Raw genomic sequence first — 55,412 nt, 5'->3', positions numbered from 1 at the left:
CGCCCAGCACCTGCCCCGGGCTGAACCCGAGGGCCTTGAGGATGCCGATGTGCCGGAACCCCGACACCACCGCGCCACCGACCACGTTCGCGACGATCAGCACCGCCACCAGGATGCCCAGCACACCGAAGGCCAGCAGGTACGGGGCGTAGGCGCGCGCACTGCTGCCCACCTGGTGCCTGAGCGACAGATAGGTGTGCGAACCGGCGAGGGCGCCCCGGGGCAGCCTCCCGGCGACCCGGGCCAGACCCGCGCCCAGCGTGCGCTGCGACGAGGCGTCCTCGAACCGGTACAGCATCTGCGCGGCGTTCGGGTGCAGGGCGGCCATCTGCTCCGGGGCGACCCACACGTCCGCCGTGTCGCTCAGGTCGAAGGCGAATCCGACGATGGTCAACGTGGGGCCGGACGGCACGTGGAACTTCTTGCCGAGGTCGTCGGCGGTCCAGGCCGACGGCCGGTTCATGACCATCTCACCGGGCCGCGTCGGCCACCGGCCCGCCCACAGATCGACGCGATCCACCGGACCGCCGGGCCCGGAGCGGCCCACGACCCTGACGTCGCCGCCGAGACCCAGACCCGCCGCGTCACGCGGAACGGACACCGTGGCCTGCGCGAACGGCCCGGCCACCGCCTGTACCCCGGGCTGTCGCGAAGCGCGCTCCAGCTGGGCGTCCGACACCTTGCCCGGATCGAACTCGGCCACCACATGCGGCCCGTGCTGTGCGCCGAAGACTCGGTCGAACGGCGCCGACGCCGCGTCCACCAGCCCCAGCGCGACCACGATGGACCCCGTGGACACCAGCGTGACCAGCCAGATCACCAGCGTCTGCAGCCTCCGCCTGCGCACCGCCGCCCGCGCGGCCCTCCACACCGCCCTCATGCCGTCGGCTCCAGGGTGTGCTCGCCGGCGACCCGGCCGTCCGCCAGCTCCACCAGGCGGCTCGCACACCGCTGGGCGAGATGCCGGTCGTGCGTGACGATGACCAGCGTCTGCCCGATCTGGTTCAGGTCGATCAGCAGGTCCATCACCTGCTCGCCGGCCCGGCTGTCCAGCGCTCCGGTCGGCTCGTCGGCCAGCAGCAGCGCCGGCCGGTTCATCAACGCCCTTGCCACCGCGACCCGTTGCCGCTCACCACCGCTGAGCACCGACGGGTAGGCGTTGCGGCGGTCCGCCACACCCAGCTCCTCGAACAGCTCCAGCGCGCGCCGCCTGGCCTGCCGCGCCGGAGTGCCCGTCAACTGGGCGGCCAGCGCCACGTTGTCGAGGGCCGAGAGGTCGTCGACGAGGTTGAAGAACTGGAAGATCATGCCGATCCGGCGCCGCCGGTACAGCGCGAGCCGCCTCTCGCTCAACTCCCCGACGCTCTCGCCGTGGACGACGACACTGCCGGCCGTCGGCCGGTCGAGACCGGCGATCATGTTGAGCAGCGTGGACTTGCCGCACCCGGAGGGTCCCATCACCGCGACTGCCTCCCCGGCGCGGATCTCCAGCGACACCCCGTCGAGCGCCACCGTCTCGCCGTACTCCTTGCGCACCCCGTCGAGCCGTACGACGGTGTCTGCCGTTCCCACCTCAGTGACCATGGCCAGGACGCTAGACGTGCGCCGCCGCCCCCGGCATCCCTCCCCGGACGGCACTGGGCCGCCCGACTCATCCTCTGGACGCAGAGCGCTGAATCCCCGGGCCGATGCGGATGTCAGTGCCGTCTGGAACCATGAACGGCATGGGGGAGTACGACGTGCCGGCCGTGGCGCTCGTGGTGGCGTGCGCGGCCGTCCTGGGGCTGACCGTGGCGCTGCTGCGCACCCGGCGCCGCTGGCAGGCGGCGGTGGGGGAGCGGGGCTGGCTGCTGGAGCGGGAGCGGGAGAGCGCCGCGGAGGCGGCGGTCGCCGCCGAACGGGACCGGATCGCCCGGGAGTTGCACGACATCGTCAGTCACACCGTCAGCCTGATGGTCGTCCAGGCGAGCGCCGCCCGCGAGGTGCTCGGCACGATGCCGGACGAGGCCGCGACCGCGCTCAGAGCGGTGGAGGAGGCCGGGCGGGGCGCGATGACCGACCTCAGACATCTGCTGGGCCTGCTGGCGCCCGCCCAGGACGGCACGGACACCGACCCGGCCCCGGGAGAGGGCGCGCCGGGCACGCCGCTCAGCCCGCAGCCCGGGCTCGACCGGCTCGGCCCGCTGGTGGACCGGATATCGTTCGCGGGGCTGCCCGTCGAGGTGCGCATCTCCGGTGAGCCCCGTCCGCTCCCGCAGGGCATCGACGTGACCGCCTACCGCATCATCCAGGAGGCCCTGACCAATGCGCTCCGGCACGGCGACGGCGGGAAGGCGGAGGTCACGGTGCGCTACGCCGAGCACGCCCTGCGCGTCGAGGTCCTCAACACCGGTGCCAGCGTGCTGACCGGGACCGCCCCGCCGCCCCGGCCGCAGCGGCACGCGGGCACCGGGCGGGGCCTGCTGGGCCTGCGCGAGCGGGTCGCCCTCCACGGCGGTGACCTGGACGCCCGGCGCAGACTCGGCGGCGGCTACCGCGTCCGGGCCCGCATCCCCCTGGACCGCCCATGACACCGGACGGAACCGCCGTGACACCCGACGGAACCGCCGTGACACCGGACGTGCCCGAGCGGGCGCCCCGCGTGCTGATCGCCGACGACCAGACGCTGATCCGGACCGGCTTCCGGCTGATCCTCACCGCCCGGGGCATCGAGGTGGCGGGCGAGGCCGCCGACGGCGCCGAGGCGGTCGCCGCTGTCCGGGAACTGCGGCCGGACGTCGTCCTCATGGACATCCGCATGCCGGGCATGGACGGTCTGGAGGCCACGAGGCGCATCCTGGCCCACACGCCCGGCTGCCGGGTGCTGATCCTGACCACCTTCGACCTGGACCGGTACGTGTACACGGCGCTGTCGATCGGGGCCAGCGGCTTCCTGCTCAAGGACGTCACGCCGGAGCACCTGGCGGCGGCCGTACGGCTCGTCGGCACCGGCGACGCACTGCTTGCGCCGCAGATCACCCGCCGCCTGGTGGAGCGATACGCGGCCGACGCCGAGCGGACCGGCGCGGCCGTGCCCGCCGACCTGGCCGCTCTCACCCCGCGCGAGCGGGAGGTGCTGACCCTGATGGGCCGCGGCCTGTCCAACACCGAACTGGCCGCCGAACTGACCCTGAGCGAGGCGACGGTGAAGTCCCATGTGGCCCGCATCTTCGCCAAAGTGGGCCTGCGCGACCGGGCCCAGGCGGTGGTGCTGGCGTACGAGACGGGGCTGGTGGCGCCCCGCAGGGGCGCGGGGCCGGGCTGAAGGTGCCGCTCCGCCGCGTGGGCCGGGCCGCTCTCGCCGGCGCATGATCCCGGTCGTACTGCCGTTCGGTATCGGACAACGCTCGGGGAGTTCCGGGCGGAGTCGCGTCGCGGGCCCGACAGTGGGCAAAACAGCCATTGAGCGGGCGGGACGGAGGCGGGCGGAGGGGACGGATGCTGAGGAATCCCTCGGGGCGCACACGGCGGGACATCATGGACTGGCTCAAGGATCCGGCGGCACACTTCCCGGCACGCGGCCACGGCGACCCGGTCGAGACCGGCGTCACCGCCCGGGCCGTCGCCGCCAAACTCGGCGTGCCGCGCCGGACCGCCGCCGCCCACCTCGACTTCCTCGCCCGCCTCGGAGTGCTGCGCACCCGGCGGGTCCGCTGGCGCACGCACTACCGGCGCGACGAGATCCGTATCGCCGAGGTGGCCCGGATGTTCGAGAAGGGCTGGTGAGAGCGGCGACCGCCGGCCGCGGGACCGGCCTGCGCGCCGGCGCTGCGGCCTCGCGGGCGCCCGTGTCCGACGGGCCTCGCCCGGCGCCGGACGTCCGCCGACGGCGGCCGATTGTCCGGAAGCGGCCGGAGAGCCGGCGGTGACCTGCCAGGATGGGCCGACCGACGGCGAAGGGCACCGCAACATGGACCGGCGCACTGACCTCGTTCCCCTCCACTACGTCTCCCTGGGCGCCCGCGGCCCCGAGGACGTGGTCGCCGATCCGCACGGGCGCGTGCTGACCGGCGTGGAGGACGGCCGCATCCTGCGGGTCCACCACCTCGGCGACCCGCTCACCGCCCGGGTCGAGGTGCTGGCCGAGACCGGAGGCCGCCCGCTGGGGCTCGAACTCCTGCCGGACGGCGCCCTGTTGGTCTGTGACGCGGAACGCGGCCTGCTGCGCGTCGGCACCGGCGACGGCACCGGCGACGGCACCGTCCACGTCCTCGCGGACTCGGTGGCGGGGGAGCGGCTCCGTTTCTGCAGCAACGCCGTCGCCCTGCCCGACGGCACCGTGTACGTCACCGTCTCCAGCCGCCGCTACCCGCTCCACCGGTGGATCGGCGACATCGTCGAACACACCGGTACCGGGCGGCTGCTCCGGATACCCGCCGGCGGCGGCGCCCCCGAAGTCGTCCTGGAGGGGCTGCAGTTCGCCAACGGCCTGGCTCCGAGCGCCGACGGATCCTTCCTGGTGATCGCCGAGACCGGCGCCTGCCGTCTCACCCGCTTCCACCTCACCGGCCCCCGCGCCGGACGCACCGACCTCTTCGCCGCCGTCCCCGGCATGCCGGACAACCTCTGGCGCGAGGGTCCCGATGGCCCGATCTGGGTCGCCGTCGCGGCCCCGCGCATCCCTCCGCTGGACCTCCTGCACCGCACCCCGCCCGCCGTCCGGGCCGCCGCCGCCCGGACCGCCGTCCACGCGCCGTTCCGGCCGGGCCGCACGATCGGCGTGCTGGCCCTGGACGACGACGGCCGGACCCTGCACCACCTCACCCGCGGCCGCTCGGGCTTCCGCATGGTCACCAGCGTCTGCGTGACCGGCGGTCATCTGGTGCTCGGCAGCCTGTGGGAGCCGGGCGTCGCGGTGTGTGCCCGGCCCGCCGCCGGGTGAAGGCCGGCCGGGGCCCGGCGGTACCCTGGTGCCCGGCCTAGATCACCCGTCGGGGCAGGGCCGAACAGGAGACGCACCAGCATGACAGCCCCGGAAGCCGAGAGCATCCGTGTCCGCCCCTCGCCGCGGCGGTGGTCCCAGTGGCGTACCCAGGCGCCCGTCGTCGCGGTGGTCGCGGCCGGCGGCGCCCTCGGCGCCTGCGCCCGCTACGGGCTCACGCTCGCCTGGCCCACGCCCCCCGGCCACTTCCCCTGGGCGACGTTCTGGACCAACGTCATCGGCTGCGCGGTGATCGGCGTGTTCATGGTGGTGATCACCGAGGTGTGGGCCGCGCACCGGCTCGTACGCCCCTTCTTCGGCACCGGTGTCCTCGGCGGCTTCACCACCTTCTCCACCTATGCCGTCGACATCCGCAGGCTGGTCGACGCCGGCCGCCCCGGGACCGGGCTGGCGTACCTCGCCGCGACGCCGGCCGCGGCGCTGGCCGCGGTGTGGCTGGCCTCGGTCGCCGCCCGCCGGGTGCTGACCGGGAGGCGGCCGTGACCCGGCACGGCACGCGCGGAGCGGAACCGAAGGGTGAGAGGTCGTTGTGAACTGGCTGCTGGTCGTCGCGGGGGCCGTGGTCGGGGCACCCCTGCGCTATCTCACCGACCGCGCCGTGCAGGCCCGCCACGACTCCGTCTTCCCCTGGGGCACCTTCGTGGTGAATGTCACCGGCTCCCTGATCCTCGGGCTCCTCACCGGCGCGGTCTCCGCCGGGGCCGCGGGACCCCATCTGCAGCTCCTGCTGGGCACCGGGCTGTGCGGCGCGCTCACGACGTACTCGACCTTCTCCTACGAGACCCTCAGGCTGACCGAGGCCGGCTCCGGCCTCTACGCTGCCGTGAACGTCGTCGCGAGCCTGGCGGCGGGGCTGGCGGCGGCCTTCGCCGGGGTTTCACTCGCCGGCCTCCTGTGGGCCTAGGCGCTTGCCATACGGCCGGGCATAGTCGTTACTGTCTACACCACTGTCGACCAACTCTCCTCAGAACTGGATCCCATGAGCGCCATCTCCGTCGGTCAAGCCGTCGTCCTCGGCATCGTCGAGGGGGTGACCGAGTTCCTCCCCGTGTCCTCCACCGGCCACCTGAAGATCGCCGAGGGGCTCATGAACATCCCCGTCGACGACAAGTCCGTCGTCGGGTTCTCCGCCGTCATCCAGGTCGGCGCCATCGCCGCCGTGCTCGTGTACTTCTTCAAGGACATCAAGCGGATCGTCTCCGCATGGTTCCGCGGTCTGACCAACCGCGAGGAGCGCTACCACCACGACTACAAGTTCGCCTGGTGGGTGATCGCGGCCACCATCCCGATCGTCGTCGTGGGTCTTGCCGCCAAGCCGCTGATCGACGGCCCGCTGGCCTCGCTGTGGGTGGTCGCCGGTTCGCTGATCGCCGGCTCGGGCGTGATGTGGGCCGCCGACCAGATGGGCCGGCACAAGCGAGGTGAGGACGACACCTCCTTCAAGGACGCGATGTGGGTCGGCTGCTCCCAGATCCTCGCCCTGCTCTTCCCCGGCTTCTCCCGCTCCGGCGCCACCATGTCCACCGCGCTGATCCTGGACCTGGACCGGGTCGCCGCCACCCGGCTGTCGTTCTTCCTCGGCATCCCGGCCCTGACCGGTGCCGGCATCTACGAGCTGAAGGACGCCCTCGGCGCGGGCGTCGGCGCCGCCCCGCTGGCCGTCGGCACCATCGTGTCGTTCGTGGTCGCCTACGCCTCCATCGCCTGGCTGCTGAAGTTCGTCGCCAAGCACTCCTTCAACGCCTTCGTGATCTACCGGATCGTCATCGGCGCCGGCCTGCTCGGCCTGCTCGCCACGGGCGTGCTCAACGCCTGACCGGAACCCGCTGAACACCCACGGGGTGCGGATGCCTGCATTCGGGCGCCGCACCCCGTGAATATTTCCTTACGAACGCCTTGACAGTCCTGCCCCGCAACCCGCAGGATCGCTCCCGTGAACCTGTCAGACAGCCAGACAGGTGGTCGGACCCCTCGGCGCGTGAGCGCCATGGAAGCGGTCCTCGCCCACCTCCGCGGCGCCATCGAGCGCGGCGAGTACGCCATAGGCGACAAACTCCCCTCCGAGGCCGAGCTGTGCCGCACCCTCGAGGTGTCCCGGCCCGTGCTCCGCGAGGCGCTGCGCGCGCTGCAGACGATGGGCCTCACGGTCTCCCGGACGGGCAAGGGCACCTTCGTCGTCGCGAGCGCCGTCGAGGACCCCACCTTCGGCGACTACGCGGCCAGCGACCTCCTCGAGGTGCGCCGGCACATCGAGATCCCGGTCGCCGGGTACGCCGCCGCGCGCCGCACCCCGGAGAACCTGGACCACCTGGCCCACCTGCTCGACCGCATGGAGCGGGAGACCGACACCACGGCCTGGGTCGCGATGGACACCCTCTTCCACCTCGCCGTGGCCGAGGCCGCCCAGAACCCGGTCTTCCGCCGGGTCATCGAGGAGATCCGTGACGCACTGGCGCGTCAGTCGGCCTTCCTCAACGAGCTGGGCGGACGCCGCGAGCAGTCCAACCGCGAGCACCGGGCGATCGTCGAGGCGCTGACCGACGGTTCCGAGCACGACGCGGTCCAGGCCATGAGCCACCACCTGGACCGCGTCGAGACCACCCTCACCGACATCGTGCGTCCCCGGCGGACGGACCTCCCCACGGAAGGCGGACCCGAGGCGTGAGCGAACGGCACCTCAAGGACGGCAGGCGCCCCTCGTCCGGCCATGTCGACGCCGGAGACGCCGGCTACAGCGAGCGCCCGAAGCACCGGCACGTCAACATGATCGCCATCCGCGGCCGGATATCCCGCACGTCCACCGGCGCCGACGCGTGACCCGCGTACCGGCCGACCCCGACCCCCCGATACAGGCAGTGATGTACAGCATTTCCCCCGCCGACGCACCCCTCGTCCGCGAACCCCTGCACGCTCCCGTCGCCCACCTCGTCCGCGGCGGAGTCGTCGAGGGCCTCCACTACGGCTCCGTCGTCGTCCTCGGCGCCGACGGCCGGGTGGAGTTCCAGCTCGGCGACATCGAGGCCGCCTTCTACCCCCGGTCGGCCGTCAAGCCCCTCCAGGCCGTGGCCATGCTCCGGGCCGGGCTTCCGCTCGACGGCGCACTGCTGTCGCTGGCCGCCGCGAGCCACTCGGGGGAGGAGCGGCACCTGGCCGGGACCCGGCGCATCCTCGACCTCGCCGGCCTCACGGAGGACGACCTGCGCAACGTCCCCGACATGCCGTTCGACCCCGCCGTACGGGACGCCTGGGTCCGCGAGGGCCGGCCGCCGTCCCGGCTCGCCCAGAACTGCTCCGGCAAGCACGCGGCCATGCTGTGGACCGCGAAGCTCAACGGCTGGTCCCTGGACGACTACCTCGACCCCGGGCACCCGCTGCAGCAGGCGATCCAGGAGATCGTCGAGGACCTGACCGGCCAGCGGGTCGCCCGGGTCTCCGTGGACGGCTGCGGCGCGCCCCTCTTCTCCATCTCCCTGCACGGCCTCGCCCGCGCCCTGTCCCGCATCGCCTCCGCCGCACCGGGCACGCCCGAGGCCCAGGTCGCCGACGCGATGCGCACGCACGCCGAGATGGCCTCCGGCGCGGGGCGGGACGTCGCCGCGCTGATGCGGGCCGTGCCGGGGCTGCTCGCCAAGGACGGCTTCGAGGGCGTGCAGGTCGCAGCGCTGCCCGACGGCCGGGCCGTCGCCGTGAAGATCGCCGACGGGGCGAACCGGGCGAGGATCCCGGTCGCGGCGGCGGCACTCGCCCGCGCGGGCGTCGACCCCCGGCTGCTGACCGAGTTCGCGGGAGAGCCGCTGCTCGGGGGCGGGGAGCCGGTGGGGTGCGTGCGTGCGGTGCGCGCGCTGGACCCCGTTCCGCTTCCCGCCTGCGCGTAGCGGCCGTCCGGACCGGCCGTCCGGACCCGCGGGTCCTTCGCGGCCGATCACGCCCACGCGGCGGCAGCCGCACATCCGTACCGTCCCGCCCCCCTCACGGGGCGTCGTCACCTCCGTACCTCGGAAAGAGGACCGTCTCCCCATGACCGCCGCCCTCACCCGCAGCGAACACGATCTGCTCGGCGACCGGGATGTGCCCGTCGACGCGTACTGGGGTGTCCACACCCTGCGCGCCACGGAGAACTTCTCCATCACCGGCACCCCGATCTCCGCCTACCCGCACCTGATCGACGCCCTGGCCGCCGTCAAGGAGGCCGCCGCCCTCACCAACGAGGAACTCGGCCTGCTGGCGCCCGAGAAGGCACGCGCGATCGTCGCCGCCTGCCAGGAGATCCGGGCCGGCAAGCTGCACGACCAGTTCGTCGTCGACGTCATCCAGGGCGGCGCGGGCACGTCCACCAACATGAACGCCAACGAGGTCGTGGCGAACCGCGCGCTGGAACTCCTCGGGCACGCCAAGGGCGAGTACGCGCGTCTGCACCCCAACGAGGACGTCAACCTGGGGCAGTCGACCAACGACGTCTACCCGACCGCCGTCAAGGTGGCGACGGTGTTCGCGGTCCGTGGCCTGCTCAAGGCGATGGCCGTCCTGCAGGACGCGTTCGCCCGCAAGGCCGTCGAGTTCCGAGCCGTGCTCAAGATGGGCCGCACACAGCTGCAGGACGCGGTGCCGATGACGCTCGGCCAGGAGTTCTCCGCCTTCGCCGTCATGATCGAGGAGGACCGCAGCCGGCTCGCCGAGGCCGTCGAGCTGATCCATGAGATCAACCTGGGTGCCACGGCCATCGGTACGGGCCTCAACGCTCCCGCCGGCTACGCCGAGGCCGCCCGCCGGCACCTGTCCGAGATCACCGGGCTGCCGCTGGTCACCGCCGCCAACCTGGTGGAGGCCACCCAGGACTGCGGCGCCTTCGTCCAGATGTCCGGCGTGCTCAAGCGGATCGCGGTCAAGCTCTCCAAGAGCTGCAACGACCTGCGTCTGCTGTCCTCCGGTCCGCGCGCGGGCCTCGGCGAGATCAACCTGCCGCCGGTGCAGGCCGGTTCGTCCATCATGCCCGGCAAGGTCAACCCGGTGATCCCCGAGGTGGTCAACCAGGTCGCCTTCGAGGTGATCGGCAACGACGTCGCCATCACCATGGCCGCCGAGGCCGGACAGCTCCAGCTCAACGCCTTCGAGCCGGTCATCCTGCACTCCCTGTCGGAGTCGGTCACGCACCTGCGGAACGCCTGCCTCACCCTGGCCGAGCGCTGCGTGTCGGGCATCACCGCCAACACCGAGCGGCTGCGCGCCACCGTCGAGAACTCCATCGGCCTGGTCACCGCGCTCAACCCGCACATCGGCTACACGGCCGCCACCGACATCGCCAAGGAGGCCCTCGCCACGGGCCGGGGAGTGGCCGAACTGGTCCTGGAGAAGGGCCTGTTGCCGGCCGACCGGCTGGCCGGCCTGCTGCGTCCCGAGGTCGTCGCGGGCAGCGGGGCACCCCTCGCCTGACCTGTGGCGACACGGCCACGATTACGCTCCGGGACCGGCCGGAGGGAGAATGGTGATCATGACAACGACGTCGTCCCTGACCTTCCTGCCGATCCTGGAGCGCATCGCCGAGGAGATGGGCCGCACGCCCGGCCGCGGCCGGCCCGCCGACTACATCCCGGCCCTCGCCGCCCGCGATCCCCGCAGCTTCGGCATGGCCGTCGCGGAGCTGGACGGCACGGTGTACGGGGTGGGGGAGTGGCGGCAGCCGTTCTCGACGCAGTCGATCACCAAGGTCTTCACGCTCGCCCTGGACCTGGCCCGCGAGGGCGACGAGCTCTGGGAACACGTGGGGCGCGAGCCGTCCGGAAACCCGTTCAACTCCCTGGTGCAGCTGGAGTACGAGAACGGCATCCCGCGCAACCCCTTCATCAACGCGGGCGCCCTCGTCGTCACCGACCGCCTCCAGACCCGTACCTCGGACGCGGCCGGAGAGCTGCTGGCGTTCCTGCGCGCCGAGAGCGGCAACCCCGCGCTGGACTTCGACAAGGAGGTCGCCGCCTCCGAGACCGCGCACGGCGACCGCAACGCCGCGCTCGCCCACTTCATGGCGTCCTACGGCAACATCGACAACGACATCCCGGTCCTGCTCGACCAGTACTTCCGCCAGTGCTCCATCGCCGCCTCCTGCGCCGACCTCGCCCTCGCCACCGGCTTCCTCGCCCGGCACGGCATCCGCGCCGACGGCTCCCGGCTGCTCACCCGCAGCCAGGCCAAGCAGGTCAACGCGGTCATGCTGACCTGCGGGACGTACGACGCGGCCGGGGACTTCGCCTACCGGGTGGGCCTGCCCGGCAAGAGCGGGGTCGGCGGCGGGATCATCGCGGTCGTACCGGGCCGGTGCACGCTGTGCGTGTGGAGCCCGGGGCTGGACGAACGGGGGAACTCGGTGGCGGGCGTGGCGGCGCTGGACCGCTTCACGACCCTCACCGGGCTTTCGGTGTTCTGAGGCCCGGCCGGAACACACCACGCGCCGGTCACACGTCGGCCCTCGTCCGGCAGGGCTGCCGTCGCCTTCCGGCCACCCGGCGTTGACACGCTGACCCAGTGTTGGCCATGGCTTTCCCCGTCGATCTCCGCCGCTGCCAGGTACTGGGACTGGCCGGCACCGCCTTCCTCGCGCTGGGCGGGGAGACGGCCGGTGCCCTGCCCGTCCAGTACCTGCTGGCCCCCGCCTCGGCGCGGGCGGCGCTCGGTCTGGTCGGGGTGTACTTCGGCGTCGTGCTGCTGATAGCGGCCTGGGTGCTGCTCGGGCGCCTGGTGCGCGGACCGCGGCCCCCCACCCCGCGCGCCCTGCTGCTCGTGCTGGCGGTCTGGGCCGCCCCGCTGCTGCTCGCACCGCCGCTGTTCAGCCGGGACGTGTACAGCTATCTCGCGCAGGGCGCCATGGTCGACGCCCACATGGACGTGTACGGCCACGGGCCCGCCCAGCTCGGCGGACCGCTCGCCGACGAGGTCGCCCCGATGTGGCAGCACACCGGCGCCCCGTACGGCCCCGCCTTCCTGGCCCTGGCCTCCGTGCTGTCCGGCCTGACCCGTGGCGAGCTGCCCGCGGGCCTGATCGGCATGCGCCTGCTCGCGCTGCTGGGCGTGGCCCTGATGGCGGTGGCGCTGCCCCGCCTGGCCCGGCACAGCGGTGCCGACCCGGCCGCCGCGCTGTGGCTCGGCGCCCTCAACCCGCTGGTCCTGCTGCACCTGGTGGCGGGGGCGCACAACGACGCCCTCATGCTCGGCCTGCTCGGGCTCGGCCTGGTCGCCGCCCGCGGCCGGTGGGCCGCTCTCGGCGCCGTCCTCGTCACGCTCGCCGCGCTGGTCAAGGCCCCGGCGGCGCTCGGCCTGCCCGCGGTGGTGATCCTCCAGGTCCACGCCGGGCGCCGCCCGCTGCCGGCGGCCCTGACGACGGCCGCCGTCTCCGCCGTGACCACGGTGGCCGCCACCGCCGTGGCCGGCACCGGTTACGGCTGGATCGGCGCCCTGGCCACCCCGGTCTCCCCGCACAACTGGGCCCTGACCAGCCTGCTCGGCCGCGCCACGGCCGCCCTGCTGGAGCACCTCGGCAGCGGCCTGGCCTCGTTCGCCGTACCGGCCTGGCACCTGTTCGGCCTCGCGGCTACGGCGGTCGCCGTGCTGCTGATCTGGGTCCGGCTGCGCCCCCGGCCGGAGTACGCGCTCGGGCTGAGCCTGCTGGCCGTCGCCGTGTTCGGGCCGGCGCTGCGCCCCTGGTACGTGCTGTGGGGCCTGTTCCTCATCGCCGCCGCCGCGCCCGACACCTCGATACGGCACCGGGTGGCGGCCCTCGCGGGCGTGCTGGCCCTGGCCGTGCTGCCCAGCGGCGGCCCCGCCGACCCCGCGCAGCTGGTGCTCGCGGTCTCCGGCGGGGTGCTCGGCGTGGTCGTGCTGTGGCAGGCGCACCAGGCGTCCCTGGCTCCGGCGGCGGGACGCACGGCATGATCCGGCTCCCGCGCCCCCGCACCGACCGGGGCCGCCTGCTGCTCGTGCTGGCGCTCGCCGCCGCGGTGACCGTGTTCACGGCGACCGTGCCGCTGCTGCGCGGCTTCTTCGACCTGCGTGTCTACTACGGCACCGTGCACACCTGGGCGCACCACGGCGGCCGGATCTACGACTACCGGGTGCCGGGCACGTCGTACGGCTTCACCTATCCGCCGTTCGCCGCGGTCGCCATGCTGCCGCTGGCCCTGCTCGGCCGGACCACGGCGATCGTGGCCTCCCTGCTGGTGAACACGGCCGCGCTGGCGATCGTCCTGCGGATCCTGGCCGGAGCCGGGCGGCGGCACGGCTGGTACCGCTGGGCGCTGTGCCTGTGCCTGCTCGCGCTGTTCGAGCCGCTGCGGGACACCTTCAGCTTCGGCCAGGTCAACCTGGTGCTGCTCGCCCTCGTGCTGGTCGACCTCCGGCTGCTCGCGAGCGGCCGGGGCCGCTGGGCCGGGGCCGGGATCGGACTCGCCGCCGCCGTGAAGCTGACGCCCGCCCTGTTCATCGGCCTGCTGCTGCTCGCCGGGCGCCGTCGCGCGGCCGGCGTCGCCACGGCCGTCGCCGTCGCGGCGACCGCGCTCGCCGCCTGGGCGGACCCCGGGGCGTCCCGCTTCTACTGGACCGAGGCGCTGTGGGACACCGGCCGGGTCGGCCGCATCGGCTATGTGTCGAACCAGTCGCTGCAGGGCGTCCTGGCCCGTCTCGGCGAGGCGGGCCGCCCGCTGTGGGCGACGCTGGTGCTGCTGACCCTGTGCGTCTGGGCGTGGCGCACCCGCCGTGCGGTGGCGGGCGGCGACTGGACGGCGGCCTTCGCGCTCACCGGTGCCGCGGCCTGCCTGGTCAGCCCGATCACCTGGGTGCACCACCTGGTGTGGCTGCTGCCGTCCTTCGCCGTGCTGCTGCGCGCGGGGCACCCGCGGATCGCGGGGGCCCTGTACGCGGTGCTGTGCACCAGCGTCGTGTGGCTGTGGTTCGACGACGCCTCCGGCGTGGGCGGCTTCCTCGGCAGCAACGCCTACACGTGGATCACCCTGGGGCTGCTGCTCGGCCTGCCGGTGGGTCAGCCGCGCGGGTTCCGGCCGCCCTTGGCCCGCAGGGCCAGCGCCACGGCGCCCGCGCCGAGCCCGGAGAGCCCCGCGACGAGGGCGGTGCCGGACCATTCCGAGTCGTCGCCGGTGGTGCTGGAGGCGGCGGCCGCCGCCACCGGGACGGCCGACGGCGCCGGCTTGGCCAGCCCGTCCAGCGAGCCGACCGGGTCCACCCGCCCGGCCGCCGCGAAGCCCCAGTCGAGCAGCCGCCGGGCCTCCTCGTACACGGCCAGTCCGCCGCCCTCCTGAGGGTTCATCACGGTGACCACGAGCGTGCGCCCGCCCCGGCGGGCGGCGGCGACGAGGGTGTTGCCCGCGTTGCTGGTGTAGCCGTTCTTGATGCCGATCAGCCCGGGGTACGGCGCCACCCCGTCCTCCCCGGACAACAGCCGGTTGGTGTTCTCGATCGCGTACGACGCCCCGTCACCGGGGAACTGTGCCTCGACGGTGGAGCAGTACCGGGCAAAGTCGGGGTTGCGCAGCCCGGCCCGGCCGAACACCGCCAGGTCGAAGGCCGAGGAGACCTGGCCGGGGGCGTCGTAGCCGTCGGGGGAGACGACATGGGTGTCCAGGGCGCCGAGGTCGCGGGCCCTGTCCTGCATGCGCCGGGCGGTGGTCTGCCAGCCGCCGTTGAGCGAGGCGAGGACGTGCACGGCGTCGTTCCCGGAGTTCAGGAAGACTCCGCGCCACAGGTCGGCCACCTGGTAGGAGTGCCCCTCCTCGACGCCGACGAGGCTGCTGCCCTCGCCCACGTCCGCCAGCTCCTCGTAGCGCACGGTGTGCTGCATGCCGCTGGGCAGCTTCGGCAGCACGGTGAGGGCGAACAGGGTCTTCAGGGTGCTCGCGGGCGGCAGCTGGCGGTGCGCGTGGTTCGCGGCCAGCACCTCGCCGCTGTCGGCGTCGGCGACCAGCCAGGACAGCGCCGAGACCTCCGGCACCTCGGGCACGCCCCGGTGCGGCCTGACCTGGGGGCCGGACCGGTAGAGAAGCGACGGCCCGGGCACCGCTGCCCGGGGCCCCGGCGGTGCGGGCTCCCCGGCGCGGGACGCGGCGGCGGCAGCCGGGGTGAGCACCAGCACACCCGCCACGCACAGGGAGCAGACCGACACAGCCGCCCGATAAGAGAATCCGGTGATCATATGATCAACGTACGAACGTGACGGCTGTTCGCCACGCCGCCCGGGCCGTTCGGGTACCGGGGCAACCCGGATGCCGCAGCCGGGTCAGCCGCCGGGCAGGGTGGGCCGCACCTGCCGCAGGAACGCGGCGTTGTCCGGGGTGGCGCGCATCCGCTCCAGCAGGGTCTCCAGACCGGCCGGTCCGCCCTCCCGGGCCCGCAGGGCGCGCCGCAGACCGGTGACGGCCGACAACTCGGCCGGGGACAGCAGCAGTTCCTCGCGCCGGGTGCCGCTGGCGTCGAGATCCACGGCGGGGAACAGCCGGCGGGCGGCCGCCTCCCGGTCCAGGCGCAGCTCCATGTTGCCCGTGCTCTTCAGCTCCTCGAAGTAGTAGCCGTCGGCACGGGAGCCGGTGTCCACCAGCGCGGTGGCGAGGATGGTGAGCGAGCCGCCCTCCTCGGCCCGGCGGGCGGCGCCGAAGAACCGCTTGGGGCCGAGCAGCGCGCCCGCGTCGACCCCGCCGCTCAGGGTGCGGCCGCCGGCGGCGGAGGCGTTGTTGTGGGCCCGGCACAGCCGGGTCAGCGAGTCCAGCAGGATCACGACGTCCGTACCGGCCTCGACCAGGCGCTTCGCCCGCTCGACGACGAGTTCGGCGAGGGCGATGTGCTCCTTGGCCGACCGGTCGAAGGTGGAGGCGTACACCTCGCCGCGCACCGAGCGGCGCATCTCGGTGACCTCCTCGGGCCGCTCGTCCAGCAGCAGGACCATCAGCCGGCACTCGGGGTGGTTTCCGGCCACGGCGGCGGCCAGCTGCTGGAGGAGCACCGTCTTGCCGCTCTTCGGCGGCGCCACGAGGAGACCGCGCTGGCCCTTGCCGACCGGCGCGAACAGATCGGTGACGCGCCCGGCCGGTCCGGACGCGGGATGCTCCAGACGCAGCCGCTCGTGCGGGTGGAGCGGGGTGAGGTCACGGAAGTGGCGGCGGGAGCGCAGCTCCGCCGGGGCACGCCCGTCGACGCGCGCGACCTCGGTCAGGGCGCGCTGGGCACCCCGGAGGCCCTCGACGAGGTCGCCCTTGCGCAGTCCGTGGCGCCGGATCAGGGCCGCGGGGACCTGCGGGTCACCGGGGGAGGGGAGGAGACCCGGGCCGCGCAGGTGCCCCTTCCCGTGCGCGTCGATGTCGAGGACACCGGTGACGAGCCGGGCGGCGGGGTCCTGCTGGACCACGGGAGGGTGTTCGAGTGTGGTGGTCATGGTGGGGGGGTCCTTTCACGGACGGGGCGAAGCGGGAGGGAAGGGGGGAGAAGCCGCGGGAGGGAGGCGTGCACACGGCCTCCGGGCGGCGGGAACGACACCCCGGATACGGCACGGAAGGCCTGGTCACGAGGTGGTGCTGAGCTGAAGCCCGGGCCGGTCGGAACCTCGGCCGAGGGGCTGGATGAAGAGAGAAGCGGTGCCGGTGCCCGTACGAGGGGGCGCCGCAAGCGCTGTTCGGCACTATACCGGTGCTTCCGATCCCGTCAACACGGAATCGTCGGCCTGTGTTCCCGCCGCCGACGGCGACTCCGACGGCGACTCCGACGGCGACTCCGTCACCGAGCCCTCGGGACCGAGCCGCCTGCCGGGGTCGCGGAATCGCACCAGACGTCCCCAGGCAGTAACGATCCCGGACGTCCAGGGACTTGACCGTCAACCGTGGACTATGTTCAGGACATGTCCACGCCACCGCAGCCCCCGCAGCCGGCCGACCAGCCGACTCCGCAGCCCGCTCCGCAGCCGGCCGTCCCGCCGCAGCCGACGGCCTACCCGTACCCGAACCCGCAGTCCCCGCCGCCGGGCGGCTTCTACGCCCAGCCCACACTGGTCGGCCAGCCGGCGGCCCAGCCCGCGGCCGGACAGCCGGGACAGGCGGGCCAGTTCGGGCAGCAGGGCGGACCGCAGCCGGGGAACCCCTACGTGCAGGCACCCCAGTACGGCCCGGCGGTGCCCGTCGCCGCGCCGGGCGGTGGCGGCGGGGCCGGGAAGGCGGTGCTGTGGGCGGCGGTCGGCGCGGTCGTCGCCTCCGCCGCCTGGGCGGCCGGCGTCTTCCTCGTCGGCGGCACGTCGGACAGCGCGGACCTGCGCGGCTACGCGGCGCCCGCCAACATGTGCTCCGGCGCCGACTACTCCTCCTTCAAGGCCGAGTATCCCGCGGACGACTCCACGCCCACCAAGAACTCCCTCAAGGACAAGGCGCTGGACGAGAGTTACTGCAGCCTGGGCCTGAAGAAGACCGGCTCCTCGTACGCCGACGCGTATCTGACCATGCAACTGGACCTGCACAAGAAGTCCGACCCGGGACCCGAGTTCACCGCCACCTGGAAGAACTACGGCGACAGCCATACCGGTTACGACGTCTCGCCGGTCAGCGGCATCGGTGACGAGGCCTACCTCGTCAGTCAGGACACCACCAGCGGCTCGTCCAGCAGCGGTTCCCGCTACGCCACGCTCGCCGTCCGCGACGGCTGGGTGACGTACACGATGAGCTACAGCGTCTACCTGTCCTCCTACGACGAGGACAAGAGCCCGCCCGCGCTGAGCGATGTGGACGAGTGGCTGAAGAAGGACGCCAAGGCGACGCTGGGGCAGTTGCGGGGCTGAGCGCGGGCCGGGGGGCACGGGCTCACGCCGACCGCGCCTCCGCCTCCTTCGCGATCTGCTCGAACCGGGCGCCCATGGCCTCGGCCAGGGCGTGGGCGCCCGACAGTGGACGGACCATGACCATGAAGTCGTCGATGAGGCCGTCCTCGTTCACACGCAGGAAGTCGCAGCCGGTCAGCTCGCGGTCGCCCACCCGGGCCGTGAAGACCAGCGCGTGCTCCTTCCCGGCCGGGTCGCCGATCTCCCGGACGTAGCGGAAGTCCTCGAACACCTCGGCGACCGCGCGCAGGATCGCCGCGGTGATCGCCTTGCCCGGATACGGCTTGAAGACGACCGGGCTGGTGAAGACCACGTCCTCGGCCAGCAGCGCCTCGGCCGCAGCCATGTCCCCGGCCTCGACCGCCTCGCGGAACGCGCGCATCGGATCACCCCGCATAGTCAATTAATTGAATAGGTGCGGGTGAGAGTAGTCAACGACTGCTAGCGTGTCCACATGTCGCTCAAGTACGCCGTCCTGGCCGCCCTGCTGGAGGGCGAGGCCTCGGGCTACGAGCTGTCGAAGGGGTTCGACGTCTCGCTCGCGAACTTCTGGCCCGCCACCCCGCAGCAGCTCTACCGGGAGCTGGAGCGCCTGGCGCAGGACGGGCTGGTCCGGGCCCGGACGGTGCGGCAGGAGCGGCGCCCGAACAAGCGGATGTTCACGCTCACCGAGGCCGGCCGGGCCGAGCTGGGCGCGTTCGCCGCCGAGCCGCCGAAGCGGCCGACCGCGATCCGGGACGAGCTCCTCATCAAGGTCCAGGCGATGGACGGCGGCGACCCGGAGACCACCCGGGCGCTGATCGAGGAGCGCAGGGGCTGGGCGCGCGGCAAGCTCGACCGCTACCACCGCCTGCGCGACCGGCTCCTCGACGGCCGCACCGAGGACGAGTACCTGCGCACCGCCGACCGCGTCGGCCCGTACCTCACCCTCCTGGCCGGGATCGCCTTCGAGGAGGAGAACCTGCGCTGGTGCGAACGGGTCCTCACGGTGCTGGCCGAGCGCGTGGCCCTGGGCTGACGGCATGTTCGGTCCCGGTGGTCCCAGCGTGCGTGAGCTCGCCGTGCAGGCGCTGTCGTCCGTCGAGCGCGGTTACGACCTGCTCGCCCCCAAGTTCGACCGCACCCCGTTCCGCACGTCCGACGCGGTGCTGGAGGCCGTGGCCGACGCGCTCGCCCCGCTCGGTCCCTTCGAGGACGGTCTGGACCTGTGCTGCGGCACCGGCGCCGGGGTGGAGACGCTGGCGGGACTGTGCCGCAACAGCGTCACCGGGGTCGACTTCAGCGCGGGCATGCTCGACGTCGCCCGGCGCCGGCTCCGCCCGGCCGGCGGGCCCGAGGCCGTCTGGGTACGCGGCGACGCCCGGGCCCTGCCGTTCGGGGCCGCCTTCGATCTGGTGGTCTCCTTCGGGGCGTTCGGTCACTTCCTGCCCCGGGAGCTTCCCGGACTCTTCACCCAGGTCCACTCGGTCCTGCGGCCCGGGGGCCGTTTCGCCTTCCCGGTGCTCGCGCCGCCCCGCCCGACGCAGTCCGCCTTCTGGGCGCTGCTCGGCTTCGACGCGGTGATGCGGGTGCGCAACGCGCTGTGGCGTCCGCCGTTCGTGATGTACTACCGGGCCTTCCGGCTGGCCGAGGTCACCCGGGAGTTGAGGCGCGCGGGCTTCACGGTCGAACTGTCCGCGCTGCCCGGGTTCGGCAGGCGCGACGACGGCAGCCCCCGGGCCCGGCTGGTGGTCGCCCGGCGGCTCACCCCGCCGACGGCAGCGTGAACTCGTAGACCAGCGCGTCCCGTTCGGCGTCCACCAGCAGATCGGTGATCTCCAGCGGGCGGGCGTACTGGTCGTGCACCCGCCGGGTCACACGGACCGAGGGGGCGTCGCCGACCTGGGTGATGGCGTCCCGGTGGTGCAGGGTCAGACCGGCCTTGCGCATCCAGTCGTAGGCCCGCCACAGCTGGGCGGGGGTGGCCCCGTCGGCCCGGTCGCGGTACCGGGCCAGCTCCGCGACCTCGTTCAGCGCCACCGCCGAGAACGAGGTCACCGCCGTCCGCAGGGACCGGCCGTCCGGCGAGGCCGACCGGTAGCGGTGCATGAGCGTCGGCCGGTGCGGGGCGAGGCCCAGTGCCCGTGCGTGCTCCGGCGGCGGCGCCTCCCAGGTCACCGTCGCCCGGTCCAGCGTGCCCGGGTCCACCGAGCGGACGCCCACCGGGAAGGCCAGCGATCCCGGCGTCTCGACCGGCCGGCCGGGCAGTGTCGCATGGCTGCCGCGCCGGTCGGTGGCGACCAGACCGCCCCGGCGCAGCACCTCCAGCGCCTGCCGGACGGTCTCCCGGCTGACCCCGAAGTACGCGGCCAGATGCCGTTCACCCGGCAGCCGTTCACCCGGCGGAATGGTGCCGGCGCGCAATTCGTCGAGCAGCAGGGCCGCGACCCGCCCGTACAGGGGCCGGTCGTCGCTCTGCGGGGGTTCGTGCGGGGGTTCGTGCGGGGTGGTGCGGGCCATGCCGCGCCCTCCTGTTGGTCACGAGACGTAGCCGTGCGGGCTCATTGCGCGACCACACTTAGCATTGGTCTAAACCACAAGGGAAGAGCGGCCCACCCGTTTCGGCCGAAACGCACCCGCGTGCTCAGGGTGCCGTGCCGCGGGGCGAAGGTGCCGGCGAGAGGGTCACAGGGCGCTGTAGAGCGCGTCGATCAGCGCCATCTTCCGGGGATCGTCGGCGATGCGCGGCCCCATCCGGTTCATCACGTAGCCCAGCGACACCCCCGCCTCCGGGTCGGCCAGCCCGCACGAACCGCCGAACCCGTCATGACCGAAAGCCCGCGGGTTCGGGCCGTACGACCCCCGCGGGCCGCTCAGCCACAGACCGAGCCCGACCTCGGTCTCGCCCTCGAGCCCCGCGCCCAGCACCAGGTCACGGCAGGGCCCCTGCCCCTCGCGCACCCGCTCCGCCGCCTGCGGGGAGAGGATCCGCCGGCCGCCGTGGGAACCGCGCCCGGCGAAGACGCCGTAGAGGGCCGCGACCGCCCGGGCGGTGCCGTGCCCGTTCGCCGCGGGGATCTCCGCGGACCGCCACTCCGGGGTGTTCGCCTCGGCCGCACCGACCGGGGGATTGGCCAGCGCCGCCAGCGCGGCCGGTGTCAACTGGCTGAAAGCAGAGGCCCGTTCGCTGCTCGGCACCGCCGGCGGATGCACCAGCTCGGCGGCCCGCCCGGCCTCCGTCGCGGGCAGGCCGACGGTGAAGTCGATCCCGAGCGGTCCGGTCACCTCACGCTCCAGGAAGGCGCCGGGCCGCAGGCCCGAGACGCGCCGCACGACCTCGCCCACCAGGAAGCCGTACGTCAGCGCGTGGTACCCGGACCGGGTGCCCGGCTCCCACCAGGGCTCCATGGCCGCGAGGCGCGCGGTGGTCAGCTCCCAGTCGTACAGCGCGTCCAGCGAGTGCGGCTCGCGCAGGCCGGACAGCCCGGCCCGGTGCGACAGCAGATGGCGCACGAGCACCTTCTCCTTGCCCGCCGCCGCGAACTCCGGCCAGTACCGGGCCACCGGTGCGTCGAGGTCGAGCAGGCCGCGGTCGGCGAGCAGATGCGCGCACAGCGCCACCGGGCCCTTGGTGGTCGACCAGACGTTCACCAGCGTGCTCCGCTCCCAGGGGCGGGTGCGGGCCGCGTCCGCCCACCCGCCCCACAGGTCCACCACCGTGACACCGTCGACGGTGACCGCCACCGCGGCGCCGAGCTCGCCCCGCGTCCGGACGTTCTCCTCGAACGCCTCCCGCACCGCCGCGAAGCGCGCGTCGCACCGGCCGTGGATCCGGGGCCGCTCGGTCTGCGATGGGTCCTGCACGGACATGGGGCCTCCCTCGTCGCCGGGAAACCCGGGACGCGACGCCGCGGCCCGGGCACCCCGAACGTACCGACTGGTCGGACTGGAGGGAAGGGCCGGTGCCCGCTCGGGCGCGGTCAGGCGTACGAGTCCAGCCAGCGCACCTTCCGCGCCTCGTGGAAGGGGCCGCCGCCCTCGTGGTCGTTGAAGTCGTACACCTCGATGGCCTTGTCGTCGTGCGCCCAGGCGTTGAACGCCGCGTACACCGTCGACGGCGGGCAGGTCTGGTCCTCCAGAGCCGCCGAGAACAGGGCCGGGGCCCGGCCGCGCGCGGCGAAGTGGACAGCGTCGAAGTAGGACAGCGTGCGCCGCACCTCCGCCGCGCGGCCCCGGTGCGTCTTGAGGAACAGGCCTATCTCACGGTAGGGGTGACGGTCCGTCAGCGTCGTCGCGCGCGGGAAGTCGCACAGGAACGGCACGTCCGGGGCGACCGCGACCAGGTCCGGGACCAGACCGCCGACGGCGAGGGTGATGCCACCGCCCTGGCTCGCGCCGAGGACCACCGTGCGCGTCGCGTCGGTCAGCGGGTGCGAGCGGGCCGCCTCGACCGCGCGCACGGCGTCCGTGTACACGCGGCGGTAGTAGTAGTTCTCGGGCGCGTCGATGCCCCGCGTCATGAATCCGGGGTACGCGGGCGCCGCGCCCACCGGGTCCGCCGTGCCGCCGCCGGCGCCCCAGGCGCTGCCCTGTCCGCGGGTGTCCATCGTGAAGTGCGCCCGGCCGGTGGAGGACCACAGCAGGTTCTCGTGGGGGAGTCCGCGCCCGCCGCCGTACCCGATGAACTCCACGACCAGCGGGAGCGGTTCGGTGGCGCCGGCGGGCAGCCGCAGCCAGCCCTTGACGGGGTGGCCGCCGAACCCGGCGAACGTCACGTCGTACACCTCGACCGTGGACAGCCCGGTCTCCACCGGCTCGAACCGGGCGTCCAGACCGTGCTCGCGCGCCTGCTGCAGGGTCTTGTCCCAGAAGGCGTCGAAGTCCTCGGGCTCGGTGGATTCGCTGCGGTGGGCGCGGAGTTCATCGAGAGGAAGGTCGAACAGGGCCATCTGCGACCGCCTTGGTGGAGGGAGACTGCGTCCGCTCACCGTACGTGGGCGATCGCGGGCCTGACCAGGGTCCTGGTAAGCGCTTGCTCCCCGGTGCGTGCCACAGTGCGTGGTCCCGGTGCGTGCCCACAGTGCCTGCCCGCCGTGCGGCGGACCCCTCACCGCCGCCGGACGATCGGCCCACCGAGGGACCGACCGGCGTCACCCGGCGGCCGGCCACCCCGCGATCACGCGCGCGGCTGGGTCCACCTCGGCCCCGTCCGGGCCCACTCCCGCTCCCACTCGGCCAGCCGGTGGCGCAGGGCGATGCGGCGTTCGATCGCGTGCCCCAGGAGGACGACGGCCGCCGCGCCGCCCACCGCGCTCAGGCCGACGGTGATCGCGTGCTGCCAGACGGCCGCGCCGTCCGGCGGCGGCAGGACGTTGCGGCCCCGGGAGTCGAACCACACCGGGACCGTGTCACCGGTGTGCGTCCCCGACGGCACCCGGGCCCACGCGGTCCGCTGCCCCTTGCCCGGCTCGGTCCAGCGGACCTGGGCGCGGTAGGGGTGCTCGCGGTCGCCCTTCATCGCGGTCAGCCGCTCCGGCGGGTCGCCGACGACCAGGGCCCGCACCTGGTGGCGGGTGGCCCGCTCCGTCGCCGCCAGCGCGCGGGCCTGGTCATGGGCGTGCAGCCCGGCGGCCACTCCGGCCAGGGGGACGACGACACACAGCAGGACGGCCACGACCAGCACCGTCCATGCCTCCACCACGTCCGACCGGCGCCGCAGCGGATTGCGCCGCCAGCGCCAGCCACGCACCCGGGTACGCATGTCCACCTCCTCGCCGCCGCCGGAGCCGGAGAGCCGGACGAGCCGGAGCACCGGCCCGTCACCCCCGCCGCCGCTCACGCACACGAGCGTCCACATCCGTCTCGTACCCCGTACGGCGTCCCTCGCTCACGCTGTTGCCCGCGAGTTCAGGCCCTTCTGAAGCGCGGAACGCGCCATGCGCCCCACGATCGCGCGGTCGGCCCCGCCGCGCGACCCGAGCGCGGGAAGCTCAGCCGAAGCGCTCGATGCGGATCCGGTCCACCGGCTGGCCCGCCGCGACCAGCAGCCGGGAGGCGTGCTCGGCGAACCCGTTGGACCCGCACACATAGGCCTCCCACCCACCGGATGGCTGCTCGGCCAGGAGCGGCGCCACATGTGCGGCCGCCATACGTCCCACCGGCGTCCCGGCGGGGGCGCTGCGGGTGAACACGGGCGCCGTCTCTGCGCCCAGCTCCCCCGCGTAGAACAGCTCCTCGGGGCTGCGCGCGGACACCAGCATGCGCAGCGGCACGCTCAGGCGGCGCGCCCGGTGGTGCCGCACCATGGACATCAGCGGTACGACGCCGGAGCCGGCGCCGAGCAGCAGGGCGGGCCGGTCGCCGGGCCAGGCGAAGAACCCGCTCAGCGGGCCGCGCACCTGCACCGTGTCACCGGGGCGCGCGACCGTGTGGAACCAGCCCGAGACCTCGCCGTCCGGAACGTGGTCCAAGGTCAGCTCGATGTGCCCCGAGTCGTCCGGCGCCGAGGCGATCGAGTAGTGGCGCTGCGCGGTGTACCCGTCCGGCGCGGTCAGCCGCAGCATCAGATGCTGGCCGGGCAGATGCCCCGCCCAGTGCGGCACCGCGAGCCGGAACGTGGCCGCGTGCGGTGTCTCGCGCCGGATCTCCGTCAGCGTGGCGGTCTGCCACTCCGTGGCCACCTGGCCGCTCACGGCGATGCGGCCCGGCACCGCGAAACGCGCCGCGGAGGCGGTCGTCTGCGTCGTCACCGTCTCAGTCACCGGAGTACCGCTGCTCCTCCCACGGGTTGCCGCGCGCGTGGTAGCCGTTGTGCTCCCAGAAGCCCTGCTCGTCGTGGTCGAGGAGGGTGATGCCCGCGATCCACTTGGCGCTCTTCCAGAAGTACAGATGGGGCACCAGCAGCCGCGCCGGACCGCCGTGTTCGGGCGGCAGCGGCTCCCCGTCGCACTCCCAGGCGATCCAGGCCCGCCCGCCGGTGAGGTCGGCGAGCGGCAGGTTCGTGGTGTAGCCGGTGTGGGAGCGGGCCAGCGCATGGGTGGCCGACCCATGGGGCCGGACCACATCGAGGAACGCGTCCAGCGAGACGCCGCCGAACCGCACGCCGAACTTCGACCAGCCGGTCACGCAGTGGATGTCGCCGGCGTACGCCGAGGCCGGCAGCGCGTGTGCCGCGGCCCAGTCCCAGGTGTGCGGCCGCTCGGCCAGGCCGTCGATGCGGAAGGACCAGTCGGTGGCCGCGAGGTCGGGGGTGACCTCGGCGGACAGGACGGGCCAGTCGTCGCCCGCGTCGTACTGCCCCGGCAGCAGTCCGGGGTGGTGGACGCGCGGGCGGCCCGTGAAGCCTCGCGTGACGTTCATGCTTCAACCGTACGCTGTCGTTCCGGATGCTCCGTCCCAGGTCGCCGGGCGGATTGTTGCGGCCGTACGAAGTCTTCCCGGGGCCGGGAATACCGGCTCGCCGCCGCTCCTTGGCGATCGGTGCCGGCGGTGGTGCGCCGGCACCCGTACGAAAGGAGTGTGGAACGAGGATGCCCAAGGCGTACAACTCCAGGACCGTGACCGAGGTGACGGGGTGAGCCGCCCGACCCTTCCGGGCGGCCCCGGCAGCGGTGCCGCAGACACCCCGCACCTCCTCGACAACCCCGCCCTCGCCTCGCTGACCGGCCCGCACGCCCGCTTCGCCGAGCGGCGCGGCCGGGTGCTGCGCTACCCCGTCGACGTCTCCCCGTGGCTCGCGCTGCCCGACGAGCCGGACGCGCGGGACTGGGACGACCTCGCGGCGCTGGCCGGCCCCGGCGCCGAGGTGCCGCTGCCCGGTTTCCGCGGGCAGGTCCCGGACGGCTGGGAGGTGACCTTCCGCGTCGACGGCGTGCAGCTGGTGGACGACGGCCTCGCCGCCGCCCCGGACCCGGAGGCGGTCCGGCTCGGCCCGGCGGACGTACCCGAGATGATGGACCTGGTGGAGCGCACCCAGCCCGGCCCCTTCCTGCCGCGCACCATCGAACTCGGCACCTACCTGGGCATCCGCCGCGAGGGCGCGCTGATCGCCATGGCGGGGGAGCGGCTGCACCCGCCGGGCTGGACCGAGATCAGCGCCGTCTGCACCGACCCGGCCTTCCGCGGCGAGGGACTGGCCACCCGGCTCGTCCTGGCCGTCGCGCACGGCATCCGGGAGCGGGGCGAGACCCCGTTCCTGCACACCGGCGCGCGGAACACCGGTGCCATCCGGCTCTACGAGTCCCTCGGCTTCCGGCTGCGTCTGCGCACGGCGTTCCTCGCCGCGAAGACGCCCGAGCGGCTGACCGACGACAGGGCGGCGGTGCCGGTGCCGTAGCCGGGAGGCCGGCCCGGCTCCGTCAGCCGGCGCCGGCCCCGCCCGGGTCCGCGTTGTAGCGCTCCAGATAGGCCGCGAACCGCACCAGGTCCTCCTCCGGCCAGTCCGCGAGCCGCTCCCGGAAGGCGGCCCGGCGGCTGCGGGTGACCTGGGCGAGGATCTCCTCACCGGCCTCCGTCAGATGCAGCACCTGCACCCGGGCGTCCTCCGGGTCCGGCCGGCGCTCGATCAGCCCGGACCGCTCCAGCGCGGCGACCTGGCGGCTCACCGTGGACTTGTCCAGGGCGTAGTGCGCCGCCAGGTCCGTCGCCCGGCAGCCACCACGCTCCTCGAGGTGGCCGAGAAGCGTGTACGACACCAGCGACAGCTCGGGGTGCATGCGTCCCGCCGACGCGCGGGCCCGGCGGGCGAAGATCGTCATCTCGCGCTGGATCGTCTCGACGGCCGACTCCGCTGCGCTCACGGGATTACCTCCTCCGGCGTTCTAGTTGTATAGTACAACTTGAACCGAAAGTTGTATAAGCCAACCATTGGAGGTCGCACGCGATGAGGTCACCGGCCCTGCGCCATGTGCTCACGCACCTGATCACCCCGCTGCTGATGTGCCTGGGCATGGGGCTCGCGTACATGGGGGCCTTCGTCACCCCCGAGCCGCACCACCTGCCGGTCGCGGTCGTCGGCACCGCCCCGCAGGCCAAGGTCTTCGCGCAGACGGTCAAGGACACCGCGGGGGACGAGCTCGACGTCCGTACGGTCGCCACCCGCGCCGACGCCGTCGGCCTGCTGAAGTCCCGTGACGTGACCGGCGCCTATGTGCCGAGCGCCAAGGCACCCGAGCTGCTGGTGGCGAGCGCCGCCTCCGACATGGGTGCCACGGCCGTCGAGAAGGTCTTCACACCGGTCGCCGCCCACGAAGGCGTCCCGCTGAAGATCACCGACGTGGCCGAGCCGGTCGCCGACGACCCCACCGGGCAGGGCCTGTTCTTCCTGCTGATCGCGCTCAGCATCGGCTCCTACGCCTCGGTCGCCGCCCTCGGTGCCGCCGGTGCCACCCTGCCGATGCGGATCAGGGCACTGCTCACGCTCGGTGTCTCCGCCGCGGTCAGCGGCATCGGCACGCTGCTCGCCGGACCGGTGTTCCACCTCGCCCACCACGACCTCGCGGGCGTGTGGGGCATGGCCTGGCTGTACGCGGCCGGCATCCTCTTCCTCGGCGTCGGGCTGCACACCTTCCTGAAGCGGTGGACCACGCTGACCATGATGGTGCTGTTCGTGATGCTCAACTTCACCAGCTCCGGCGGGCTGTTCCGCCCCGAACTGCAGAACGGCTTCTTCGGCACCCTGCACGCCTTCTGGAACGGCGCCGGCTTCGTCGAGGGCGTCCGCAGCCTGCTGTACTTCGGCGACGACGGTCTCTCGCGCACCGTGTGGACCCTCGTGGCCTGGCTGCTGGTGGGCCTGGTGGTCACCGGGATCGCGGCCCTGTACGAGCGGCCCCGGCAGGCCCGGCACGCGGCCGGCCACGCCGGAACCGCACCCGAGACCGAGCCCGCGGCCACCCCCGCCGCCGCAGGGCCCGACCGGGAGCCGGCACGGGCGGCCGACGAGGAGTCCGCGGAGAGGGCCGCCGCGGAGACGGCCGCGGCAAGGGCCGAGGAAGAGGTCGAGGAGACGGTCGGCGTCTGACCCCGGACGCGACCGGAGACAGGGAGCACGCCCATGGCAGGGCGGAGCTCCCTGCCGGCCCACCACCCCACTGGGGGCCCGGCCCGTCACCTTGCCGCCGCCCCGGCCCGTCAGCGCGCCTTCGGTTCCGCCCGGTGTCCCGCTGTCGCCCCGGCCGGTCACCCGCGCCTTCGGTTCCGCCCGGTACCCCGCCCCCGCCCCCGCCTCCGCCGGTCACCCGCGCCCCGGCCCCGCCCGGTGTCCCGCGCCCGGCCCGTCGCTCACCCCGTGGCTGCCCCGATCGTCACCACCCGTGCCCACGGTGGTGGTTCGTCCGGCCGGTAGTCGGGGTCGTCCTCGTCGTACGCGCCGCCGGACCGGGGGAACAGGCCCACCACCGTGCGGCACGCCGGGCGCGCCTCGGGCCAGGGGGTCTGGCCGTCGGTCAGGACCACCACCACGTCGGGCCGCGACCGCAGCGCCCGGGCGAAGCCGGTGCGCAGATCCGTCCCGCCACCGCCCACCAGCTCGATGCCCTCCGTACGGCACAGCGGCTGCACGGCCCGGGCCGCGGCATCGCAGGACAGCACCGAGACCAGGTCCCGCCGCCCGCCCACCGCCCGGCAGATCGCGGTCACCTCCAGCAGCGCGCTGCCCAGTTCGTCGTCGCTGACCGAGCCCGAGGTGTCGACGACCACGCACACCCGGGGCGGCCTGCGCCGCAGACTCGGCAGGACGACCCCGGGCAGCCCGGACGAACGCCGCGCCGGCCGGCCGTAGTGGTAGTCCTCGCCCGCACCCGGTGCGAAGACCGCCGAGCGGAGCGCCGAGCCCAGCAACTGGCGCCACGGCTGCGGCGGATGGAACACCTCCCGCGCCCACCGCCGCCAGCCCCGCGGCGCGTCGCCCGGACGGCCGTTGATGCCCTGCGCCACCCGGAAGCGGATCGCGTCCCGTTCCTGCTCGCTCAGCCCGTACGCGCCCTCCGGCCCCAGCTCCCACGCCCGGTCCAGCCCGTCGGCGCCGCTGCCGCAGTCCAGCCAGGCCAGCCGCTCCAGCTGCGGACCGAGCCGGAACTGCCGCAGGTAGTCCTCCATCAGCTCACCGTCCGACAGCCCCAGCCGCTCCGGTGTGACGGCGCCTTCGGGCCGCACCAGCCCCGTCCCGTAGACGTCGTCGTTGATCTCGCAGTCCGCGGCGATGTTCATCCGCAGCCGCTCCGCGGGCCCGGTCAGCCCGTGCTCGCGGGCGTACCGGTCGCTGCGGCCGTGGTGGTCGCGGAGCAGGTGCGCCACCTCGTGCACCCACACCGCCGCCAGCTCCTCCAGCGGCGTGCGGTCCACGAACACCGGGGAGACGTAGCACCGCCAGTACCGGTCGACCCCCATCGTCGGCACCTGCCGGGACTCCACCGGCCGCAGGGCGAACAGCGCCGTCGCCAGATACGGCCGGGCGCGGGCGGCGTGCAGCCGCGCGGCGAAGAGCTTGCCGCGGTCCAGCGCGCCGGGCGCGTCCGCCGTCATCGGCCGGCCCCGGCGCTCCGCACGGCGCGGCGGGCGGCGTCGTCGGCACGCCGGGAGAGCGACACCGCCCCCGCGAGCCGCTCGATCGCGGCCGGCACGTCCCAGTCCTCCCGGCGCAGGGAGGCCAGCGTGGTCGCCGGGACGACCACGACGTCCGGTGCCCCGGTCTCCATCGCCCGCACCAGCAACGCCCAGGCGGCGTCCCAGCGGTCCCGCTCCGGACGGGTGCGGACCGCGTCCACCACCCCGTCCAGCACGGCCTGCCGCAGATCTCCGCGTTCGGGCAGTTCGGCGCCCGCCGGGTCGGCGAGCAGCGTCTCGGGGTCGGGCAGGTCCATGCGGTCCAGGATCGCCAGCAGCTCCAGGCCGGGACCGTCCCCGACGGTGCCTCTGACCAGCAGCGACAGCACGTCCCGCGAGGATCCGGCGGCGGTCGCGAACGCGATCAGCCGCAGCGTGGCCTCCCAGCTCCGGGGCGACGGCCACGCACCGCCCCGCCGGCTCTCTCCGGCGGGCAGCCGGTGCACGAGCCCCGGCCGCGCGACGAGGAACGCGCACACCGCGCGCCGGGCGAAGGCCACGGCCTCGGACAGCCGGCCTGGGTCGAGCCGGGGCAGGGTCGCCCGCGGCCAGGTCCCGCCGAGGCCCCGTACGACGACGTCGTGGTCGTGGGCCCACTGCAGATGCACGAACCGGTTGGCCAGCGGCGGGCTCAGCTCCCAGCCGTCGGCCGCCGAGGACCGCGGGTTGGCGGCGGCCACGATCCGCACGCCGTCCGGCAGCCGCAGCGCGCCGATCCGCCGCTCCAGCACGAGCCGCAGCAGGGCCGCCTGCACCGCCGGGGGAGCGGTGGACAGCTCGTCCAGGAACAGCAGCCCGCGCCCGGCCCGCACCAGCCGCACCGCCCAGTCCGGCGGGGCCATCGGGACGCCCTGCACCGCCGGATCGTCTCCTACGACGGGCAGCCCGGAGAAGTCGGACGGCTCGTGGACGCTGGCGATCACCGTGGTCAGGGGCAGGTCCAGGGCGGCGGCGAGCTGGTTCAGGGCCGCCGTCTTGCCGATGCCGGGCTCACCCCACAGCAGCACCGGCAGGTCGGCGGTCACGGCCAGGGTCAGCGCCTCCAGCTGGATGTCGGCGCGGGGCTCGGTGGTGGTGTCCCGGAGGAGGGTCAACAGGGCGTCCGCGACGACCAGTCGGGAGGGCTCCGGCTGGTCCACGGGCAGGGCGGGGGAGAGGGCAGAGGTCATGGAGGAATCACCTGTGGTGTGAAGTCGTGGAGCGGGACGGGAGGTTCAGAAGAAGGTGACCGGGCGGGTCTCGCGCCGGGAGGGACGGCGGCCGCCGGAGGTGCGGCGGCCGTCGGAGGTGCGGCGGCCGTCGGAGGTGCGGCGGCCGTCGGCGGTGCTCCGCCCGGCGGAGGTGTTCCGGTCGACGGAGGCGCGGCCGGTGCCGAGGAGGCCGGAGCCGGTGTGACCGGTGCCGGTGAAGCCCGCCCGGTACAGGCCGTAGGCGATGCGGCGCTCGGCGGCGGCCGCCAGTTCGTCCCGCAGCGGGCCGTCGCGCAGCACCGCGGCGGGGCCCAGCAGCCCCTCGACCACGGCCAGGGCGCCGGGGACGTCGCCGTGGTCCAGCCGTTCCCGGGCCCCGGCCAGACAGTGCGGACGCCGGTGCGCCTCGTCGACGGCGCGCAGACAGGGCAGCGGCGGGCCGCCGAGCGCGGCCAGCAGTTCCTCGCGCCGGATCTCGGCCGGATCGTGGTCCAGCGGGGCCAGCGCGCCGTCGACCAGGCCGATGCGGTGCGTGGCTCCCCGGCACTCGACGCGCCGTGCTCCCGCGGCCGGGTCGTCGTCCCGCACCGGGTCGGCCGGTTCCCACCCGGGGGACAGCGCGGCGGCCACCAGCGGGTGCAGCTGCCCCGGCCGGAGCAGCCCGGCGCGGAGCAGCTCCAGGTCGGGCAGCACCCAGGTCGCCGCGTCGGGCAGCACGGGCAGGGTGGAGAAGCCGCCCGGCGGAGGCTGCGTCACGACCCGCAGGGCGGGACCGGGACCGTCCGGGGCGGCCGGGTGAAGTGCCCGCACAGCCCCCGCACCCTCATCGCCCCTTCCGGCGAACGGAGTTGACCAGGAGGCGGGCCGCCTGCCGCCATCCGCGTCCGTCGCCGGCTCCAGCGCCAGTCGGCGTCCGCCGCCGAGCCGTACCGCGAAGGCGCTGGTGGAGTGGCCCTCGGCCGCCAGCAGGAGGGCCGCCTCGGCCGCCCATCGGCCGACGGCACAGCCGCGGACCGGCGGGACGAGCCCGAGCGGATCGGCCTGCGCAGGCGTAGGTCCGCAGGCTCCGGCGCGGTCGCGCAGGCCGGCGGCCCGGCGGGCGTCCCACAGGTGGCGGTGCAGGTCGAGCCGGTAGCGCCGGTTCGGGTGCGGATGCGGATGGTTCCCGCACACCGCCTGCTCCGGGTCCCACAGTGCGAGGCCGATCCGCTGGCCGGCGTCCGCCCAGGACGGCGGGGTACGGGCCACGAGGTGCAGCGGGCCGGCCCGGCCGGGCCGCTCGTACCGGGCCAGCGTGAGGGTCAGACCCGGGCGGAGCAGTCCGTCGGGCGCGACCCTCGGCATGTGCCAGCGCAGCAGATCGGGTGCGAGACCGCGGAGGTCGGCACGGAGCCTGGCCGCGGTCTCCCGGCCGTGGGCACGGGCGACGGAACGCAGATCGAGGTCGACGTCGAACCGGGCGGCGGCACAGGCGCCCGCCCAGTCCCCGGCGCTGCGGCGACCGGTGGCGGTCTCGATCATGGAAGGTGGCACGGCGTACCGACGCACGCGCAGCCACAACGAAAGCCGGGAATCCCCGTACGCGGTCGAAGGGAGCATCAGCGCTCACCTTGCGCGGACGGAACCCCCGATCTCTGCATCGAATGAGTGGTCATCGAGGCGAGCCTAACCACGGACCCGGCGCCGCGTCACCCGGTTTTCCACCGTGACGGCCGGGCGCGGGCGTTGGGGTATGGTGGCCGTCCGGTCGCGCACGGTGCGGCCCCGATCGCCGAGGAGGTGGGATCCATCACCGCTGTGTCAGCCGGGGTGCTCATCCCTCAGGACAGCGCGGCGCACCGGCAGCGGTGACCGCGGGAGCGCCCTGCACGTCTCGCGCTCGCGAAAGGCTCTCGGCCTCCATGCCCTCCGTGCCTCCTGTGCCGCCGGTACCTCCTGCGCGGCCTGTAGCTCCTGTACCGCCTGTATCTTCTGCTCCCTCTTCCGCGCCCTCTTCTGCTCCGTCCGCCGCCGCCGTCGTCTCGGCGTTGCGCGCCGCCGGATGCGTCTTCGCCGAGGACGAGGCGGAGTTGATCCTCGCCACCGCCCGTACCGCCGGGGAACTGTCCTCGATGGTGGACCGGCGCGCCGCCGGGTTCCCGCTCGAACACGTTCTCGGCTGGGCCGAGTTCCACGGGCGGCGCATCGCCGTGGAGCCCGGGGTGTTCGTGCCCCGCCGCCGTACCGAGTTCCTGGTCGACCAGGCGCTCGCCGCGGCCCGGGACGCGGCCGTGGTCGTGGACCTGTGCTGTGGTTCCGGCGCGCTCGCCGCGGCCCTCGCCGCCGCCCTCGACGGCGTGGAGGTGCACGCCGCCGACATCGACCCGGCCGCCGTGCGCTGTGCCCGCCGCAATCTCGCCCCCTTCGGCGGCCGGGCCCACCAAGGCGACCTGTACGACGCCCTGCCCGCCGCGCTGCGCGGCCGGGTCGGCGTTCTCACGGCCAACGTGCCCTACGTCCCCACCGCCGAGGTGCCCCTGCTGCCGGCCGAGGCCCGCGAGCACGAGCCGCTGGTCGCCCTGGACGGCGGCGCCGACGGCCTCGACGTCCTGCGCCGGGTGGCCGCGGGGGCGCCCGACTGGCTCGCGCCCGGCGGCTGCCTCCTCTCCGAGACCGGCGAGCACCAGGCACCGGCCGCCGTGCGGGCCTTCACCGACGCGGGCCTGACGACCCGGCTGGCGGTGTCGGACGAGCGGTACGCGCACGTGGTCGTCGGCGTCCCCCCGTGACCGTCACGGCAGCTGCTGTGCCCGGGCGATGAGCAACGCCACGTCGTCGTGGTTGTCCGGGTGGTGCAGGGCCCGCAGGAGGAGGTCGCAGGCCTCCTCCAAGGGGCGCGCGGGGTCGTCGAGCTGGGACAGCAGGAAGTCCAGGCGCTCGTCCAGCGAGTGGCAGCGGGTCTCCACCAGTCCGTCGGTGTAGAACACCAGCTCGTCACCGGGCTCGAAGTCGACGGTGACGGTGCGGAACTCGACCCCGCCCACCCCCAGCGGCACCCCGGTGGGCAGGTCGAGCAGTTCCGGCGGCCGGCCCGGCCGGACCCGGACCGGCGGCAGATGGCCGGCGTTGGCGATGCGGCACTGGCGCAGATGCGGGTCGTGGACGGCGTAGACACAGGTCGCGATCGAGTGGTCCAGGGCCGAGGTCGTCTTGTCCAGGTGCTCCAGCAGCTGCGCCGGGTCGAGGCCGAGCGCGGCCAGCGTGGTGGTCGCCGTACGCAGCCGGCCCATGGTCGCGGCGGCGCTGATGCCGCTGCCCATCACGTCGCCCACCACGAGCGCGGTCCTGTCGCCCTCCAGCGGGATCACGTCGAACCAGTCGCCGCCGACCTCGCTGGTCGCCCCGGCCGGCTGGTAGCGGGAGGCCACCTCCAGGCCGGTCGTGACCGGTGGGTGGCTGGGCAGCAGGCTGCGCTGCAGCGTGAGCGCGGTGTTGCGGGCGTTCTGGTACCAGCGGGCGTTGTCGATCTGCACGGCCGCGCGGGCGGCCAGCTCCCGGGCGAGCAGCACGTCGTCCTCGCCGAACGGCGCCGGGTTGCGGGTGCGTTTGAGGTCGAGGGCGCCCAACACCTCGCCGCGCGCGATGAGCGGCACCGCGAGGTACGAGTGCAGGCCGGCCCGGCCGAGCAGTTCCGCCGCCTCGGGGGAGCGGGCGATCCGGGGGAGGTCCTCGTCCTTCACCTGCGGCACCAGCACCGCCTCACCCGTGCGGACGCACTCGGTGACCAGCCGGTCGGGAGCGTACCGGGCGATCCGGCCGGGCGGATCGGCGGCCCGCACCGCGTCAGAGCCGTCCTGGGGCCGTAGCGCGAGGGCCCGGATCACCGCCGACTCCAGCGGTCCCAGCGTGCTGGGCCGGCCCTCCACCACCGCGTCCAGCAGGTCCACGGCGGCCACGTCGGCGAGTTCCGGGACGGCGACCTCGGCCAGTTCGCAGGCGGTGCGCTCCAGCTCCAGCGTCGTACCGATCCGGGCGGAGGCGTCGGCGACGACCGCGAGCCGGCGCCGGGCGGCCTCCGCCTCCACGGAGGCCCGGTGCTGCTCGGTGATGTCGACGACCGAGACCGCCACGCCGAGCACATTGCCCATGGTGTCCTCGAGCCGGTACAGCGAGTGCGCCCAGGTGTGGTCCTCGTCCGGGTCGGCGGGGGTACGGCCGACCAGCGTGTCGTCGATCACGGGCACGCCGGTCTCCAGCACCCGCAGGGCGCCCGCTTCCACGGTGGTGGAGTCCAGCATCGGCAGCACCTGGCGCAGCGTCCGTCCGATGTGCTCGGCGGCGGGCACCCCGTTGATCTTCTCCAGCGCGGGGTTGACCGAGACGAACCGCAGCCCGGTGTCCAGGACGGCGTATCCGATCGGTGACTGCTTCACCATCCGCTCGGACAGCGCCACGTCCTGCTCCAGCCGCCGTACGGTCGACTGGTCGGCGGCGAGCCCGAGCGCGTACACGTCACCTCGGTCGTCCAGCAGCCGCATGTTGCGGAACTCCACCACCCGGGTGCTGCCGTCCTTGTGCCGGACCGGGAAGCCGCCCGCCCAGCTCTCCCCGGTGCGCAGCACGTCGGCGAAGAGCTTGCCGACCAGCTCCAAATGCCGCTCGTGGACCATCAGCCGGGCGGCGTACTCGCCGAGGGCCTCCTGCGCGGTGTAGCCGAACAGCTCCTCCGCCTGGGGGCTCCACAGCACGATCCGGCCGTCGGTGTCCAGCACCACCGAGGCCACGCCGAGCACGTCGAGGAGACCGCCCGGCCGCATCGGTCCGCGCGTGGGCTCGCCGCCCTCGGCCGCCGCAGCCTCGGCTGCACTCATGCCACGCACCGCCTTCGCCCGTCCGCACGGCACGTCGTCCCCCGTGCCGACTCCCCTTGCTCTACCGCTCTCACACCCGACTCTCCGACGCCTGCGCCCGCTACCTCCACCATCGCTCAACACGGCGACGGACGTGCGCCCGGAACCACCGCGCCGTGCGGGGGTGCGCGCAGCGCCGTATCTCCTGCCGAGACCGTACAGCGCGATCTCGCGGGCCGTGAGAGTTCACGCTCATGTTGCTGTATTGGTCTGTACATGACCATCGCGCCACGCCAGACTGTCCGCCGACCGAGTGTCCCCGCCCCCTCACGCTGTGTCTCCGTACGGCCCGTGTCCCCACCCCCCTCGTCCGAGGAGTCGGCCATGCCCGCGCCCGCCCGGCAACGTTGTCACACAGTCCTCGCCGGACTCGTCACCCTCGCCACCGCCGCCGTCGTGTCCCTCGCCGTGCCCGCCCCGGCCTCCGCGGCCGACAACTGGACCGAGACCGGCTCGGACCGTGCCGACCCGCTGACCGAGAGCCAGGGCCTGACCTCGGTGGAGGTCCCCGCGAACAGCCCCAACCACTACACCGGCATCGGCACCATCCCGTTCGGCGTCTCCAGCCGCGGCTGGAACCACGTCGGCGACCCCGACGCCTCCTACGCGGGCTACTACGTCGAGCCCTACCAGCAGGACTCCGGCACCTCGAAGATGTTCCGGGTGCAGTCGCCCGGCGGCGCATGGTCGGAGTACGTCCACGCGCTCGGCCCCGGCGAGGCGCTGAACAACTCCTGGGTCGCGATCTCCCCCGACGGCCAGTGGATGCTGTCGGGCGAGTGGGGGACGATGACCCGCCTGCTGGTCTTCCCGACCCCGGGCGAGAACCGGAGCACCTCGCCCGCGGCGAACCTCCCGCAGGCCGCGACGGTCCGTCTGGATCATGCCGTGCGCGACGTGCAGGGGTGCGACTTCTCCGGACCGACCACCCTGCTGTGCTCCTCGGACGACCCGGACGGCAGCCTCTTCGGCATGACCAAGCCGCTGCTGCAGATCGACCTGTCGGCCGCGCCCAGCGGCTCCGCGGACGTCTCCGGGCATGTCACGGCGCTGCGTCAGCTGCCGCTGCGCAGTTCCTGCTCGGGCACCTTCGAGGCGGAGGGCATCGACTACGACCGGCGCAGCGGCGTCCTGCGCGTCATCGTGATCTCGCCCGGCTTCTGCGTGCTGACGGACAGCAAGACCTACAAGTTCTCCCGCGGCTGAGGTGTGCTCACCGGCCGGCGGTGCTTTGCTGAGGATGGACGCGGTTCGGCGGGGTACCCCGTTCCACCGCAGCGCGGCCACGAAAGGAGCGATCAATGGCGAACGACAAGCGGTCGCACCCCGAAACCGTCACGGTGGAGATCAGCGGATGCTCCAAGGAGGACGCCCGTCTCGTCTTCGACGCACTGAGGACCTGCTTCGAGTCCGACCGGGGCGCGGACGAGGTGCCGCAGCAGCTCCATGAGACCCGTCCCATGGTCTGGCTCGGCACGTACGACGTCGCGGCCTCCCACGAGCAGGGCTGCCCGCCCGTCCACCTGCAGTCGCCCGTCCAGGCGGACGTGCAGGGCGGGTACTGGGCCGTGGACCGGTTCCGCACCACCCTGGACTCGATGTTCGCCGTGGAGGAGACCTGCACGGCCTCCGGCGACCAGGAGAGGGACCTGCACCTGCGGCTGGAGAGCCGCTGACACACCGGCACCACGCCCTCTACGCCCCGGCCGGCTCCCCGTCGGCCGGGGCGTACTGCGCCTGCCCGTCGCCGAAGGACCAGTCGACGGACGCGTTCTCGGTGACGGTGACGACGACGTCGTGCGGCGCGGTGCCGGTGCGCTCATGGACCAGCTCGGCGATCCGGCGGTACAGCGCCCGCTTCCGCTCCGGGGCGCGTCCGGCGCGCATGGTGATCGCCACGAACACCGTCGACTCGTCCTTCGGCAGCCCCAGATGGCTGTCGTACCGCAGGGTGCTGCGCACGCCGTCGTGTGCCGTCAGCACCTGGAAGCGGTCGTCGGACGGGACACCGAGCGTCTCGACCAGGGCGTCCTGCACGGCGTCGCCCAGGGCGGCGAGGCGGTCCGGTTCGGTGCCGAACGCGTCGATGCGGACGAAGGGCATGGGGGGACGTCCTTTCGGGCCGGAGATCCGAGCTGTTGTACATACTAGTAGGTACAGAATGCTCCGTGTCACCCCTCCGGTTTATGCAACTAGTTGCACAACGGCGCGCGCTTCCTCTACAACAAGAGGCGACGACACCGCGTACGGAGGGCCCGATGAGCCGTTACCCGCATCTGCTGACCCCGCTCGACCTGGGCTTCACCACGCTGCCCAACCGTGTGCTCATGGGCTCCATGCACGTCGGTCTCGAGGAGGCCGAGCGCGGCTTCGAGCGGATGGCGGCGTTCTACGCGGCCCGCGCACGCGGCGGAGTGGGGCTCATCGTCACCGGCGGCATCGCGCCCAACGACGAGGGGCGGCCGTACGAGGGCGGCGCCAGGCTCACCACCGAGGCGGAGGCCGAGCAGCACAAGGCGGTCACCGACGCCGTGCACCGCGAGGGCGGCCGGATCGCGATGCAGATCCTGCACTTCGGCCGGTACGCCTACCACCAGGACCTGGTCGCGCCGAGCCCGCTGCAGGCGCCGATCAGCCCCTTCGCGCCGCGCCAGCTCACCGACGCCGACGTCGAGCGCACCATCGGCGACTACGCCCGCGCCGCCCGGCTGGCCCGGCAGGCCGGCTACGACGGCGTGGAGATCATGGGCTCCGAGGGCTACCTCATCAACGAGTTCATCGCCGCGCAGACCAACCGGCGCACCGACCGCTGGGGCGGCTCCTACGAGAACCGGATGCGCTTCCCCGTCGAGATCGTCAAGCGGGTGCGCGAGGCCGTCGGCGAGGACTTCATCATCATCTACCGGCTCTCCATGCTGGACCTCGTCCCCGGCGGCTCGTCGCTGGCGGAGGTCGTCACCCTCGCCAAGGCCGTCGAGGCCGCCGGGGCGACCATCATCAACACCGGTATCGGCTGGCACGAGGCGCGGATCCCCACCATCGCCACCTCCGTGCCGCGCGGCGCCTACACCTGGGTCACCAAGAAGCTGATGGGCGAGGTGTCCGTGCCGCTGGTGACCACCAACCGCATCAACACCCCCGAGCTGGCCGAGGAGTTGCTGGCCGAGGGGTACGCGGACATGGTGTCCATGGCCCGGCCGATGCTCGCCGACGCCGACTTCGTCGCCAAGGCCGCCGCCGGCACGCCCGAGGCCATCAACACCTGCATCGGCTGCAACCAGGCCTGCCTCGACCACACCTTCAGCGGCAAGATCACCTCCTGCCTGGTGAACCCGCGCGCCTGCCACGAGACCGAACTGGTGCTCGCGCCGACCCGCCGCAAGAAGCGCGTCGCCGTCGTCGGCGCCGGCCCCGCCGGGCTGGCCTGCGCCGTCAGCGCCGCCGAGGTGGGCCACGACGTGACGCTGTTCGACGCCGCGAGCGAGATCGGCGGCCAGCTCAACGTCGCCCGCAAGGTCCCCGGCAAGCAGGAGTTCGACGAGACGCTGCGCTACTTCCGCCACCAGCTCGACGCCCACGGCGTCGACGTACGCCTGGACACCTGGGTCGCCGCGTCCGACCTGGACGGCTACGACGAGGTCGTCGTCGCCACCGGAGTCACCCCGCGCACCCCCGACATCCCCGGCGTCGACCACCCCCGCGTCGTCGGCTACCTGGACGTGCTGCAGGGCGGCGCCACCGTCGGCGACCGCGTCGCCGTCCTCGGCGCGGGCGGCATCGGCTTCGACGTGGCCGAGTACCTGACCGACGGCGGCGACAAGGCGAGCGAGGACCCGGAGACGTACTTCCGCGCCTGGGGCGTCGACATGGACTACCGCGCGCCGGGCGGCCTCGCCGTGCCCGAGCGGTCCGCCCCGCCCCGCCAGGTCCACCTGCTGCAGCGCAAGACCAGCAAGGTCGGCGCCGGCCTCGGCAAGACCACCGGCTGGATCCACCGCACCGAGCTCAAGCACCGCGGCGTCACCATGGTCCCGGGCGTGCGCTACGACCGGATCGACGACGCCGGACTGCACATCACCGTCGGCGAGGAGAGCACGGTCCTCGAGGTCGACACCGTGGTGCTGTGCACCGGGCAGGAGCCGCGCCGCGGCCTGTACGAGGAGCTGGTGGCCGCCGGGCGCAGCGCCCACCTGATCGGCGGCGCGGACGTCGCCGCCGAGCTGGACGCCAAGCGCGCCATCAAGCAGGGGACGGAGCTGGCGGCGGCGCTGTGATCCGGTGCCGCGCGTCCCGCTGACAGCCCGTCCCTAGGATGAGCCCATGTCCCTCCCGCACGCGATCCTCACCGCCCTGCTGGAAAAGCCCTCGTCGGGGCTGGAGCTGACCCGCCGGTTCGACAAGTCGATCGGTTACTTCTGGTCCGCGACGCACCAGCAGATCTACCGGGAGCTGGGGAGGCTGGAGGCCGAGGGCCTCATCCGCGCACTGCCCACCGAACAGCCGGCCCGCGGGCAGAAGAAGAGCTACGAGGTGCTGCCGGCGGGCCGCGCCGAACTGGCGCGCTGGACGGCCGCCGCGCAGGACCCCAAGCCGCTGCGGGACACGCTCCTGCTGCGGCTGCGCGCGGCGGCCGTGGTCGGCACCGGAGGCCTGGAGGCCGACCTGCGCCGCCATCTGGAGCTGCACCGGCGGCAGCTGGCCGAGTATCAGGAGATCGAGACGCGCGACTTCCCGCCGGACCGGGACGCCCCGCAGGACCGGCTGCGCCATCTGGTCCTGCGGGCGGGCATCGACCTGGAGACCTTCTGGACCGGGTGGCTCGCCCGCGCCCTGGCCGAGTTCGCCGAACTGCCGGACGCCGACTGAGCGCCGTTCAGAGCCGGTACGGCTTCGGGCGGCGGCGCAGCACCCGGCCCGCGGCGAGGACACCGGCGCCGACCAGGGCCGCGCCGACGCCCAGGGTCAGCGGGCCGTAGTCGCGGGCGGCACCGCCGATGCCGCCCGTCACGCCCCGGGACGGCGCCGGCCTGGACGTCGGCGAGATCGTCGGCGACGGGGGCGGGGCGACGGTCACCGACTGCAAGCCGGCCGTCGTACCGCCGGAGCACACCACGACCACCGTGTACGTCCCCGGGCTCACCCGGGACCAGGCGGCGGACTGGCTGACGGCCGTGCCCGACAGGGCCACCTGGCGGCCCTGGGTGAAGTTCGCCTGGCCGCTGCCGAGCAGGGCCGCGGTGCCCCCGCCGCCGTTGATCCCGCCGCACGCGCCGGTGACCACGGAGACGGTGGAGCCGGTGGCGCCGACGGAGATGCCCGAGGCCGCGGCGGACGGCCCGGCGAGCGCGGCCGGGAGCGCGGCGGCGGCCGCCAGTGTCAGGCCGGACCGGAGGAGGAGTCGCGAGTCGTGCATGGGCTGGGGCCTCCGGCGGCACGGTCGGCGGTACGTCCCATGCGCCGCCGAGGGTCGGGGAACGCCCGTGCTGCCTCGCCAGCAGCCAACGCCGCCCGGGCCGCCCCCGCACCCGGGCGACGTCCGGCCAGGTGACGTGTTCGTTCGTCCGGCGCACGGGGGCACGCCGCCGGGCCGCGACCGTCAGCCGCCCGTGGTCACCGTGCGCTCGGCCGTCCAGCCGCCCCAGGTGCCGTCCGGCAGCCGCGCCCGCAGCCGCACCCGGTGCTCCTGCCCGGCGGTCCGGCCCACGTAGAAGCTGTAGCGGGCCCGCCCGTGCGGCGGTGTGCCGCCCCACACCAGCGAGGTGGCCGCGGTGCCGTCGAGCTGGATCCGGTACTCGGTGATCACCCCGTCCACGGGCGGGGGGTCCCAGGACAGGTCGACGTAGCAGGCGCCCGCGGCCCGGTGGGTCGCGGCCGTGAAGCCGGTGGGCGCCGTGTTCCGGCCGTCGTCGGTGCCCGGCGTGGTGAGCCGGACGGTACCGCTCGCGGGGGAGAGGTTGTCGGCGGCGTCCCGGGCCCGCACGGTGAAGACATAGGCGGTGCCGGGGCGCAGCCCGGTGACCACGGTCGCGGTCTGCCGCCCGCCGACGGCGTGGATCTCGGCGTCGCCCTGGTAGACGTCGTACGACACCACGCCCCGGTCGTCCCGGGACGCGGCCCAGGACAGCTGGACGGCGCGGCTGCCGACGACCCGTCCGGCGAGGCGCTCCGGCCGCGTGGGTGCCGAGCGGTCGGCCGCCACCCGGGCCGGCGTCCGCGCCCGTACCGCCCGGCTCGGCGGGCCCAGACGGCCTTCGGTGTCGCGGGCCCGCACGGTGAAGGCGTACATGGTGGACGGCCTGAGCCCGACGACGTCCACCATGTGCTCGGAACCCGGCACCTCCTCCGCTTTCGCGGTGCCGCGGTACACCTCGTAGGAGCGGATGCGGGGACCGTCCGCCAGCGCGTTCCACATCACGTGCACGGTCGTGGCGCTGCCCGCAGCGGCGGTGACGCCGGTCGGCGCGCCGGGCGCCCGCCCGTCGTCGCCGTCGGCCCGGCTCCAGCCGCAGGAGGCGACGAGCAGCAGGGCCGCGCAGACCAGCACGGGCGGCAGGGGAACGCGTCGCACGGCTCTGCCTCCCCGGGGACGGCATCGGCATCACGCAAAGGTCCGGACCAATATGGCCCGCCGGGTGTGGCCGCATCAAGAGGGCCGCGTTGGTGACCCTCCCCGGGAGTTACGTATGCTGAGGCTTCCTGCGGCTGAACTGCCCGGAACCACAGAGGAGTTCGGCCGGTGGCGCGGACACGCTGTCGTCGCCGGTCCCGCGCCGACGCGGGTGGCCGGGGGACCCGGACGAAAGGCCGGTCCGGGTTCCCGGCCCCTGTGGTCCTTCTCTCGTGCCGCCCCCGGCCCGGCTGCCGCCCCGCCCGGCCGCCGCCATTCCCGCCGCCCCAACCGCCCTCGTGCCCGGTTGTCACCTGACGGGGTGTCAGAAGTGCTCCATCCGGCCTCCTTCGGGGCGGCCCCGACGACCACGCACCCGCGGCCGCACCACAGTGGGCGGCACATTCCCCAGTCCCCGAGGAGAGGGTCCCTCATCGTGCGTGTCCCGTCGCTGACGCTGGCCGCGGCCGGCGCCGCCTTGCTCGCCCCGGCCGCGCTGCCCGACACGGCCGGCGCCGTACAGCCCCGACAGCGGCCCGCGGTCCACAGCGAGGGTGCCGTGGCCGCGGCCGACCTGCTGACCCGGCTGGGCGAGTGCCACCAGGTCTCCCGCGGCCGGTACCGCACCGACGCCGACCGTCCCGCGACCGTCCCCGTCTGCGGAACCCAGGACGCCGTGTACTGGAAGGCCGACCTGGACGTCGACTGCGACGGGCGGACCAGCGCGCACTGCAACCGCCGTGCCGACCCGTCGTTCGCCGCCGCCACCGCCTTCCAGCAGTCCGACGGCCGCCATCTGAAGGCCGAGAAGCTGCCCTACATCGTGGTCCCGCCCCCCAGCCGCATCTGGGACCACCGCGCGGCCGGCGTCCCCGGCGGTTCCGTCGCCGCGGTCGTCTACCGGGGCCGGGTGCAGTACGCGGTGGTCGGCGACACCGGCCCGCGCGACGTCATCGGCGAGGCGTCGTACGCCACCGCCCGGGCCCTCGGCATCCGGCCCGACCCGCGCGACGGCGGTGTGGCCTCCGGCGTCACCTACATCGTCTTCAAGAACTCCCGGGTGAACCCCCTCGAGGACCACGCGGCGGCGGTCGCCACCGGAGAGCGGCTGGCCAGACTGCTCCTCATGAACAAGTGAGCCACCGGGCCCCGCCCCCGCCGCACCCCGACGCGGTCAGACCTTGCGGTAGGCGTACGCCTCCGTCGCCGCGGCCTGCACCGCGTCCAGATCGGCGCCCGTGGCCGCGGTCACCACGGCGGCCACCGCGCCCTCCACGAACGGGGCGTCCACCAGCCGGGACCCCTCAGGCAGTTCGTCGCCCTCGGCGAGCAGCGCCTTCACGGTGAGCACGGCGCTGCCGAGGTCGGTGAGCAACGCGACCCCGGCGCCCCGGTCGACCGAGGCCGCCGCGGCGGCGATCAGCTCGGCGCTGGTGCCGAGCCCACCGCCCTCGGTGCCGCCCGCGGGGGCCACGGCCACCGCCGTGTCCCCGCCCGCCAGACCCTTCGCCAGCTCGGCGACCGAAGCGGCCACCTCCGCGCTGTGCGACACCAGCACGATCCCGACCAGCTTCTCCTCACTCACCGCCGGCCTCCGCCGTCTCGGCCAGCGCGGCGATCAGCAGCGCCGACGAGGTGGCTCCCGGGTCCTGGTGACCGATGCTGCGCTCCCCGAGATAGCTCGCCCGGCCCTTGCGGGCCTGCAGCGGGGTCGTGGCCTGCGCGCCCTCCTCGGCGGCGGCCCGCGCGGCGGCGAAGCCGTCCGTGAGCGCGTCCACGGCCGGCGCCAGGGCGTCGATCATGGTCTTGTCGCCGGGCGCCGCCCCGCCGAGCGCCATCACCCCGTCCACGCCCGCCCGCAGCGCCTGGGCCAGTTGCTCCACGTCGACCTCGGCGGCGTCACCGAGCGCCTTGCCCGCCCGGCGCAGCAGGGTGCCGTACAGCGGCCCGGACGCGCCGCCGACGGTCGAGATCAGCTGGCGTCCGGCGAGGGTCAGGACGGCACCCGGGGTGTCCGGCGCCTCCTTCTCCAGCCCGGCCGCCACGGCCGTGAACCCGCGCTGCAGATTGCTGCCGTGGTCGGCGTCGCCGATGGCCGAGTCGAGGGCGGTGAGCCGCTCCGCCTCGCGGTCGACGGACACGGCGGTCGCCGCCATCCAACGGCGGAAGAAGTCGGCGTCGAGCACTGGATCTCCTAGCGTGAGAGGGGCTGTCGAGCGGCGTGCCGGGGAGAGGATCGCCTCGTCCGCCGTATCACATCCCCCAGCGCAGCGCAGGGGTCTTCACCGGCGCGTCCCACAACCGCAGCAGTTCCTCGTCCACCTGACACAGCGTCACCGAGGCGCCCGCCATGTCCAGGGAGGTGACGTAGTTGCCGACGAGGGTGCGGGCCACGGCCACCCCGCGCTCGGACAGCACCCGCTGCACCTCGGCGTTGAAGCCGAACAGTTCCAGCAGCGGGGTGGCGCCCATGCCGTTGACCAGCACCAGCACCGGGCCGCGCGGCGGCATGTCCTCCAGGATCGCGTGCACCGCGAAGTCGGCGATCTCCCCGGAGGTCATCATCGGCCGCCGCTCCCGGCCCGGCTCGCCGTGGATGCCGATGCCCAACTCCAGCTCCCCGTCCGGCAGATCGAAGGTGGGGCTGCCCTTCGCCGGGGTCGTACAGGCGCTGAGCGCCACACCGAAGCTGCGGGCGTTCTCGTTCACCTGGCGGCCGATGGCCTCCACCCGCTCCAGCGGCTGCCCCTCGGCCGCGGCGGCACCCGCGATCTTCTCCACGAACAGGGTGGCACCGGTGCCGCGCCGGCCGGCCGTGTACAGGCTGTCGGTGACCGCCACGTCGTCGTTGACCAGGACCTTGCCGACCTGGATGCCCTCGTCCTCGGCGAGTTCGGCCGCCATGTCGAAGTTCAGCACGTCACCGGTGTAGTTCTTCACCACGAACAGCACTCCGGCCCCGCTGTCCACGGCCGCCGCGGCGCGTGCCATCTGGTCGGGCACCGGCGAGGTGAACACCTCACCGGGACAGGCGGCGGTGAGCATGCCCGGGCCGACGAATCCGCCGTGCAGCGGCTCGTGCCCCGATCCGCCGCCCGACACCAGCGCGACCTGCCCGGCCACGGGAGCGTCCCGTCGCACGATCACTCGGTTCTCCACGTCCACGGTCAGATCGGGATAGGCGGCAGCCATTCCGCGCAGCGCGTCCGCCACCACGGTCTCCGGGACGTTGATCAGCATCCTCATGGGTGTCTCCTATGGTGTTTTCGCTGGTCGAGCCACCTGCGGCCAGTGGCGGACGACGGGCGTCCCGCTCCTCAGTATCGACCTTGCGGCGCGGAAGGTCATGTGTGCCGCAGCCCCGGATTTCCGGGCGGCCGCCATGACCGCCGTGACCGCACCCGACAAGGCCGGCACCCGCGGCAGCGGGCACCGGCCTTGTCGGACCGTGGCGAGGGGAGGCCTCGCTACGGTTCCTCGCGGTGACCCGGCGGCGGCGTGTCCGGCCGCTCGGCCGGCCGGGAGGCGGTCGTGCTCATGTGGGCCGGGTCGAGGATCTGGTCGCCGTACAGGTCCTGCAGCCAGTTGGTCTGGTAGATGGTGTCGAGGTAGCGCTCGCCCAGATCCGGTGCGATGGCCACCGCGGTGACGTCATGGGCGTCGTGCCGGGCCAGCCAGTCCGTGGCACCGCTGACCACCGTGCCCGTGGAGCCGCCGAACAGGAAGCCCCGTCGGGCCATGCGGTGACAGGCGCGGATGGTGTCCGCCTCCTCCACCCGGATCACCTCGTCCACGAAGGACTCGTCGAGCAGCGGCGGACGCATGCTCATGCCCAGGCCGGGGATCATCCGGCGGCCCGGCTTGCCGCCGAAGGCCACCGAACCCACACTGTCCACCGCGACGATCCGGACCGGCCGGTGCCACTGCCGGAAGTAGCGCGCGCAGCCCATCAGGGTCCCGGTGGTGCCCGCCCCGACGAACAGCACGTCCAACTGCGGGAAGTTGTCGGCGATCTCCGGTCCCGTGGTGCGGAAGTGTGCCCGCCAGTTGCCCGCGTTCGTGTACTGGCTGAGCCACACGTAGCGGTCGTCGGACGCGCACAGCGAACGGACGTAGTCGATCCGCGTGCCGAGGAAGCCGCCGTTGGCGTCCAGGCCTGCCACGACATGGACCTGGCTGCCGAGCGCCTCCATCAGCAGCCGGGTCGACAGATTGCAACGGGAGTCCGTCACGCACAGGAACCGGTAGCCCTTGCTCGCGGCGATCATGCTGAGCGCCACGCCCAGGTTTCCGGAGGAGGATTCGACGAGGATCGAATCCGGCGTCAGGACACCGTCGCGCTCGGCACTCTCCACCATCTCGTTCGCCGCCTTCAGCTTGATGGAGCCGGCGAAATTGAAACCCTCACACTTCAGGTAGAGGGGATAACCGAAGATCGACTCGAGGTCGACGAAGAGATTGCCCTCGTTGAAGGCGTGCGGAGCGGTTATGACGGGCAACGTGGCCTCCTGATACCAAGGCGGCGGCCTCAGCCGTAGCGGCGCAGGTCGTGGAAGAAGTCGTCGATGAGGCGGAGGTTCCCGCCGCGCGCCACTTCGTCGTAGACGTACTTGCCGACGGCGAGATCGAGCACGCCGAGTCCGAAGGGGGAGAAGATCACTGGGCGGTCGGCGGGCGGGGCGGCCCGCCCGACCAGCACGTCGTAGAGCGTGCCGTTCAGGAAGTCCCGGTCGCCGGTGCGCTGTTCGACGAGGTGGGGCGAGGTGTCCGCCTTCAGGCAGTGGTCCACGTCGTCGACGAAGTTGGCCGAGGCCAGCAGGACCTCGGGGGCGAGGTCGCGCAGCGACACGTGCAGCACCAGCGGGTTGTGGCTGAACAGGCCCGGGTCGCTGACGTGGGGCTTGCCGGCGATGGTGGCGAAGACCACCAGGTCGCTGGAGCGGATCAGTTCCTCGGGGCTGTCGTGCACGGTGACCTGGGCGGTGGTGCCCGACTGTCCCAGATAGCCGCAGAAGCCGGTGGTGCTGGCCTCGGACACGTCGTACACGCCGATCGCGTCGAACGACCAGCCGGTGCCGGCGAGGAAGGTGTGGATGTAGCGGGCGATCAGGCCCGTGCCGAAGAAGCCGACGCGGGTGGGGCGGGCGCGGGTGCGGCTGAGCCGGTCGGCCGCCAGCACCGCGGACGCCGCGGTCCTCGTCGCGCTGATGACGGAGCTCTCCAGACAGGCGAACGGGTAGCCCGTGCCCGGATCGTTGAGGATCAGGACCGCGGAGGCCCGGGGCAGTCCGGCCTCCACGTTGTCCGGAAAGCTGGAGATCCACTTCAGGCCGTCCACGTGCACCGAGCCGCCCACGGACGCCGGCAGCGCGATGATCCGCGCCGTGGGACGGTCGGGGAAGCGCAGGAAGTACGACGGCGGGTTGACCGAGTCCCCGGCGCCGTGCAGCCGGTAGGTGGCCTCGACCAGCTCCACGATCTGCTTCTCGCGTCCCTCGAGCGCCTGTTGCACCTGCGCCCCGGGGATCACCGAGAACGTCGGCACCGCGTGCCGGTGCGCCGCGGCCGCCGGATCGGGCGAGGAGAGCACGTCGGTCATCGCGCACCCTCCTTCGCGGCCTGGCCGCCGTCGGCGGGCCGTTGCGGCTCGGCCATGCCGACCAGGACCTGGCGCTCCCCGGTGAAGGCCTCCCGGCTGTGCGCGGTGCGGATGTTGTCGACCAGCATCAGGTCACCGGCCTGCCAGGGCTCCCGGCGGGTGTGCTCCTCGTAGGTGGCGTTGAGGAGCTGGACGACGTCCTCGCCGATCGGGGTGCCGTCGCCGTAGCGCGTGTTGAACGGCAGCCCCTCCGGGCCGTAGACGTCCACCAGGTACTCGCGCACCTCCGGGGCCAGCGTCCACTCGTTGAGGAAGGCGATCTGGTTGAACCAGCAGCGCCGGCCCGTGACCGGGTGCCGTACCACGGCGGGGCGCCGCTGCTCGGTGTGGAGGGAGCCGTCGGCCAGCCAGGTGAAGTCGATGGCGTGCTCACGGCAGTAGCGCTCGATCTCGGCGCGGTCGTCGGTGCCGAACGACTCCGCGAGGGACGCCCCGATCTCGTCGTTGTAACTGCGGGTCAGCATCCAGCCCGTGCGCTCGAACCGCTGTGTCAGCTCGGTGGGCAGCGCCTGGAGCATCGCCTCCGCGTCGGCCACCGCGGTCGCCCCGCCCTCTCCGGGCGCGGTCAGGCACGCGAACAGCATCAGGCCGGGCACCTCGAGCGCGTAGCTCAGCTCGTGGTGCATGCACATCGGCTGGTTGTCCGGCCAGGTCGTGGAGGAGTACAGCCCCGGGCCGTGGGCCTCACGCGGGGCGAACGCCTCCCGTTCGGTCATGAGGTCACCGGCCAGGCGCGTGAAGACCGCACCGACCTGGTCCGTGCGCCGCAGGTCCAGGCCGCGGACGACCAGCGCCCCGTGCTCGGTGACCAGCGCGCGCAGCGCCGCACGGTGCTCGGCCGCCCAGCCCGGCGCGTCGCCGGGGGAGTCCACGTGCACCAGCGCCGGTCTGTCCGGTCGTGGCTGCACCTCGAACGGTGCTGCCAGGGATGAGGACGACATCTCGGATTCCTTTCGGTTGCCCGTCTGCGGGCTCGGCCAGACTCGGAACGAGGGCAGGCTCAGGGGGAAGGCAGGCTCAGGGGGAGGGCAGCGGGGCGACGGCCTCCAGGACGGCCCGTACGGCGTCGTCCGGGCGGGTGCGCGGGAAGTAGTGCCCGCCGCCCGCGAGTTCGCACAGCTCCACTTGCTCGGCGAACAGCAGCCAGTCCCGGTGGTGCTCGGCGTACCCGGCCGTGTGCGGGTCGTCGGCGGCGACGACCACCGAGACCGGCGCGGACAGCCGCACCGGCGGCGCCGTCTCCAGCGCGGCACCGAAGTAGCGGTGGGCGCAGGCGCAGTCGTGCCGGTAGGCGGCTCCGATGTGCTCGGCGTGCTGCTCGCTCAGCTCGGCGAGCTCGGTGTAGCCGCCGTCCTCGGCGAGCCGGGCGGCGATCTCCGTGTCGGTCCGGCCCGACAGTTCGCCGAGAGCGGCACGCCGGCCGGCGGCGGTGCCGAGCAGCTGCGCGCCGAGGAACACCCGCGTCACCTCCACCCCGCTCTCCTGCAGTCGCCGGGCCGTCTCCAGGGCCGGCGCGGTGCCCGACGAGTGGCCCCACACCATCACCCGGGTCAGTCCACGCGCACCGATCTCGGCGGCCACCCGCTCCGCGACCTCGGTGACCGACGCGAACGGCTCCCGCCGGGCGGCCAGATCGTGGCCGGGCAGGTCCACCGCGAGGACCGCCGTGCCGTGGCGGGCCAACGCGCTCGCCATCGGCTGGTAGTTGACCGCGTTGCCGCCCGCGTACGGGAAGCACACCAGCGTGCACTCCGGTACGCCGTCCGGCTGCGCCAGCGGCTGGAGCAGTTCCGGCCGCTCGCGGGCGGCCCCGTCGAGGAGAGCGGCCAGGTCGGCGAGGACCGGGTGCCGGGTGATGTCCTTGAGGGACACGGCGCGGTCGAGCGCGATGGTGAGCCGGACGGCCGTCAGGGAGGTGCCACCGGAGTCGAAGAAGTGGTCGCCGCGGCCGATGTGATGCTCCGGGACGCCCAGCAGCTCGGCCCAGGAGGCCGCCAGTTTCCGCTCGGTCGGCGTGAGCGGGGCGCCCTCCCGCTCCCGTCCGGCGCCCTCGGACGCGGCCGGCGCCGCCTGTTCGGCCAGCGCGGTGAGCGCCTTGCGGTCGATCTTGCCGTTCGCGGTCAGCGGCAGAGCGCTTCGCCAGTGGAAGGCGGAGGGGACCATGTAGCCGGGCAGGACGGCGCCCAGCGCCTCCCGCAGCACCTCCGCCTCCTGCTGCCGGCCGCTGTAGAAGGCGATCAGGTGCTTGTTCCCGCCGCCGCGCTCCGCGGCGACCACCGCACCGTCGCGCACTCCGGGCACCCGCAGCAGGGTGTTCTCGATCTCGCCGATCTCGATGCGGAAGCCGCGGATCTTGACCTGGTTGTCCCGGCGGCCGAGGAACTCCAGCTTGCCGCCCGGGTGCCAGCGCCCCCAGTCACCGCCGAGGTAGAGCCGTTCACCCTGCCGGTACGGGTCCTCGCGGTAGGCCTCCCGGGTCCGCTCGGGATCGTTGACGTATCCCCGGCCCACGCAGACCCCGGAGAAGGCGATCAGACCGGGGGCGCCGAGCGGCACCAGCGACAGGTGCTCGTCCACGACGTAGACGCGCACGTTGTTCACCGCACGTCCCAGCAGGACGCGTTCGGGCACGCGGTCCATGACCTCGTGGTTGGTGTCGTCCGACGTCTCCGTCAGCCCGTAGGCGTTGACGAGCCTGATGCCCGGCTGGATCGCGAACCAGCGCTGGACCAGCTCCCGCTTCAGCGCCTCGCCGGTCACCGACACGCACCGCAGGTCCGGCAGTTCACGCGGATGCTGCTCCAGGTACGCGGCCACGACCTCCAGATAGGACGGCACGACCTGGGCCACCTGCGCCCGGCCCCGGACCAGCGTGTCGAGGAACCGCTCCACGTCCACGACCACGTCCTGGCCGACCAGCAGCGTCCGTCCGCCCACCAGCAGCGCCGACACCAGCTGCCACAGCGAGATGTCGAAGCACTGCGGGGCGGTCTGCGCCACCACGGAGCCCTCGCCGATCCCCAGGTCGTCGATCTTGGCGTGGAGGTGGTTGAGCATGCCCGCGTGCTCGCACATCGCGCCCTTCGGCTCGCCGGTGGAGCCGGACGTGAAGAAGAGGTAGGCCAGTTGGCCGGGGTCGACCCGCACCCCGAGGTCGTCGTCGGCGTGCGGTTCCTCGTACGCCGCCTCGATCAGGAGCTTCTCGCACTCCGGCAGTTCGGCCAGCGCCTCGTCGAGGGTGCGGGTGCTGCCGGACTCGGTCAGCACCAGCCGGCACCCGGCCCGCGCCAGCGTCGCCCGGACGCGGCCGGCCGGGAAGTGCGGCTCGATCGGCAGATACGCTCCGCCCGCCTTGAACACCGCGAGGGTGGCGGCCAGCCAGTCCAGGCCGCGCTCGGTGACCACGGCCACCACGTCCTCCCGGCCCAGCCCCCGCGCCAGCAGCGCCCGCGCCAGCCGGTTCGCGCGCCCGTTGAGCTCCGCGTACGTCCACGCGCGCTCGCCGTGCACGGCCGCCACCGCGTCCGGATGCGCCCGCACCCGCTGCTCGAACAGTTCGTGCGCCCGCGCGTCCGGCAGCGGACGGACGGGTCCTGCCAGTCCTTCCAGCTGCTCGCGGACCTCGTCTGGGGACAGCAGGCTCTGCCGGGCGTGCTCGGCGTCCAGGTCGGCCGTCATCAGGCGGAGCGCCGTCAGGTGGTAGTCGGCGATACGGGCCGCACTGCCGGCGTCGAGCACCTCGGTGCGGTACCGCAGCCGCAGCACCAGCCGTCCGCCGCTCTCGGACCAGCGCACCTGCAGGACGGCGTCGTCGGTGCGGGCCTGCCCGGCCTCCATGGGGCCGAACACCACTTCGTACGACGGCTCCGCGAGGCCCAGTTCCCGGCGCAGTTCGTCCACCGGGAACTCCCGGTGCGCCAGCATCTCCGCCTCGGCGTGCTGTGCGGCCGTCACCAGCGCGCGCCAGGACGCCGGGGGCACGGCCAGGCGGCAGGGCAGCGGCTCGCCGTGCACTCCGGCGGCGTACCCCGTCACCACCTCCTGCTCACCGGACAGCGAGGCCAGCACCTTGGCATGGGCGGCCAGCAGCAGGGCGCTGACCGGCACCCCCGTCCGCCGCACCAGCCCGCGCACCGCTTCCGTCACATCGGCCGGCACCGGCGCCTCGGCCTCGGCCGTGCCCGCCACGGGCGCCCCGGCCCACCGCGGCACCGCCGTGGCGCCACCGGCCGTCAGCGCACGGCTCCAGAACTCCCGGTCCGCTTCCACCCGCGCTCCCATCGCATGCCCTTCCTCAACTCGCGGTCGCCACACGGGCGTCGGCCGCGTTCGATGCTGTGGCCCGGTCGCCGGCGGGCGGGCCCGCGGCCTCCGGCATGTCCACGGCCGGGTTGCCGCCCCAGTGCGTGCGCGGCGGCATCTCCTCGCCCTTCATCAGGAAGGAGTCGGCCGCCAGCACCGCGCCGTCGCCCAACGTCACGCCGTAGTGCACATGGGCGGCGACGCCGAGCGTGCAGGCGGCACCTAGCGCGGTCTCGGCGGACTTGAAGGTGCCGTCCTCCTGCGAGTGGCACTGGATCTTGCTCCCGGCGTTCAGCATGCAGTCGTCACCGATGGTGGTGAGCGTGCGCTCCGTCAGGTAGCAGCCGTCGTCGAACACCCTGCGGCCGATGCGCACGCCCAGCAGCCGCCAGACGAGCGCCTTGAAGGGGGTCCCGTTGAACAGGTTGAGGTAGTGGTCCGGCACCTTCCACACGCGCTCGTGCCGCCAGAACACCGGGTCGTAGATGGAGCACAGCTGCGGCTGCAGCCTGCGGAACCTCGTGACGAAGCGTTCCACCAGCACGTAGTGGACGGTGGACAACGTGAGCGTCAGCGCCAGGTACACGGCGATCACCACGTCTCCGGCCACGCCGTACAGGTCCACCGAGGCGAGGGCGAGGAGGGTGAGCGCGAAGGTGTGCAGCCAGCGCGCGCCCAGCATGAGGGCCATCGAGCGCAGGTTGTAACGGTTCTTCGAGGCGAGGCGACGGCGCAGGGTGTCGCCGGTCCTGAGGTCGTCGAACCGGGCGTCACGCTCGACGGAGCGGGGGATCTCGAAGCTCGGCGACCCGAGCAGTCCGACCCCTTCCCGGACCTCGCCGTCGAGCGGGACCATCACCTTGGTCGCGAGCAGGCAGTTGTCCCCCGTCCGGCCCCCGGCGGGATAGGCGATGTTGTTCCCCAGGAAGTTGCGCGGACCGATGACCGTCCGGGACAGCCGGAAGGACGTGCTGGAGTACTCCGCGTTGAGGAGGGAGAGCCCGTCGGCGATCATCGTCCCGGTGCCGACGGTGACCAGGAGCGGGCTCTCGTGCTGGACCTCGGTGCCGAAGTTCGACCCCGTCTGCTCCACCTGTGAAAGGTCGTAGCCGATGCCCCGCAGGTAGTGCACGATGAAGGAGCTGTCGCCGAACAGCCAGGTGAAGAACTTCATGTTCGTCATGCGCGCCGTCGCCCGGTGCACCGCGAAGTGGAGCCCGTAGAGCGGGTAGACCCGGTCGGGCCTGACGACCAGGCCCGCCAGCCTCGGCAGGGTGCACAGGGCGAGAAGACCGAGGACCAGGAAGCCGAAGAACAGCACGGAGGACAGGAACAGCGCGTCCGAGAGCAGTTGCGACGGGGACAGCGACGACGTCTGCGGGTCGAGCCGCTTGCCTATGGCCGGAACCTGGGTGAACAGCATGTACACACCGCCGACGGCCAGCGGGATGTACAGCAAGTACAGCTGAACGAGCGTCATCAGGCCGAACCAGGTCCGGCGTCCCGTGCCGCACCTGGCCGGTGCGACCCGTACGTACTCGGTCTGCGTGGGCTGCGCCGGCGAACCGTGCCAGTGGGCACCGTCCGGCACCGCCTGCCCGCGGTGCAGGGAGGACGAGTGGCCGAGCTGGGCGCCGTCACCCATCGACGTGTCGATGTCCAGCACCGTCTTCTCGCCGATGAACACCTCGCGGCCGAGGGTGATCCGGCCGGTCTGGATCCGCCCCGTGTGTGCCCGGTAGCCGAGGAAGAAGGAGTCCTTGCGGATCACCGTCCCGGCGCCGATCGTGAGCAGGTCGGTGCAGACCGGCACGCTGTGCGAGAGGATCGTCACGCCCTTGCCGATCCGCGCGCCGAGCAGCCGGAGATAGAGCACGTAGAGCGGATTCTCGACGAGGAACACCATCGGGTTCGCGTGCAGCAGGACCTTGACGATCCAGAAACGCACGTACTTCAGGCCCCACACCGGGAATTCGCCGGGTTTCCAGCGGCCGATGAGCAGCCATTTGGCGAGGACCGGAACGGTGATCATGACCGTGAATGCGATGCCGCCGAAGATCAGGGACCGCAGATAGACGTCGGCGAGTCCCGAACCGGTGGAGATCCACTCGTATCCACGGGCGGAGACGAATCCGGTGACGAGCGAATACACCAGGAATACGGCACACTGAGCCACTCCGCACAGAAAGTGTTTCAGACTGCTCGCCCGTGCGACCGGAGGCAGCGGCCGGGCCGGTTCCGCCGCCTTTGCGCAGGCGCCCGTCGAACCGGACGGGTCCGGCGCGTGTTCCACGAGAGCGGCCGCCAGGCCGCGGATCGTGGGATGCCGGTAGATGTCCTTCATGGACGGGGACGGCAGATCGTCCCGCTTCCTGACCCGCGCACAGAACTGCGCCATGACCAGCGAGTTGGCGCCGAGGTCGGTGAAGAAGTGGCCGTCGACCGGAACGCGCTGCGTATCGAGGACACCCGCGAGGACGTCCGCGAGTTCCCGCTCGGCCTCAGCCACCACTGGGCCGGTTCCGCTGCGCCGTTGGACGGCGGCTTCGTCCGGCCCGCTTATATGTTCCTCAGGCGGCTGCTCCACCATTCGATCTCCCGAAGAGGGCTGGGTCACCGAAGCTCCTGACGCGTTTTCCCGTTGATCGGGAAGCGCCCGCTTCAGTTTGTGTCGGCCCTCGGCAGGATGCCACTTCGCATGGCCTCTCCTGCGGGAGTCAAAGGCCCTGAGGGCCCGCATTTCCCGATTCTCCGGGGATTCAGGGCATCACGGATCACCCGAATGGCTGTCCCTCTAACCGGTGTCGGCCGCTTTCTCACAGGTGCCGGCCGCTTCGCTTCGGTCGTTCGGGGAACTCGGCCCAGGCGGCGAGCCGAGGGCCGCCTGCCGGCCGAGGGAGGTGCCGTTCCCGTGGACGACATGCACGACCGAGAGCACCCCGACGACATATCCCTGTCACCGCGAGAACGGCTCGTTCTGCTGGAGATCGAGGCTCGGCTCCGGCAGGACCGGCGGCTCTCGCACCGGATGCGCCGGATGCGCAGAGTGCACCGGGTGCAGCGGATGCGCCGGGTGCGCAGCGACGTCCCGCTGCGGTTGTCCGTTCTGCTGCTGGCGGTCGCCTCCGCCCTCGTCGCCGTCATGGGAATCCGCTCCTCGGACCCCGCCCTGCTGTGGTGCTTCGCCCTGCTCTGGCCGCTGACCCTGCTGCAGGCCGCGCGGCTGCTGCGCCGCACCGCCGACCGCCGGTCCCGGACCGGCGGTCGCGTCACCCCGTGGCTGTGAGCCGGCACGTGAGCCGGCACGTGAGCCGGCACGTCGAACCCCCGGTGCCCATGATCCGCGGTGCGGAC

General features: G+C 73.5%; 52 protein-coding genes and 1 pseudogene (1 of these 53 running past the window's edge). 26 read left to right on the top strand and 27 right to left on the bottom strand.

Annotation, left to right across the window (positions count from 1 at the left end):
* Together AB0N17_RS20800 and AB0N17_RS20795 are read right to left on the bottom strand one after the other, a co-directional pair.
* Positions 1–880 carry the start of an FtsX-like permease family protein gene (locus tag AB0N17_RS20800; protein WP_366012874.1) on the bottom strand. It extends 1,433 nt beyond the left edge of the window, so only the first 880 of its 2,313 coding nucleotides appear in the window; its start codon is at positions 878–880; its stop codon lies beyond the left edge, outside the window.
* Positions 877–1,584: an ABC transporter ATP-binding protein gene (locus tag AB0N17_RS20795; protein WP_366012873.1), complete on the bottom strand. Its 708-nt coding sequence runs from the start codon at positions 1,582–1,584 to the stop codon at positions 877–879. Before AB0N17_RS20795 ends, AB0N17_RS20800 begins: the two co-directional genes overlap by 4 nt.
* A 140-nt stretch (positions 1,585–1,724) precedes the next feature.
* Here AB0N17_RS20795 and AB0N17_RS20790 point away from each other — a divergent pair, with 140 nt between their 5' ends.
* The 14 genes from AB0N17_RS20790 to AB0N17_RS20725 all read left to right on the top strand — a co-directional run bounded on the left by AB0N17_RS20790 (position 1,725) and on the right by AB0N17_RS20725 (position 14,280).
* A complete protein-coding gene (locus tag AB0N17_RS20790) occupies positions 1,725–2,570 on the top strand; it encodes a histidine kinase (protein ID WP_366012872.1) in 846 nt (281 codons plus the stop codon).
* Between the two features lie 17 nt (positions 2,571–2,587).
* Positions 2,588–3,304 carry a response regulator transcription factor gene (locus AB0N17_RS20785; RefSeq protein WP_366012871.1) on the top strand — a complete coding sequence of 239 codons (717 nt, stop codon included), beginning with the start codon at positions 2,588–2,590 and terminating at the stop codon, positions 3,302–3,304.
* Between the two features lie 173 nt (positions 3,305–3,477).
* Positions 3,478–3,765 carry an ArsR family transcriptional regulator gene (locus tag AB0N17_RS20780; RefSeq protein WP_366012870.1) on the top strand — a complete coding sequence of 96 codons (288 nt, stop codon included), beginning with the start codon at positions 3,478–3,480 and terminating at the stop codon, positions 3,763–3,765.
* A gap of 184 nt (positions 3,766–3,949) precedes the next feature.
* On the top strand, positions 3,950–4,921 hold the full coding sequence (locus AB0N17_RS20775; protein ID WP_366012869.1) for an SMP-30/gluconolactonase/LRE family protein: 972 nt from the start codon (positions 3,950–3,952) through the stop codon (positions 4,919–4,921).
* Positions 4,922–5,002: 81 nt separating this feature from the next.
* On the top strand, positions 5,003–5,464 hold the full coding sequence (gene crcB / locus AB0N17_RS20770; protein ID WP_366012868.1) for a fluoride efflux transporter CrcB: 462 nt from the start codon (positions 5,003–5,005) through the stop codon (positions 5,462–5,464).
* Positions 5,465–5,510: 46 nt separating this feature from the next.
* Positions 5,511–5,885, top strand: a complete 375-nt coding sequence (gene crcB / locus AB0N17_RS20765) for a fluoride efflux transporter CrcB (protein ID WP_366012867.1) — start codon at positions 5,511–5,513, stop codon at positions 5,883–5,885.
* Positions 5,886–5,960: 75 nt separating this feature from the next.
* Entirely contained in the window at positions 5,961–6,797 is an 837-nt protein-coding gene (locus AB0N17_RS20760; protein ID WP_366012866.1) for an undecaprenyl-diphosphate phosphatase, read from the top strand.
* Positions 6,798–6,968: 171 nt separating this feature from the next.
* Positions 6,969–7,646 carry a FadR/GntR family transcriptional regulator gene (locus tag AB0N17_RS20755; RefSeq protein ID WP_366012966.1) on the top strand — a complete coding sequence of 226 codons (678 nt, stop codon included), beginning with the start codon at positions 6,969–6,971 and terminating at the stop codon, positions 7,644–7,646.
* Complete coding sequence (locus AB0N17_RS20750; RefSeq protein WP_366012974.1) at positions 7,643–7,798, top strand: hypothetical protein; 156 nt, start codon at positions 7,643–7,645, stop codon at positions 7,796–7,798. Before AB0N17_RS20755 ends, AB0N17_RS20750 begins: the two co-directional genes overlap by 4 nt.
* 41 nt (positions 7,799–7,839) lie before the next feature.
* A complete protein-coding gene (locus tag AB0N17_RS20745) occupies positions 7,840–8,856 on the top strand; it encodes an asparaginase (protein WP_366012863.1) in 1,017 nt (338 codons plus the stop codon).
* A 142-nt stretch (positions 8,857–8,998) separates the two neighbouring features.
* On the top strand, positions 8,999–10,411 hold the full coding sequence (gene aspA / locus AB0N17_RS20740) for an aspartate ammonia-lyase (protein ID WP_366012862.1): 1,413 nt from the start codon (positions 8,999–9,001) through the stop codon (positions 10,409–10,411).
* A 49-nt stretch (positions 10,412–10,460) separates the two neighbouring features.
* Positions 10,461–11,399, top strand: coding sequence for a glutaminase (locus AB0N17_RS20735; RefSeq protein ID WP_366012861.1), 939 nt, complete (start codon positions 10,461–10,463; stop codon positions 11,397–11,399).
* Positions 11,400–11,506: 107 nt separating this feature from the next.
* On the top strand, positions 11,507–12,901 hold the full coding sequence (gene mptB / locus AB0N17_RS20730) for a polyprenol phosphomannose-dependent alpha 1,6 mannosyltransferase MptB (RefSeq protein ID WP_366012860.1): 1,395 nt from the start codon (positions 11,507–11,509) through the stop codon (positions 12,899–12,901).
* A complete protein-coding gene (locus AB0N17_RS20725) occupies positions 12,898–14,280 on the top strand; it encodes a glycosyltransferase 87 family protein (protein WP_366012859.1) in 1,383 nt (460 codons plus the stop codon). Before mptB ends, AB0N17_RS20725 begins: the two co-directional genes overlap by 4 nt.
* Positions 14,281–14,339: 59 nt before the next feature.
* On the opposite strand, the pseudogene AB0N17_RS20720 reads toward AB0N17_RS20725, so the two are convergent.
* Both AB0N17_RS20720 and rho read right to left on the bottom strand, forming a co-directional pair.
* Positions 14,340–15,170 (bottom strand): annotated as a pseudogene (locus tag AB0N17_RS20720) (serine hydrolase); the annotation flags it as partial.
* An 84-nt stretch (positions 15,171–15,254) separates the two neighbouring features.
* The gene (rho, locus tag AB0N17_RS20715) at positions 15,255–16,403 is read right to left on the bottom strand and encodes a transcription termination factor Rho (RefSeq protein ID WP_366012858.1); all 1,149 of its coding nucleotides are present in this window, start codon (positions 16,401–16,403) and stop codon (positions 15,255–15,257) included.
* Between the two features lie 459 nt (positions 16,404–16,862).
* On the opposite strand from rho, the gene AB0N17_RS20710 reads away from it, so the two are divergent.
* Positions 16,863–17,789, top strand: a complete 927-nt coding sequence (locus tag AB0N17_RS20710; protein ID WP_366012857.1) for a hypothetical protein — start codon at positions 16,863–16,865, stop codon at positions 17,787–17,789.
* Between the two features lie 22 nt (positions 17,790–17,811).
* Here the strand turns inward: AB0N17_RS20710 and AB0N17_RS20705 are convergent, their stop codons facing one another.
* Positions 17,812–18,210: a nuclear transport factor 2 family protein gene (locus AB0N17_RS20705; RefSeq protein ID WP_366012856.1), complete on the bottom strand. Its 399-nt coding sequence runs from the start codon at positions 18,208–18,210 to the stop codon at positions 17,812–17,814.
* Positions 18,211–18,282: 72 nt separating this feature from the next.
* Here AB0N17_RS20705 and AB0N17_RS20700 point away from each other — a divergent pair, with 72 nt between their 5' ends.
* A complete protein-coding gene (locus tag AB0N17_RS20700; RefSeq protein ID WP_366012855.1) occupies positions 18,283–18,846 on the top strand; it encodes a PadR family transcriptional regulator in 564 nt (187 codons plus the stop codon).
* Positions 18,847–18,850: 4 nt separating this feature from the next.
* Complete coding sequence (locus tag AB0N17_RS20695; RefSeq protein WP_366012854.1) at positions 18,851–19,594, top strand: class I SAM-dependent methyltransferase; 744 nt, start codon at positions 18,851–18,853, stop codon at positions 19,592–19,594.
* Here the strand turns inward: AB0N17_RS20695 and AB0N17_RS20690 are convergent.
* From AB0N17_RS20690 to AB0N17_RS20665, 6 genes are all read right to left on the bottom strand, one after another.
* A complete protein-coding gene (locus tag AB0N17_RS20690; RefSeq protein WP_366012853.1) occupies positions 19,572–20,327 on the bottom strand; it encodes a GntR family transcriptional regulator in 756 nt (251 codons plus the stop codon). The genes AB0N17_RS20695 and AB0N17_RS20690 overlap by 23 nt on opposite strands.
* 165 nt (positions 20,328–20,492) lie before the next feature.
* Positions 20,493–21,677, bottom strand: coding sequence for a serine hydrolase domain-containing protein (locus tag AB0N17_RS20685; protein ID WP_366012852.1), 1,185 nt, complete (start codon positions 21,675–21,677; stop codon positions 20,493–20,495).
* Positions 21,678–21,787: 110 nt separating this feature from the next.
* The gene (locus AB0N17_RS20680; RefSeq protein ID WP_366012851.1) at positions 21,788–22,756 is read right to left on the bottom strand and encodes an acetylxylan esterase; all 969 of its coding nucleotides are present in this window, start codon (positions 22,754–22,756) and stop codon (positions 21,788–21,790) included.
* A gap of 227 nt (positions 22,757–22,983) precedes the next feature.
* Entirely contained in the window at positions 22,984–23,646 is a 663-nt protein-coding gene (locus AB0N17_RS20675) for a hypothetical protein (RefSeq protein WP_366012850.1), read from the bottom strand.
* Between the two features lie 151 nt (positions 23,647–23,797).
* On the bottom strand, positions 23,798–24,517 hold the full coding sequence (locus tag AB0N17_RS20670) for a ferredoxin reductase (protein WP_366012965.1): 720 nt from the start codon (positions 24,515–24,517) through the stop codon (positions 23,798–23,800).
* A gap of 43 nt (positions 24,518–24,560) precedes the next feature.
* Positions 24,561–25,166 (bottom strand): molybdopterin-dependent oxidoreductase, encoded by a 606-nt coding sequence (locus tag AB0N17_RS20665; protein ID WP_366012849.1) that lies wholly within the window; start codon positions 25,164–25,166, stop codon positions 24,561–24,563.
* A gap of 214 nt (positions 25,167–25,380) precedes the next feature.
* On the opposite strand from AB0N17_RS20665, the gene AB0N17_RS20660 reads away from it, so the two are divergent.
* Positions 25,381–26,142 (top strand): GNAT family N-acetyltransferase, encoded by a 762-nt coding sequence (locus AB0N17_RS20660; protein ID WP_366012848.1) that lies wholly within the window; start codon positions 25,381–25,383, stop codon positions 26,140–26,142.
* 22 nt (positions 26,143–26,164) lie between these two features.
* On the opposite strand, the gene AB0N17_RS20655 is transcribed toward AB0N17_RS20660, so the two are convergent.
* The gene (locus tag AB0N17_RS20655) at positions 26,165–26,563 is read right to left on the bottom strand and encodes a MarR family winged helix-turn-helix transcriptional regulator (protein WP_366012964.1); all 399 of its coding nucleotides are present in this window, start codon (positions 26,561–26,563) and stop codon (positions 26,165–26,167) included.
* A 125-nt stretch (positions 26,564–26,688) separates the two neighbouring features.
* Between AB0N17_RS20655 and AB0N17_RS20650 the strand changes: the two genes are divergently transcribed.
* Entirely contained in the window at positions 26,689–27,828 is a 1,140-nt protein-coding gene (locus AB0N17_RS20650; RefSeq protein ID WP_366012847.1) for a hypothetical protein, read from the top strand.
* 260 nt (positions 27,829–28,088) lie between these two features.
* Here the strand turns inward: AB0N17_RS20650 and AB0N17_RS20645 are convergent, their stop codons facing one another.
* From AB0N17_RS20645 to AB0N17_RS20635, 3 genes are read right to left on the bottom strand one after another with little or no spacing between them, the layout of a single operon-like run.
* The gene (locus tag AB0N17_RS20645; protein WP_366012846.1) at positions 28,089–29,330 is read right to left on the bottom strand and encodes a VWA-like domain-containing protein; all 1,242 of its coding nucleotides are present in this window, start codon (positions 29,328–29,330) and stop codon (positions 28,089–28,091) included.
* Positions 29,327–30,580, bottom strand: a complete 1,254-nt coding sequence (locus tag AB0N17_RS20640; RefSeq protein WP_366012844.1) for an AAA family ATPase — start codon at positions 30,578–30,580, stop codon at positions 29,327–29,329. The genes AB0N17_RS20645 and AB0N17_RS20640 overlap by 4 nt, the downstream gene beginning before the upstream one ends.
* A gap of 45 nt (positions 30,581–30,625) precedes the next feature.
* Positions 30,626–32,200 (bottom strand): hypothetical protein, encoded by a 1,575-nt coding sequence (locus AB0N17_RS20635; RefSeq protein ID WP_366012842.1) that lies wholly within the window; start codon positions 32,198–32,200, stop codon positions 30,626–30,628.
* Positions 32,201–32,502: 302 nt separating this feature from the next.
* Here AB0N17_RS20635 and AB0N17_RS20630 point away from each other — a divergent pair, with 302 nt between their 5' ends.
* Complete coding sequence (locus AB0N17_RS20630; protein WP_366012841.1) at positions 32,503–33,369, top strand: putative protein N(5)-glutamine methyltransferase; 867 nt, start codon at positions 32,503–32,505, stop codon at positions 33,367–33,369.
* Positions 33,370–33,372: 3 nt separating this feature from the next.
* Here AB0N17_RS20630 and AB0N17_RS20625 read toward each other — a convergent pair whose 3' ends face one another.
* Positions 33,373–35,451 carry a SpoIIE family protein phosphatase gene (locus AB0N17_RS20625; RefSeq protein ID WP_366012840.1) on the bottom strand — a complete coding sequence of 693 codons (2,079 nt, stop codon included), beginning with the start codon at positions 35,449–35,451 and terminating at the stop codon, positions 33,373–33,375.
* Positions 35,452–35,814: 363 nt separating this feature from the next.
* Between AB0N17_RS20625 and AB0N17_RS20620 the strand changes: the two genes are divergently transcribed.
* Positions 35,815–36,696 carry a hypothetical protein gene (locus tag AB0N17_RS20620; protein ID WP_366012839.1) on the top strand — a complete coding sequence of 294 codons (882 nt, stop codon included), beginning with the start codon at positions 35,815–35,817 and terminating at the stop codon, positions 36,694–36,696.
* A gap of 95 nt (positions 36,697–36,791) precedes the next feature.
* Positions 36,792–37,166 (top strand): hypothetical protein, encoded by a 375-nt coding sequence (locus tag AB0N17_RS20615; RefSeq protein ID WP_366012838.1) that lies wholly within the window; start codon positions 36,792–36,794, stop codon positions 37,164–37,166.
* Between the two features lie 19 nt (positions 37,167–37,185).
* Here AB0N17_RS20615 and AB0N17_RS20610 read toward each other — a convergent pair whose 3' ends face one another.
* Entirely contained in the window at positions 37,186–37,593 is a 408-nt protein-coding gene (locus AB0N17_RS20610; RefSeq protein ID WP_366012836.1) for a tautomerase family protein, read from the bottom strand.
* A gap of 155 nt (positions 37,594–37,748) precedes the next feature.
* Between AB0N17_RS20610 and AB0N17_RS20605 the strand changes: the two genes are divergently transcribed.
* Both AB0N17_RS20605 and AB0N17_RS20600 read left to right on the top strand, forming a co-directional pair.
* Positions 37,749–39,764 carry an NADPH-dependent 2,4-dienoyl-CoA reductase gene (locus tag AB0N17_RS20605; protein WP_366012834.1) on the top strand — a complete coding sequence of 672 codons (2,016 nt, stop codon included), beginning with the start codon at positions 37,749–37,751 and terminating at the stop codon, positions 39,762–39,764.
* Positions 39,765–39,810: 46 nt separating this feature from the next.
* On the top strand, positions 39,811–40,356 hold the full coding sequence (locus AB0N17_RS20600) for a PadR family transcriptional regulator (RefSeq protein WP_366012833.1): 546 nt from the start codon (positions 39,811–39,813) through the stop codon (positions 40,354–40,356).
* 7 nt (positions 40,357–40,363) lie between these two features.
* Here AB0N17_RS20600 and AB0N17_RS20595 read toward each other — a convergent pair whose 3' ends face one another.
* Both AB0N17_RS20595 and AB0N17_RS20590 read right to left on the bottom strand, forming a co-directional pair.
* On the bottom strand, positions 40,364–40,903 hold the full coding sequence (locus tag AB0N17_RS20595) for a hypothetical protein (RefSeq protein WP_366012832.1): 540 nt from the start codon (positions 40,901–40,903) through the stop codon (positions 40,364–40,366).
* 183 nt (positions 40,904–41,086) lie between these two features.
* A complete protein-coding gene (locus AB0N17_RS20590; protein ID WP_366012830.1) occupies positions 41,087–42,058 on the bottom strand; it encodes a fibronectin type III domain-containing protein in 972 nt (323 codons plus the stop codon).
* A gap of 475 nt (positions 42,059–42,533) precedes the next feature.
* Here AB0N17_RS20590 and AB0N17_RS20585 point away from each other — a divergent pair, with 475 nt between their 5' ends.
* Positions 42,534–43,235, top strand: coding sequence for a glycoside hydrolase family 75 protein (locus AB0N17_RS20585; RefSeq protein ID WP_366012829.1), 702 nt, complete (start codon positions 42,534–42,536; stop codon positions 43,233–43,235).
* 36 nt (positions 43,236–43,271) lie between these two features.
* On the opposite strand, the gene AB0N17_RS20580 is transcribed toward AB0N17_RS20585, so the two are convergent.
* From AB0N17_RS20580 to AB0N17_RS20545, 8 genes are all read right to left on the bottom strand, one after another.
* Positions 43,272–43,682, bottom strand: coding sequence for a PTS fructose transporter subunit IIA (locus tag AB0N17_RS20580; RefSeq protein ID WP_366012828.1), 411 nt, complete (start codon positions 43,680–43,682; stop codon positions 43,272–43,274).
* Complete coding sequence (dhaL, locus tag AB0N17_RS20575) at positions 43,675–44,283, bottom strand: dihydroxyacetone kinase subunit DhaL (RefSeq protein WP_366012827.1); 609 nt, start codon at positions 44,281–44,283, stop codon at positions 43,675–43,677. The genes AB0N17_RS20580 and dhaL overlap by 8 nt, the downstream gene beginning before the upstream one ends.
* A gap of 67 nt (positions 44,284–44,350) precedes the next feature.
* Positions 44,351–45,343 carry a dihydroxyacetone kinase subunit DhaK gene (gene dhaK / locus AB0N17_RS20570; protein ID WP_366012826.1) on the bottom strand — a complete coding sequence of 331 codons (993 nt, stop codon included), beginning with the start codon at positions 45,341–45,343 and terminating at the stop codon, positions 44,351–44,353.
* 221 nt (positions 45,344–45,564) lie between these two features.
* Positions 45,565–46,596 carry a 2,3-diaminopropionate biosynthesis protein SbnA gene (gene sbnA, locus AB0N17_RS20565; protein WP_366012825.1) on the bottom strand — a complete coding sequence of 344 codons (1,032 nt, stop codon included), beginning with the start codon at positions 46,594–46,596 and terminating at the stop codon, positions 45,565–45,567.
* 29 nt (positions 46,597–46,625) lie between these two features.
* A complete protein-coding gene (gene sbnB / locus AB0N17_RS20560) occupies positions 46,626–47,696 on the bottom strand; it encodes a 2,3-diaminopropionate biosynthesis protein SbnB (protein WP_366012823.1) in 1,071 nt (356 codons plus the stop codon).
* Positions 47,693–48,697: a TauD/TfdA family dioxygenase gene (locus AB0N17_RS20555; RefSeq protein ID WP_366012822.1), complete on the bottom strand. Its 1,005-nt coding sequence runs from the start codon at positions 48,695–48,697 to the stop codon at positions 47,693–47,695. The genes sbnB and AB0N17_RS20555 overlap by 4 nt, the downstream gene beginning before the upstream one ends.
* Before the next feature lie 76 nt (positions 48,698–48,773).
* Positions 48,774–52,037: an amino acid adenylation domain-containing protein gene (locus tag AB0N17_RS20550; RefSeq protein ID WP_366012820.1), complete on the bottom strand. Its 3,264-nt coding sequence runs from the start codon at positions 52,035–52,037 to the stop codon at positions 48,774–48,776.
* 13 nt (positions 52,038–52,050) lie between these two features.
* Positions 52,051–54,648, bottom strand: a complete 2,598-nt coding sequence (locus AB0N17_RS20545; RefSeq protein ID WP_366012819.1) for a Pls/PosA family non-ribosomal peptide synthetase — start codon at positions 54,646–54,648, stop codon at positions 52,051–52,053.
* 330 nt (positions 54,649–54,978) lie between these two features.
* Here AB0N17_RS20545 and AB0N17_RS20540 point away from each other — a divergent pair, with 330 nt between their 5' ends.
* Positions 54,979–55,344 carry a DUF3040 domain-containing protein gene (locus AB0N17_RS20540; protein ID WP_366012963.1) on the top strand — a complete coding sequence of 122 codons (366 nt, stop codon included), beginning with the start codon at positions 54,979–54,981 and terminating at the stop codon, positions 55,342–55,344.
* Positions 55,345–55,412 lie beyond the last annotated feature (68 nt).

The sequence above is a fragment of the Streptomyces sp. NPDC051133 genome (assembly GCF_040682635.1).
GTDB lineage: Bacteria > Actinomycetota > Actinomycetes > Streptomycetales > Streptomycetaceae > Streptomyces.
This window is presented reverse-complemented; position numbering and strand designations above follow the sequence as displayed.

What these genes read in the sequence shown, in the direction of transcription:
- AB0N17_RS20620 (WP_366012839.1), top strand. Translation starts at nt 35,815, where the DNA reads ATGCCCGCGCCCGCCCGGCAACGTTGTCACACAGTCCTCGCCGGACTC.
- AB0N17_RS20680 (WP_366012851.1), bottom strand. Translation starts at nt 22,756, where the DNA reads ATGGCCCTGTTCGACCTTCCTCTCGATGAACTCCGCGCCCACCGCAGC.
- AB0N17_RS20605 (WP_366012834.1), top strand. Translation starts at nt 37,749, where the DNA reads ATGAGCCGTTACCCGCATCTGCTGACCCCGCTCGACCTGGGCTTCACC.
- AB0N17_RS20685 (WP_366012852.1), bottom strand. Translation starts at nt 21,677, where the DNA reads ATGTCCGTGCAGGACCCATCGCAGACCGAGCGGCCCCGGATCCACGGC.
- AB0N17_RS20725 (WP_366012859.1), top strand. Translation starts at nt 12,898, where the DNA reads ATGATCCGGCTCCCGCGCCCCCGCACCGACCGGGGCCGCCTGCTGCTC.
- AB0N17_RS20600 (WP_366012833.1), top strand. Translation starts at nt 39,811, where the DNA reads ATGTCCCTCCCGCACGCGATCCTCACCGCCCTGCTGGAAAAGCCCTCG.
- rho (WP_366012858.1), bottom strand. Translation starts at nt 16,403, where the DNA reads ATGACCACCACACTCGAACACCCTCCCGTGGTCCAGCAGGACCCCGCC.
- AB0N17_RS20615 (WP_366012838.1), top strand. Translation starts at nt 36,792, where the DNA reads ATGGCGAACGACAAGCGGTCGCACCCCGAAACCGTCACGGTGGAGATC.
- AB0N17_RS20775 (WP_366012869.1), top strand. Translation starts at nt 3,950, where the DNA reads ATGGACCGGCGCACTGACCTCGTTCCCCTCCACTACGTCTCCCTGGGC.
- AB0N17_RS20635 (WP_366012842.1), bottom strand. Translation starts at nt 32,200, where the DNA reads ATGCTCCCTTCGACCGCGTACGGGGATTCCCGGCTTTCGTTGTGGCTG.
- AB0N17_RS20630 (WP_366012841.1), top strand. Translation starts at nt 32,503, where the DNA reads ATGCCCTCCGTGCCTCCTGTGCCGCCGGTACCTCCTGCGCGGCCTGTA.
- AB0N17_RS20700 (WP_366012855.1), top strand. Translation starts at nt 18,283, where the DNA reads ATGTCGCTCAAGTACGCCGTCCTGGCCGCCCTGCTGGAGGGCGAGGCC.
- dhaK (WP_366012826.1), bottom strand. Translation starts at nt 45,343, where the DNA reads ATGAGGATGCTGATCAACGTCCCGGAGACCGTGGTGGCGGACGCGCTG.
- AB0N17_RS20760 (WP_366012866.1), top strand. Translation starts at nt 5,961, where the DNA reads ATGAGCGCCATCTCCGTCGGTCAAGCCGTCGTCCTCGGCATCGTCGAG.
- AB0N17_RS20595 (WP_366012832.1), bottom strand. Translation starts at nt 40,903, where the DNA reads ATGCACGACTCGCGACTCCTCCTCCGGTCCGGCCTGACACTGGCGGCC.
- sbnB (WP_366012823.1), bottom strand. Translation starts at nt 47,696, where the DNA reads ATGACCGACGTGCTCTCCTCGCCCGATCCGGCGGCCGCGGCGCACCGG.
- AB0N17_RS20610 (WP_366012836.1), bottom strand. Translation starts at nt 37,593, where the DNA reads ATGCCCTTCGTCCGCATCGACGCGTTCGGCACCGAACCGGACCGCCTC.
- AB0N17_RS20795 (WP_366012873.1), bottom strand. Translation starts at nt 1,584, where the DNA reads ATGGTCACTGAGGTGGGAACGGCAGACACCGTCGTACGGCTCGACGGG.
- AB0N17_RS20540 (WP_366012963.1), top strand. Translation starts at nt 54,979, where the DNA reads ATGCACGACCGAGAGCACCCCGACGACATATCCCTGTCACCGCGAGAA.
- AB0N17_RS20690 (WP_366012853.1), bottom strand. Translation starts at nt 20,327, where the DNA reads ATGGCCCGCACCACCCCGCACGAACCCCCGCACGAACCCCCGCAGAGC.
- AB0N17_RS20745 (WP_366012863.1), top strand. Translation starts at nt 7,840, where the DNA reads ATGTACAGCATTTCCCCCGCCGACGCACCCCTCGTCCGCGAACCCCTG.
- AB0N17_RS20755 (WP_366012966.1), top strand. Translation starts at nt 6,969, where the DNA reads ATGGAAGCGGTCCTCGCCCACCTCCGCGGCGCCATCGAGCGCGGCGAG.
- AB0N17_RS20780 (WP_366012870.1), top strand. Translation starts at nt 3,478, where the DNA reads ATGCTGAGGAATCCCTCGGGGCGCACACGGCGGGACATCATGGACTGG.
- AB0N17_RS20625 (WP_366012840.1), bottom strand. Translation starts at nt 35,451, where the DNA reads ATGAGTGCAGCCGAGGCTGCGGCGGCCGAGGGCGGCGAGCCCACGCGC.
- AB0N17_RS20710 (WP_366012857.1), top strand. Translation starts at nt 16,863, where the DNA reads ATGTCCACGCCACCGCAGCCCCCGCAGCCGGCCGACCAGCCGACTCCG.
- AB0N17_RS20555 (WP_366012822.1), bottom strand. Translation starts at nt 48,697, where the DNA reads ATGTCGTCCTCATCCCTGGCAGCACCGTTCGAGGTGCAGCCACGACCG.
- AB0N17_RS20650 (WP_366012847.1), top strand. Translation starts at nt 26,689, where the DNA reads ATGAGGTCACCGGCCCTGCGCCATGTGCTCACGCACCTGATCACCCCG.
- AB0N17_RS20705 (WP_366012856.1), bottom strand. Translation starts at nt 18,210, where the DNA reads ATGCGCGCGTTCCGCGAGGCGGTCGAGGCCGGGGACATGGCTGCGGCC.
- AB0N17_RS20550 (WP_366012820.1), bottom strand. Translation starts at nt 52,037, where the DNA reads ATGGGAGCGCGGGTGGAAGCGGACCGGGAGTTCTGGAGCCGTGCGCTG.
- AB0N17_RS20545 (WP_366012819.1), bottom strand. Translation starts at nt 54,648, where the DNA reads ATGGTGGAGCAGCCGCCTGAGGAACATATAAGCGGGCCGGACGAAGCC.
- mptB (WP_366012860.1), top strand. Translation starts at nt 11,507, where the DNA reads ATGGCTTTCCCCGTCGATCTCCGCCGCTGCCAGGTACTGGGACTGGCC.
- AB0N17_RS20665 (WP_366012849.1), bottom strand. Translation starts at nt 25,166, where the DNA reads ATGAACGTCACGCGAGGCTTCACGGGCCGCCCGCGCGTCCACCACCCC.
- AB0N17_RS20640 (WP_366012844.1), bottom strand. Translation starts at nt 30,580, where the DNA reads ATGACCTCTGCCCTCTCCCCCGCCCTGCCCGTGGACCAGCCGGAGCCC.
- AB0N17_RS20735 (WP_366012861.1), top strand. Translation starts at nt 10,461, where the DNA reads ATGGTGATCATGACAACGACGTCGTCCCTGACCTTCCTGCCGATCCTG.
- AB0N17_RS20655 (WP_366012964.1), bottom strand. Translation starts at nt 26,563, where the DNA reads ATGACGATCTTCGCCCGCCGGGCCCGCGCGTCGGCGGGACGCATGCAC.
- AB0N17_RS20790 (WP_366012872.1), top strand. Translation starts at nt 1,725, where the DNA reads ATGGGGGAGTACGACGTGCCGGCCGTGGCGCTCGTGGTGGCGTGCGCG.
- aspA (WP_366012862.1), top strand. Translation starts at nt 8,999, where the DNA reads ATGACCGCCGCCCTCACCCGCAGCGAACACGATCTGCTCGGCGACCGG.
- crcB (WP_366012868.1), top strand. Translation starts at nt 5,003, where the DNA reads ATGACAGCCCCGGAAGCCGAGAGCATCCGTGTCCGCCCCTCGCCGCGG.
- AB0N17_RS20645 (WP_366012846.1), bottom strand. Translation starts at nt 29,330, where the DNA reads ATGACGGCGGACGCGCCCGGCGCGCTGGACCGCGGCAAGCTCTTCGCC.
- AB0N17_RS20695 (WP_366012854.1), top strand. Translation starts at nt 18,851, where the DNA reads ATGTTCGGTCCCGGTGGTCCCAGCGTGCGTGAGCTCGCCGTGCAGGCG.